The sequence below is a fragment of the Kitasatospora purpeofusca genome (genome assembly GCF_036010405.1).
In the GTDB taxonomy this organism is placed as follows: Bacteria; Actinomycetota; Actinomycetes; order Streptomycetales; family Streptomycetaceae; genus Kitasatospora; species Kitasatospora purpeofusca.
In genome coordinates this window covers 6,346,604-6,404,274 of sequence record NZ_CP108561.1, presented here as the reverse complement: position 1 = coordinate 6,404,274, position 57,671 = coordinate 6,346,604, and the positions used below count along the sequence as shown (strand labels likewise).

Annotated in this window: 42 protein-coding genes, 3 rRNA genes and 1 pseudogene; 13 read left to right on the top strand and 33 right to left on the bottom strand. The window is 71.2% G+C overall.

Annotated features, from left to right (window positions below; translation table 11 throughout):
• Positions 1–220: 220 nt before the first annotated feature.
• The gene (gabT, locus tag OG715_RS28130; RefSeq protein ID WP_266274463.1) at positions 221–1,576 is read left to right on the top strand and encodes a 4-aminobutyrate--2-oxoglutarate transaminase; all 1,356 of its coding nucleotides are present in this window, start codon (positions 221–223) and stop codon (positions 1,574–1,576) included.
• 204 nt (positions 1,577–1,780) lie between these two features.
• On the top strand, positions 1,781–2,677 hold the full coding sequence (locus OG715_RS28125; protein ID WP_266274464.1) for a phosphatase PAP2 family protein: 897 nt from the start codon (positions 1,781–1,783) through the stop codon (positions 2,675–2,677).
• A 46-nt stretch (positions 2,678–2,723) separates the two neighbouring features.
• On the opposite strand, the gene OG715_RS28120 is transcribed toward OG715_RS28125, so the two are convergent.
• On the bottom strand, positions 2,724–3,062 hold the full coding sequence (locus OG715_RS28120; RefSeq protein WP_266274465.1) for a DUF2218 domain-containing protein: 339 nt from the start codon (positions 3,060–3,062) through the stop codon (positions 2,724–2,726).
• Between the two features lie 147 nt (positions 3,063–3,209).
• Here OG715_RS28120 and OG715_RS28115 point away from each other — a divergent pair.
• Positions 3,210–3,656 (top strand): annotated as a pseudogene (locus OG715_RS28115) (MarR family winged helix-turn-helix transcriptional regulator); the annotation flags it as partial.
• Between the two features lie 103 nt (positions 3,657–3,759).
• On the opposite strand, the gene OG715_RS28110 reads toward OG715_RS28115, so the two are convergent.
• Complete coding sequence (locus OG715_RS28110) at positions 3,760–4,713, bottom strand: EamA family transporter (protein ID WP_266274740.1); 954 nt, start codon at positions 4,711–4,713, stop codon at positions 3,760–3,762.
• 112 nt (positions 4,714–4,825) lie between these two features.
• Between OG715_RS28110 and OG715_RS28105 the strand changes: the two genes are divergently transcribed.
• On the top strand, positions 4,826–5,731 hold the full coding sequence (locus tag OG715_RS28105; RefSeq protein WP_266274466.1) for a LysR family transcriptional regulator: 906 nt from the start codon (positions 4,826–4,828) through the stop codon (positions 5,729–5,731).
• 53 nt (positions 5,732–5,784) lie between these two features.
• On the opposite strand, the gene OG715_RS28100 is transcribed toward OG715_RS28105, so the two are convergent.
• The 20 genes from OG715_RS28100 to OG715_RS28005 all read right to left on the bottom strand — a co-directional run bounded on the left by OG715_RS28100 (position 5,785) and on the right by OG715_RS28005 (position 33,726).
• The gene (locus tag OG715_RS28100; protein WP_266274742.1) at positions 5,785–6,579 is read right to left on the bottom strand and encodes a ZIP family metal transporter; all 795 of its coding nucleotides are present in this window, start codon (positions 6,577–6,579) and stop codon (positions 5,785–5,787) included.
• A gap of 350 nt (positions 6,580–6,929) precedes the next feature.
• Positions 6,930–8,588 (bottom strand): restriction endonuclease, encoded by a 1,659-nt coding sequence (locus tag OG715_RS28095; protein WP_266274467.1) that lies wholly within the window; start codon positions 8,586–8,588, stop codon positions 6,930–6,932.
• Positions 8,589–8,716: 128 nt separating this feature from the next.
• Complete coding sequence (locus OG715_RS28090) at positions 8,717–10,555, bottom strand: hypothetical protein (protein ID WP_266274468.1); 1,839 nt, start codon at positions 10,553–10,555, stop codon at positions 8,717–8,719.
• A 315-nt stretch (positions 10,556–10,870) separates the two neighbouring features.
• The gene (locus OG715_RS28085) at positions 10,871–11,527 is read right to left on the bottom strand and encodes a YigZ family protein (protein ID WP_266274469.1); all 657 of its coding nucleotides are present in this window, start codon (positions 11,525–11,527) and stop codon (positions 10,871–10,873) included.
• A 148-nt stretch (positions 11,528–11,675) separates the two neighbouring features.
• Entirely contained in the window at positions 11,676–12,968 is a 1,293-nt protein-coding gene (locus OG715_RS28080) for a DUF6986 family protein (RefSeq protein WP_266274470.1), read from the bottom strand.
• Between the two features lie 139 nt (positions 12,969–13,107).
• On the bottom strand, positions 13,108–14,814 hold the full coding sequence (locus tag OG715_RS28075; RefSeq protein WP_266274471.1) for a DUF2637 domain-containing protein: 1,707 nt from the start codon (positions 14,812–14,814) through the stop codon (positions 13,108–13,110).
• Between the two features lie 220 nt (positions 14,815–15,034).
• On the bottom strand, positions 15,035–15,700 hold the full coding sequence (locus OG715_RS28070; protein ID WP_266274472.1) for a LuxR C-terminal-related transcriptional regulator: 666 nt from the start codon (positions 15,698–15,700) through the stop codon (positions 15,035–15,037).
• Complete coding sequence (locus OG715_RS28065) at positions 15,652–17,058, bottom strand: sensor histidine kinase (protein WP_266274473.1); 1,407 nt, start codon at positions 17,056–17,058, stop codon at positions 15,652–15,654. Before OG715_RS28065 ends, OG715_RS28070 begins: the two co-directional genes overlap by 49 nt.
• A 263-nt stretch (positions 17,059–17,321) precedes the next feature.
• Positions 17,322–17,438: ribosomal RNA gene (gene rrf, locus OG715_RS28060) — 5S ribosomal RNA — on the bottom strand.
• Between the two features lie 85 nt (positions 17,439–17,523).
• Positions 17,524–20,646, bottom strand: a 23S ribosomal RNA gene (locus tag OG715_RS28055).
• Between the two features lie 280 nt (positions 20,647–20,926).
• Positions 20,927–22,450 (bottom strand): 16S ribosomal RNA (locus tag OG715_RS28050).
• The 16S, 23S and 5S rRNA genes sit together here, the layout of an rRNA operon.
• A gap of 681 nt (positions 22,451–23,131) precedes the next feature.
• On the bottom strand, positions 23,132–24,655 hold the full coding sequence (locus OG715_RS28045) for a CoA-acylating methylmalonate-semialdehyde dehydrogenase (RefSeq protein WP_266274474.1): 1,524 nt from the start codon (positions 24,653–24,655) through the stop codon (positions 23,132–23,134).
• Positions 24,656–24,827: 172 nt separating this feature from the next.
• Complete coding sequence (locus OG715_RS28040; protein ID WP_266274475.1) at positions 24,828–25,715, bottom strand: hypothetical protein; 888 nt, start codon at positions 25,713–25,715, stop codon at positions 24,828–24,830.
• Positions 25,716–25,848: 133 nt separating this feature from the next.
• Positions 25,849–26,280: a hypothetical protein gene (locus OG715_RS28035; protein ID WP_266274476.1), complete on the bottom strand. Its 432-nt coding sequence runs from the start codon at positions 26,278–26,280 to the stop codon at positions 25,849–25,851.
• Positions 26,281–26,505: 225 nt separating this feature from the next.
• Positions 26,506–27,900: an NAD(P)/FAD-dependent oxidoreductase gene (locus tag OG715_RS28030; protein WP_266274477.1), complete on the bottom strand. Its 1,395-nt coding sequence runs from the start codon at positions 27,898–27,900 to the stop codon at positions 26,506–26,508.
• Between the two features lie 80 nt (positions 27,901–27,980).
• Positions 27,981–28,784: an ABC transporter permease gene (locus OG715_RS28025; RefSeq protein ID WP_266274478.1), complete on the bottom strand. Its 804-nt coding sequence runs from the start codon at positions 28,782–28,784 to the stop codon at positions 27,981–27,983.
• On the bottom strand, positions 28,784–29,728 hold the full coding sequence (locus OG715_RS28020; protein WP_266274479.1) for an ABC transporter permease: 945 nt from the start codon (positions 29,726–29,728) through the stop codon (positions 28,784–28,786). Before OG715_RS28020 ends, OG715_RS28025 begins: the two co-directional genes overlap by 1 nt.
• Positions 29,725–30,867: an ABC transporter ATP-binding protein gene (locus OG715_RS28015; protein ID WP_266274480.1), complete on the bottom strand. Its 1,143-nt coding sequence runs from the start codon at positions 30,865–30,867 to the stop codon at positions 29,725–29,727. The genes OG715_RS28020 and OG715_RS28015 overlap by 4 nt, the downstream gene beginning before the upstream one ends.
• A gap of 38 nt (positions 30,868–30,905) precedes the next feature.
• Positions 30,906–32,162 carry a polyamine ABC transporter substrate-binding protein gene (locus OG715_RS28010; RefSeq protein WP_266274481.1) on the bottom strand — a complete coding sequence of 419 codons (1,257 nt, stop codon included), beginning with the start codon at positions 32,160–32,162 and terminating at the stop codon, positions 30,906–30,908.
• A gap of 52 nt (positions 32,163–32,214) precedes the next feature.
• Complete coding sequence (locus tag OG715_RS28005; protein ID WP_266274482.1) at positions 32,215–33,726, bottom strand: gamma-aminobutyraldehyde dehydrogenase; 1,512 nt, start codon at positions 33,724–33,726, stop codon at positions 32,215–32,217.
• A gap of 325 nt (positions 33,727–34,051) precedes the next feature.
• Here OG715_RS28005 and OG715_RS28000 point away from each other — a divergent pair, with 325 nt between their 5' ends.
• Positions 34,052–35,701, top strand: coding sequence for a PucR family transcriptional regulator (locus OG715_RS28000; RefSeq protein ID WP_266274483.1), 1,650 nt, complete (start codon positions 34,052–34,054; stop codon positions 35,699–35,701).
• 63 nt (positions 35,702–35,764) lie between these two features.
• Here OG715_RS28000 and OG715_RS27995 read toward each other — a convergent pair whose 3' ends face one another.
• The 3 genes from OG715_RS27995 to OG715_RS27985 all read right to left on the bottom strand — a co-directional run bounded on the left by OG715_RS27995 (position 35,765) and on the right by OG715_RS27985 (position 40,080).
• Positions 35,765–36,982: a polyamine ABC transporter substrate-binding protein gene (locus OG715_RS27995; RefSeq protein ID WP_266274484.1), complete on the bottom strand. Its 1,218-nt coding sequence runs from the start codon at positions 36,980–36,982 to the stop codon at positions 35,765–35,767.
• Positions 36,983–37,074: 92 nt separating this feature from the next.
• A complete protein-coding gene (locus tag OG715_RS27990; protein ID WP_266274485.1) occupies positions 37,075–38,433 on the bottom strand; it encodes an aspartate aminotransferase family protein in 1,359 nt (452 codons plus the stop codon).
• Between the two features lie 171 nt (positions 38,434–38,604).
• Entirely contained in the window at positions 38,605–40,080 is a 1,476-nt protein-coding gene (locus OG715_RS27985) for a gamma-aminobutyraldehyde dehydrogenase (RefSeq protein ID WP_266274486.1), read from the bottom strand.
• A 270-nt stretch (positions 40,081–40,350) separates the two neighbouring features.
• Between OG715_RS27985 and OG715_RS27980 the strand changes: the two genes are divergently transcribed.
• The 4 genes from OG715_RS27980 (at position 40,351) to OG715_RS27965 (ending at position 44,422) form a co-directional block, all read left to right on the top strand.
• Complete coding sequence (locus OG715_RS27980) at positions 40,351–40,824, top strand: Lrp/AsnC family transcriptional regulator (RefSeq protein WP_030396761.1); 474 nt, start codon at positions 40,351–40,353, stop codon at positions 40,822–40,824.
• Positions 40,821–42,215: an aspartate aminotransferase family protein gene (locus OG715_RS27975; protein ID WP_266274487.1), complete on the top strand. Its 1,395-nt coding sequence runs from the start codon at positions 40,821–40,823 to the stop codon at positions 42,213–42,215. The genes OG715_RS27980 and OG715_RS27975 overlap by 4 nt, the downstream gene beginning before the upstream one ends.
• A 286-nt stretch (positions 42,216–42,501) precedes the next feature.
• Positions 42,502–43,257, top strand: a complete 756-nt coding sequence (locus OG715_RS27970; RefSeq protein ID WP_266274488.1) for an ABC transporter ATP-binding protein — start codon at positions 42,502–42,504, stop codon at positions 43,255–43,257.
• A 13-nt stretch (positions 43,258–43,270) separates the two neighbouring features.
• Positions 43,271–44,422, top strand: a complete 1,152-nt coding sequence (locus tag OG715_RS27965) for a hypothetical protein (protein ID WP_266274489.1) — start codon at positions 43,271–43,273, stop codon at positions 44,420–44,422.
• A 132-nt stretch (positions 44,423–44,554) separates the two neighbouring features.
• Here OG715_RS27965 and rlmN read toward each other — a convergent pair whose 3' ends face one another.
• The 3 genes from rlmN to OG715_RS27950 form a co-directional block, all read right to left on the bottom strand.
• Complete coding sequence (gene rlmN, locus OG715_RS27960) at positions 44,555–45,655, bottom strand: 23S rRNA (adenine(2503)-C(2))-methyltransferase RlmN (RefSeq protein WP_266274490.1); 1,101 nt, start codon at positions 45,653–45,655, stop codon at positions 44,555–44,557.
• A gap of 139 nt (positions 45,656–45,794) precedes the next feature.
• Positions 45,795–47,000: a helix-turn-helix domain-containing protein gene (locus tag OG715_RS27955; protein WP_266274491.1), complete on the bottom strand. Its 1,206-nt coding sequence runs from the start codon at positions 46,998–47,000 to the stop codon at positions 45,795–45,797.
• A 245-nt stretch (positions 47,001–47,245) separates the two neighbouring features.
• Positions 47,246–47,626: a GntR family transcriptional regulator gene (locus OG715_RS27950; RefSeq protein WP_266274492.1), complete on the bottom strand. Its 381-nt coding sequence runs from the start codon at positions 47,624–47,626 to the stop codon at positions 47,246–47,248.
• A 189-nt stretch (positions 47,627–47,815) separates the two neighbouring features.
• On the opposite strand from OG715_RS27950, the gene OG715_RS27945 reads away from it, so the two are divergent.
• From OG715_RS27945 to OG715_RS27930, 4 genes are all read left to right on the top strand, one after another.
• Complete coding sequence (locus tag OG715_RS27945; RefSeq protein ID WP_266274493.1) at positions 47,816–48,241, top strand: hypothetical protein; 426 nt, start codon at positions 47,816–47,818, stop codon at positions 48,239–48,241.
• Between the two features lie 447 nt (positions 48,242–48,688).
• Positions 48,689–49,000, top strand: a complete 312-nt coding sequence (locus OG715_RS27940; protein ID WP_266274494.1) for a helix-turn-helix domain-containing protein — start codon at positions 48,689–48,691, stop codon at positions 48,998–49,000.
• 1,200 nt (positions 49,001–50,200) lie between these two features.
• A complete protein-coding gene (locus tag OG715_RS27935) occupies positions 50,201–50,431 on the top strand; it encodes a helix-turn-helix domain-containing protein (RefSeq protein WP_266274495.1) in 231 nt (76 codons plus the stop codon).
• Positions 50,432–50,641: 210 nt separating this feature from the next.
• The gene (locus OG715_RS27930) at positions 50,642–51,883 is read left to right on the top strand and encodes a tyrosine-type recombinase/integrase (RefSeq protein ID WP_266274496.1); all 1,242 of its coding nucleotides are present in this window, start codon (positions 50,642–50,644) and stop codon (positions 51,881–51,883) included.
• 183 nt (positions 51,884–52,066) lie between these two features.
• Here OG715_RS27930 and OG715_RS27925 read toward each other — a convergent pair whose 3' ends face one another.
• The 5 genes from OG715_RS27925 to rpsB all read right to left on the bottom strand — a co-directional run bounded on the left by OG715_RS27925 (position 52,067) and on the right by rpsB (position 57,187).
• Positions 52,067–53,260: a phosphatidate cytidylyltransferase gene (locus OG715_RS27925; protein ID WP_266274497.1), complete on the bottom strand. Its 1,194-nt coding sequence runs from the start codon at positions 53,258–53,260 to the stop codon at positions 52,067–52,069.
• Between the two features lie 344 nt (positions 53,261–53,604).
• Complete coding sequence (frr, locus tag OG715_RS27920) at positions 53,605–54,162, bottom strand: ribosome recycling factor (RefSeq protein WP_266274498.1); 558 nt, start codon at positions 54,160–54,162, stop codon at positions 53,605–53,607.
• A 95-nt stretch (positions 54,163–54,257) separates the two neighbouring features.
• Positions 54,258–55,022 carry a UMP kinase gene (gene pyrH / locus OG715_RS27915; protein ID WP_030396754.1) on the bottom strand — a complete coding sequence of 255 codons (765 nt, stop codon included), beginning with the start codon at positions 55,020–55,022 and terminating at the stop codon, positions 54,258–54,260.
• A 260-nt stretch (positions 55,023–55,282) separates the two neighbouring features.
• Positions 55,283–56,122, bottom strand: coding sequence for a translation elongation factor Ts (gene tsf / locus OG715_RS27910; RefSeq protein ID WP_266274499.1), 840 nt, complete (start codon positions 56,120–56,122; stop codon positions 55,283–55,285).
• Positions 56,123–56,251: 129 nt separating this feature from the next.
• On the bottom strand, positions 56,252–57,187 hold the full coding sequence (rpsB, locus tag OG715_RS27905) for a 30S ribosomal protein S2 (protein WP_266274500.1): 936 nt from the start codon (positions 57,185–57,187) through the stop codon (positions 56,252–56,254).
• Positions 57,188–57,671 lie beyond the last annotated feature (484 nt).

Genomic DNA, 57,671 nt, shown 5'->3' with positions numbered 1-57,671 from the left:
CCGCCGGCCCGACCGCCGTCGGTGCCGCCCATACCCATGCCACCGCCCCGGCGACACGCCCGCGCTCAATGTAGTGGAGCGGAGCCTCCCGGTAGCGGCTCCGCCCGGGCTGGCCGCCCCGGACAAGTCGGACGGCCCAGTGCTACCGAGTGGCGCATGCCTGCCCGGGGAACGCCCCCGTAGCCTGCGAACTACCGAGCCGAGAAGTCTGGAGAAACCCATGAGCGCCGCAACGCCGCTCCCGCAGGAGCGCCGCCTGGTCACCGCGATCCCCGGTCCGAAGTCGCAGGAGCTGCAGGCCCGCAAGCTGGGTGCGGTGGCGGCCGGCGTCGGCACCACCCTGCCGGTGTACGTGTCCCGCGCCAACGGCGGCGTGCTGGAGGACGTGGACGGCAACTCGCTGATCGACTTCGGCTCCGGCATCGCCGTGACGAACGTCGGCAACAGCGCCGAGGCCGTGGTCTCCAAGGCCTCCGAGCAGCTCGCCGCCTTCACGCACACCTGTTTCATGGTGACCCCGTACGAGGGCTACGTCGCCGTGGCCGAGCAGCTCAACGAGCTGACCCCGGGCGACCACGACAAGCGCACCGCGCTGTTCAACTCGGGCGCCGAGGCGGTCGAGAACGCGGTGAAGATCGCCCGCGCGTACACCAAGCGCACCGCCGTCGTGGTGTTCGACCACGGCTACCACGGCCGCACCAACCTCACCATGGGCATGACGGCGAAGAACATGCCGTACAAGCAGGGCTTCGGTCCGTTCGCCCCCGAGGTCCACCGGGTGCCGGTGGCCTACCCCTACCGCTGGCTGACCGGTGCCGAGAACTGCGCCGCCGAGGCCGCCGCGCAGGCGATCGACATCATCAACAAGCAGATCGGCGCCGAGAACGTCGCCGCGATCATCATCGAGCCGATCCAGGGCGAGGGCGGCTTCATCGAGCCGGCCAAGGGCTTCCTGCCGGCCATCGTCGAGTACGCGAAGGCCAACGGCATCGTCTTCGTCGCGGACGAGATCCAGACCGGCTTCTGCCGCACCGGCCAGTGGTTCGCCTGTGACGACGAGGGCATCGTCCCGGACCTCATCACCACCGCCAAGGGCATCGCCGGCGGTCTGCCGCTGGCCGCGGTGACCGGTCGCGCCGAGATCATGGACGCCGCGCACGCCGGTGGCCTGGGCGGCACCTACGGCGGCAACCCGGTGGCCTGCGCGGCCGCGCTGGGTTCCATCGAGACCATGAAGGAGCTGGACCTCAACGGCAAGGCGCAGCGGATCGGCGAGATCATGCTGGGCCGCCTGCGGGCGATCCAGGAGAAGTTCGCCGACTCCGACCGCGTCCGCGTCGGCGAGGTCCGCGGCCGCGGCGCGATGATCGCCGTCGAGCTGGTCAAGCCGGGCGGCAAGGAGCCGAACCCGGAGGCCACCGCGGCGATCGCCAAGGCGTGCCACGCCGAGGGCCTGGTCGTGCTGACCGCCGGCACCTACGGCAACGTGCTGCGCTTCCTGCCGCCGCTGGTCATGCCGGAGCACCTGCTGAACGAGGGCCTGGACATCATCGAGGGCGCCTTCGCCACCGTCTGATCCGGCCCGCGGCCCAGGGGCCGCGCCCGATACCCGCCGGAGGGATGTTCCGGACAGCGCCGAACGGCCCGTGGGGACTCCAGTCCCCGCGGGCCGTTGGGTTTCGAACCCGGTGTGACATCCCCGGCGCGGACGGTGAAGATGGTGTGCGGAATCGCTGAAGCTCCTCGGCCGCGCAAGGACCTTGACGTAGTGTCATCACAGATGGACAGCGAGCCCCAGCCATGGGCGGAGCCGTCCGCGGCGTCGCCCCAGGGGGCGGCTCCGCGCGAGGGCCGCGAGGACAACCAGGCCGTCCCGTACGGGGCGGTGCACACCGAAAGCCGATCGACCGGCCGTCCGGCCCACACCCCCCGGGACGCACGGAACGGCGATCATCAGGGCCGCCCCGGAGCTCTCCCCCCTGCTCCGGGGCGGCTGCCTCGCGTCCTCGCCCGGCCGGCGGTGCCGGCGGTCCTCGCCCTGGTGCTCCTGCTGGTGTCCTGGCAGGTCGCCGTGGACGGACCGGGACCGCTGCTGGAGCTGGACCACTGGGTCCGGCACGCCGTCCGGGAGACCCGGCACGCGCTGCACAGCGCCCTGCTCAACCACCTCGGCAAGGCGTTCTCCGACCTGGGCGGGGGTTCGGTGGCGGTGCCGGTGCTGCTGCTGGGCGGTGCGGTCGCCGCCCGGCGGGAGTTCCGGGCGGGGTTCGCCCGGTGGTGGCTGCCGGTGCCGGTGGCGGTGCTGACGGCGGGGCTGATCCCGCTGCTGGTGGTGCCGGCGAAGGCCTGGTTCGCCCGGCCGGGCCCGTTCGGGCTGCCGCTGGCGGCGGACCAGTGGGGCTGGTACCCGTCCGGCCACACCGCGACCGCCACGCTCGGGTACGGGGTGGCGGCCCTGCTGCTGGCGCGGACGGCCGCGCCGCGCGGGCGGCGCGCGCTCGCCGCGCTGGCGACGCTGCTGGCCGTGGGCGTCGGACTGGGGCTGGTGTGGAGCGACTACCACTGGCTGCTGGACGTGGTGGCCAGCTGGTGCCTGGGCGGCCTGGTCCTGTGGACGCTGGCCCGGTGGCCGCTCACCGGCCGCCTGTCCCCGCGCCGACGGCACCCGGAGCGCTGAGGCCCCGAGCCCCGGGCCGTGAACGCCGGCCCGCGCCGCCCGGGGATCAGCCCTCGGCCGGCTCCTCCTCGTTGCGGTGGACGAGGCCGGCCTCGCCGTTGTCACGGCGCCACTCGACGACCAGTTCGTCGCGGGCGCCGAAGCGGACCAGGTGGCGGCCGACGACGTCCTCCAGTCCGGGCAGGTTCTCGGTCTCGCCCTCGACGGCGAGCAGCAGCGCGTCGGGGGTGGCCTCCAGCGTGGCGGTGCCGGCGCCGAAGACGAGGGTGCCGTGACCGGTCTCCTCGGACCAGTCGGCCTTGATCTTGCGGCCCATGTGGGCGGCGAGCTGCTTGGCGTAGCGGGCGGAACGGTCGGTGGTGACGCGGGCTTCGGAGCGGGGCACGGGCCCTCCAGAATCAGGGGAGGGAACTTAGGGTGCCCTCACTCACCACCTACGCTAACCCAGATACTGAGTCTTACTCAACATTTTTCCGGGCGCCCCCGGAGCGGCCGATACCCTTGGTCGAACACCTGCCGAGGAGAGCCGCCCATGACCACCACGCCGACCGACGACGCGGCGAGCTCCTCCCCCGGCACCGGCGCCCCCGACAGTCCCGCACAAGGAAGTACCGAACAGACCGCCGGCGCACAGGCCGGCAGCGCACAGGCCGGCACCGAACCGGGCACCGCCGAACAGGACATCGCCGAACAGGACATCGCCGAACAGGACACCGCCGCCGAACTGGCCGATGCGATGACCCGGGCGATCAAGCGGATCCGCCGCCTCACCAGCGAGCGGCTGGAGCCCTACGGCATCACCCCCGGCCAGGGCCGCGCCCTGCGCACCCTCGCGCACGCCCCGGGCTGCGAGCTCCCCGACCGGGCGATGCGGCTCAGCGACCTGGCGGACCGGCTGCACATCGCCCCCCGCTCGGCCACCACGGTGGTCGACGCGCTGGAGGAGGCCGGCCTGGTGGCACGGACCCCGGACCCGGCCGACCGCCGGGCCGTGCGGATCCTGCTGACCGAGGCCGGCCGGTCGGCGGTGGAGCGGATCGGCCAGGTCCGCTACGAGGTCTCCCAGGAGTACTTCGGCGCGGTCAGCCCCGCCGACCAGGACGCGCTGCTGCGAGCGCTGCGGAGCGCCGAGACCGCGTACGCGGCGACCGTCGCTCCCACCGCCGCAGCACGCCGGACAGCGCCCCCGGGCGCAGCGCGGTGATCCCGATCCCGGCGATCACCAGCAGCGCGGCGACGGCGGCCACCGGGCCGACCGGCTCGCCGAGCAGCAGCCAGGCCGAGGACATCCCGAACACCGGCACCAGCAGCGAGTAGGGCGCCACGGCGGTGGCGTCGTAGCTGCGCAGCAGGTAGCTCCAGGCGACGAAGCCGAACAGGGTGGAGACCAGCCCGACGTAGCCGATCGCGCCGAGCCCGGCGAGGTCGATGCCGCGCAGCGCGCGCAGGTCGGCCGCCGGGCCCTCGACCAGCAGCGAGAGGCCGAGCAGCGGCAGCGGCGGCACGGCGCTGACCCAGACCATCCAGCGCAGCGCGTCCGGCGGGGCGGCCTTGCGGGTCAGCACATTGGACAGCCCCCAGGCGGCCGCGGCCAGGACGACCAGGGCGAAGGCGCCCAGCGGCCCGCCGAGGCCGTGGTCGACGGCGCTCAGCCCGATGCCCGCGAAGGCGACCCCCAGGCCGGTCAGCCGCCGGGCGCCGGGGCGCTCGCCCAGCAGCGCGCCGGCGAACAGCGCGGTGAACACCGCCTGCCCCTGGAGCACCAGCGAGGAGAGGCCGGCCGGCATCCCGGCGTGCATGCCCAGGAAGAGCAGGCCGAACTTGACCACGCCGAGCACCACCCCGACCGCGACGACCCAGCGCAGGGCGACCTTCGGCGGTCCCACGAAGAAGATCGCCGGGACGGCGACCACCGCGAACCGCAGGGCGCAGAACAGCAGCGGCGGGAAGTTCTGGAGCCCGATGTGGATGAGGACGAAGTTGAGGCCCCAGACGGCGGCCACCAGGACGGCCAGGCCGATGTGACGCGGACTCATGGTGCCGCCGCGCGGGGCGGCCTGCGGGGAAACGCTCATGGCACGAGCATGGCCGCCCGGAACCGTGCAGCACCAGCGATGAATTCTGAAGGCAACGCTTTAGCATTGCTGCATGATGGATCTGGGGCGCCTGCGGGCGCTGCACGCGGTGGCCGTCCACGGCTCGGTCGGCGGGGCGGCCGCGGCCCTCGGTTTCACCCCGTCCGCCGTCTCCCAGCAGATCGCCAAGCTGGAGCGGGAGACCAGGACGGTGCTGCTGGAGCGCCGGGGCCGGGGCGTGGTGCTGACGGACGCGGCGCGCGAGCTGGCGGGGACGGCGCAGGCGGTGCTGGGGCTGGTGGAGCGGGCCGAGGTGCGGCTTGAGGAGCAGCGCGGCCAGGCGGTCGGACGGCTGCTGGTGGCCGCCTTCGCGACCGGCGCGCGCGGGCTGATGCCCGGGGTGCTGGCCGATCTGCGCGAGCGCTGCCCGGAGTTGGACGTGCGGCTGCTGGAGTGCGACCCGTACCCGGCGGCCGAGCTGGTGGCGCGCGGCGAGGTCGACCTGGCGCTGGTCCAGGACTGGCCGACGGTGCCGCTGCCGGTGCAGGAGGGGCTCGACCGGACGGACCTCGGGTCGGACCCGGTGGACCTGCTGCTGCCGGTCGGCCATCCGCTGGCGGAGCTCCCGGTGGTGCCGGTGGGGCGGCTGCGCGGGCAGCGCTGGACGAGCGTGCCGCCGGGCAACATCTGCCACGACTGGCTGGTCCGGACCCTGCGCGAGGCCGGCGAGGAGCCGGACGTGCACTACCGGGTCGGCGAGTTCGAGACCCAGATCGCCCTGATCGGGGCCGGTCTCGGCATCGGGCTGGTGCCCCGGCTGGGCCGGGGCGCGCTGCCGCCGGGGGTGGTGGCCCGGCCGGTGGCGCCGGAGCCGGCCCGGCGGGTGTTCGCGCTCTGGCGCTCCCAGGCCTCGCGCCGTCCGGCGATCACCGAGGCGCTGGAGGCGATGCGGGCCCGCTGGGACGCCCGGAGCGGCTGAGCGGGGCGGCCGGACCGGGCGGCTCACCGGCAGACGCCCCGTCGCGGCCCCCGTCAGGAGGCGAAGCCGATCACCAGCCACATGAAGCCGACCCCGGCGAGCGTGCAGAGCAGGGTGGTGCGCGAGGGGTGCGGGCTGTGCGCCTCGGGGAGGATGTCGGAGGTCGCCAGGTAGAGCAGGAATCCGGCGAAGAACCCCAGGTACAGCCCGAGCAGGTGCTCGGAGATGGTGAACAGCAGGGTGATCGCGGCACCGGTGACCGGCGCCAGCGCGTCCGCCGCCAGCAGGGCCAGCGCCCGCCGCTTGTTGTTCCCGTAGAGCCGGGTGATCGTGTACGTGTTGAAGCCGTCCGCGAAGTCGTGCGCGACCACCGCGATCGCCACCACCGTCCCGACCGTCGTACCGGCCTGGAAGGCCGCGCCGATCGCGAAGCCGTCCATGACGCTGTGGCCGACCAGGGCCATCGCGGCCGTCAGGCCCACGCCCTGGTGCCGCTCGGCGTCCGTCCGGGAACGGCCGTGGCTGTGGTTGTGGCCGTGGCTGCGGTCCCGGTCCTGCTCGGCCGACCCGCCGTGGCTGTGGCGGTGGCCGTGGCTGTGCTCGGCGTACTCCTCCTCGTGGCCGCGGTGGATCGCGACCGCCCGCTCGACGATGTGGATGGCCAGGAAGCCGGCCGCGAACATCAGCAGCGCCTGCGGCACCCCGTGGACCTCCTCGGGCGCCTGGTGCAGCGCCTCCGGGAGGAGGTCGAAGGCGACCACCCCGAGCATCAGCCCGGCGGCGAAGCCGAGCACCAGGTGCCGGCGGTCGCCGGTGCGCTGCGCGACCCAGCCGCCGATCAGCGTCATCAGGAAGGCCCCCGCGGCCACCAGGACCGCGGTCACCGCCGCACCGCCGTGACGGTCCGTCTGTCCACTCGTCTCCCCCGTGTCCCGCCCGTCCCCGGGCCGACCGCCGGCCGGTACCGGCCGGCCGTGTCCCCCAGCGTCGGACACCCCGCGCGCCGTCGCCCGCCGGGCAAGCCGTCGGGGTGAGACCGCCGTGGCAGGCCGCCGGAACCGACCGACAGTACCCGCGCCGGGCCGACCACCGTAGTGGATTCCCGGCCACCCGGACCCCCTCGGGACGCGGGGACGGTTCCGGCCGCCCCCGCGGCCGGGCCCGCGCGACCGGGCCCCTGCGGCGGCGCCCGCGCGGCTCAGTGTCCGGCGGCGAACGACAGCCCGAGGTGGGTGTGCGTCAGCTCGCGGACTCCGTCCCCGTCGACCAGGTGGATGTGCCGGTGCCCGTCCTCGCCGGTGAGGTCGAGCGCACCGTCGGTGAAACGGCCGGTGGTCAGCCGCAGCCCGCGTTCGGCCGACTCCTCGCGGACCGCCTCCGCCAGGGTCCGGATCTCCTCCTCCCCCACCGCCCCCTCGCCCCGGGAGGCCCAGACCACCCAGCGGCCGGGCAGCGCGCTGCCGACGGGCCCCTCGCCGGTGGCCACCAGCCCGACCGGGCCGCGCAGCCGCACGCTCCACTGCCCGAGCCCGCCCCGGGTGAGCAGCTCACGGACCAGCTGGGCGAACTCGTTCGCCGAGAGGTCCGGCGCCGCCGGGACGGTGGCCGCCGCCTGCGCGGCCGGTTCGACGCCCGCCCGGCCGTACGGGTCGGGGCTGACGGCGGCGTCGAGCTGGCGCAGCCGGACCAGTGCCTCGTCCTGCTCGGCGTCCGCGTAGACGCCCTCGCCGTCGGGCTCCTCCTCGGGGTCGGTGGGCGGCAGCAGCCTGGTGCGGGCCAGCGCGTCACGGTCCGCGTCCACACTCACCAGGCAGAGCGGCAGGGCGCCGCCGGGCTCGCGCAGCCAGCCGTTGAGCACGACGCCGGCGAGGATCTCGTCGGTGTCGACGGCGTCGGCGGCCTGCAGCGCGCGCAGGGCCAGCCGGGCGACCAGCCGCAGGTAGTCGGAGGCCCGGTCGGCCGGTGGGCGCGGCACCGGGAGGACCTCGCCGTCGGGGGCGAGCCGGTAGCCGGTCAGCGAGGGCACCACGTCCAGCGGCGGCAGGTCGAGGTCGAGCACGGCGGTACGGGTCAGCGGCCGGTAGACGGCGCGGCAGGGCGCCGGCAGGTCCCGGGTGTTGGTCTCGGCGGCGGCGAGGGCCCGTTCCAGCAGGGACTCCACGGCGGCCGGCTCGGCCAGCCGGTAGGCCCGGCGGCACTCCTCCAGGGAGTCGTTGTACTCGCGCACCGCGCGCGCCCGGGCCTGCTCGGCCTCGTCGTGGGCGCGCCGGGACTCGTCGGCGGCGGGGCTGCCGGCCTCGGCCTGCCGGGTGCGCCACTCCCGCAGGGCCCGCTGGTGGGCCAGCCGGGCCTTGGCCAGTCCGCGCTGGTAGTCGGAGTCGAGCAGTCGGCGGACCGGGGGCGCGTCGGGGTCGGACGCCGCCGGTTCGGCGGGCGCGTAGTCCTCCCAGCGCGGCTCCGGGTCCGCGCCGGCCGCGGTGGGCGGCGCGCCGTCCGGGTAGGGGCGCGGCTCGTAGCGGCGCAGCTGGCTCTCGAAGTCCATGGCCGAGACCGGCAGGGCGGACCGCCGGAGCAGGTCGGCCAGCCGCTCGTGCTCGGCCTGGACGGTGAGTGTGCGGTGGTGGGTGAGCGCGGCGGCCCTGGCGTGGGCGGCGACGTCCTCGTCGCCGCCCACGCCGAGCTGGTCCGGGGCCGGCCCGGCGGTGGACGACGGTCCGTCCGGAGCGCCGGGGGGACGGCCGGACGGACCGGCCGCGGTCGGCTCCTCCACCCCGAGGTCGCGGAACACGGAGGCGAGGAAGCCCGGTTGGGGGGCCGTGACAGCACCGTCGGACTGGCCGTCTGCTGAGTACTGCATCGGTGGTCGTCCCCCATGCTCGTCCGGCGCCTGCCCGGGGCGGTCGGCAGCCCCTCGGCGGCGAACCGGGGGTCCGCCCCGCTTCCGGACATTGTCCACCGAACGGGCGCACCGGTCAGCCAAGCCTCTCAGTTGGTCCGGGTGTTGGTCAGGTGCAGTCCGATGTAGCCGACATAGATCCGGCCACTGCCCGAACAGTCGTCCAGGTAGTGCAGCCGGGGTGCGGTGCGGCCGCCGCCGATCCGCAGGTGCGCCCCCATGAAGGCGCGTCTGGACGCGTCCACGCACTCCGGCACCGGGAGCATCCGCTCGCGCTTCCACTTGGCGTGGCTGTACACCGTCCGCGACTCGCCGCGCACCGCCTTGCGGGGCGGGAAGCGGTGGCAGCCGGCCGGGGTCCGTTCGCACCACTGCTTGAAGTCGCCGCCCGCCCGGCCGCGGACCGCCGCCTCGGCGTACTCCTGGAGCGCGGTCAGACCGTCCCAGGTGAGCCGGGCCCAGCCCCCTCCGGCACAGCGCAGCTCGTCGAGGGCGAGCGCGGCCTTCTGGTCGCCGGTGAAGGTGAGCAGCGGGAACTCGCCGAGCCGCTCCATCAGCTCGGTGAAGGTGAGCGGGATCCCGCCGCGGCCGCCGGCCGGTCCGGTGCGCCGCCGCCCGGCCCGACGGGCGGGGGCGGGCAGCAGCGGCCGGGGCGGGGCCGCCGGGGCCGGGACGAACAGCGCCGGCGGGGCCGGCACCGCTCCTGCGGGTGCGGTGCAGAGCCGGCCGAGGGACCCGCGCCCCGCTCCCGGGCCGCCCGCCGTGAGGGCCTTCGGCTTGGGCCGCTCGCGACGGTGCTCCCGGCGGCCCTCGTGACGCGCGGGGTGGGCGGAGTGCAGGGGATACGGGGAGTGGCCGGAGCGGGCGCCCCGCTCGTGCTCCTCCGTCCCGGCCGGCCGGCCGGCGGGGACGGCCACCGGGGCCGCGAGCACGGGCACCGAGGCCGGCACCCGCAGCGGGGGCACGGCCGCCAGCGTCGCGGGCGGCGTGCGTTCGGCGGCGAGCCGGCGCGGTTCGCGGGACAGCAGGACGGCCGCGCGCCGCGGGTCCTCCTCGATCCGGTGGCGGGCCAGCACCGGGTGCCGGCGGCCGTCCCGGCGCGAGGCCGGGTCGACCTCGGGCAGATAGGTGCGGACCGCTCCGCCGTAGACGGCGTGGAACTCCAGGGCGACGTTGAACCTGGTGCGCGCCTCCGCGTCCAGGACGTACAGGGTGGCGAGTCCCGGCAGGTGCTCGCAGAGCGGGGCGACCACGTCGGCGAGCCACGCTCCGGCATCGAGGCCGGCCGGGACGCTGGCCACCATGGCGGGCATCCGGCGGTCCGGATCGCAGAGCTCGTCGACCAGGCCGTCGACCTCGGCCGCGGTGAGCATCCGGGGAGCGGCCAGGACGGCGGCCGGACCGTCCGCGGCGTCCAGCAGCGGCAGCAGGGTGCGGGCCGGTTCGGGCACCGGTACCCGGCCGGGTGTCCGTACGGCACTGTCGGTGGTGCGGGTGGCGGCCTCCAGCCGGAACCAGGTCGGGCCGACGGGCCCGGCCGCCAGGGTGAGGGTGAGGTGGTCGGTGCCGTGCGGGGCGGGGGTACGGACCCGGCGGCGGTCGTAGCGGCCCCCGGGGCCGACCGGACTGCCCGGACCGGCCGGGTCCCCGGGGCCGCTCGGGCCCCCGGGGCCGGGGAGCGGGCCGCCGTCGCGGTCCAGCAGGACCCGGTCGCCGAGCCGGAAGCGCTCGGCGTAAGGGGCGGCGGCTCCGGCCCGGGACGGGGCGGACAGCTCGCACGGGGTGGACGGGGCGGTGGACAGCGCGGGCGGCGGGCCGAGGAGAGCGGGCGGGGGCTCCTCGCACCCCTCCCGTTTCAGCCAGGCGGCGAGGTGCTGGTCGGCCAGGGCGAGGGCGTCGGCGTACGGGAGGGCGGTGGTGACGGTCATCCGATAGGGCGCCGCAGGGCCTCCGGAGCCGGGGAGTCCGGCTCGGGCGGGCGACGACGAGGAACGTTCCGAGGTCATGCGCATGCCTCCGTGGGGCGGTGGGGTCCCGTGTCCTCCATCGATGGGTCTTTGGTCCGGTTCGCCGGACCTGTGCCCAGGAAACGCCATGGCCCGGAGCGGAAGTTCCAACTCCGGGCCACATCACTACATTCGGGTGAATCTGCTCAAGCCCGCTGTCGCACGGGACGAGAATCTGCATCGCTTCCGGCCCCGCCCCGGCCCCTCCCCCGGACTGGCCGCGCGGACGCCGTCCGCTCAGACCGGCACCTCGACGAAGGTCCGGCCCGCCGCCACCCCGGCCGCCGTGCCGCCGGTCGCCTCGGCCAACCAGGTGTGGAACGCCGCGACCTCCGGCTCCGGCACCCCCACCTCGATCCGCACCCCGGACGCCTCGTACGCCAGGTCGCTGACCGTGAATCCGGCCGCCCGCAGGTCGTTCTCCACCCGCCCGGCCCGGGCGTGGTCGACCGTCACCGCGAGCAGCGCGACCGGCCGCCGCTCCAGCAGCCCGAGTTCGTCCAGCGCCTCCGACACCGCGCTCCCGTAGGCGCGCACCAGACCGCCGGCACCGAGCTTGATACCGCCGAAGTAGCGGGTCACCACGGCCACCGTGTCGGTCACCCCGCGCCTGCGCAGCACCTCCAGCATCGGCACCCCGGCCGTCCCGCCGGGCTCGCCGTCGTCGCTGGAGCGCTCGCGGCGCTGCTCCTCGCCGACCACGAAGGCGGTGCAGTTGTGCCGGGCGTCCCAGTACTGCTTGCGGATGCCGGCGATGAACGCCTGGGCCTCCTCCTCGTCGGCGACCCGGGCGAGGTGGCAGATGAACCGGGACTTCTTGATCTCGATCTCGTGCGTGCCCGCGCTCCGGACGGTCAGGTACGGCCGGGGGGTCGGCTCCGGTGTGGCGGGCATGGCGCGGCGGTTCTCCCGGAGGGCGACGAGGGGCGGACGGCGCGGTCCGGGCGCCACGACAGCTCGCCCACGGACCGCCCCGCCAGCCTACGGCGTGCCCTTCCGACCGGGTGCGGACCCCGTCGGGGCGGGCGGGGCCGGGCAGCGGTCAGCCGCGGCCCGCGAGCGCGTCCAGCCGGGCCCGGTCCAGACCGGTCGCCTCCCGCACCTCGGTGAGGTCGACCGCACCGCAGTCGAGCCCGCGCAGCAGGTAGCCGCTGAGCGCCCGGGCGGTCGCCGGTTCGTCCATGACGTCCCCGCCCGCCTTGGCCACGTACGCGGCCAGTCGGGCCGCGGCGGCGGCCAGGCCCTCCCGGTAGAAGGAGTAGACGGCCACGTACCGGGTCGGCAGGTGCGCCGGGTGCATGTCCCAGCCCTGGTAGTAGGCACGGGCGAGCGAGCGGCGGACCAGGTCGTGGTGGAGCTTCCACGCCGCGTGCACCTGGGCGGTGGTTCCGGCCGGCACCACATTGGTGGAGCCGTCGGAGAGCCGCACCCCGGTCCCGGCGGCGGCCACCTGCATCACCGCCTTGGCGTGGTCGGCGGCCGGGTGGTCCATGCTCTGGTGGGCGGCGGCGACCCCGCACGCGGCGCTGTAGTCGAAGGTGCCGTAGTGCAGGCCGGTGGCCCGTCCCTCGGCCGCCGCGATCATCCGGGCGACGGTGGCCCGGCCGTCCGGGCCGAGGATCGCCTGGGTGGTCTCGATCTGGATCTCGAAACGGAGCCGGCCCTCCGGCAGCCCGGCGCCGCGCTCGAAGTCCGCCAGCAGCCGGACCAGCGCGGTGACCTGCTCGGCGTAGGTCACCTTGGGCAGGGTCAGCACCAGCCCGTCGGGCAGTCCGCCGTGCGCCAGCAGGGTGCCGAGGAACAGTTCCAGGGTGCGGATGCCGCGGTCGCGGACGGCCGCCTCCATGCACTTGATCCGGATGCCGAGGTACGGCGGAGCGCTGCCGTCGGCGACCGAGGCGGCGAGCAGCTCGGCGGCCCGGACCGCCGCCGCGTCCTCCTCCGCGTCGGGCCTCGGGCCGTAGCCGTCCTCGAAGTCGATCCGCAGGTCCTCGACCGGCTCGCGCTCCAGCTTGGCCCGGACCCGGCGGTGCACCTCGGCGAGCAGCCCGTCGTCCGCGACACCGAGCGCGCGGGCGAGCTCGGCGGGGGTACCGGCGTGGGCGTCGAAGGCCGCCAGAGCCTGCCGGCCCCAGCTCCGCACGGTGTCGGCGGCGAAGGCGTCGGCCGGCACGTAGACGGTGTGGACCGGCTGGCGGGTGCCCGGGTCGCCCGGGAAGCGGCGGGCCAGATCGGCGTCGACCGGCGCCAGCAAAGCGTCCACGGCGGACCGGGCGGCGGCGGAGAATCCCGCCCCGCCCGTCGGCCCGGTAGCACCCGTCTCGACCTGCGACATCCGTCACTCCTCACGCAAGCATGCGCGCGGGGCCCGTGCCAGGCCAGCGCTTCAACAGTTTGTTGATGCGAAGGTAGACGGGCCGGGAACGGGCGTCAATGGTCCGCCGACGGACCGGGCGACGCGGCCCCGGGCCGGGTCAGTCCCGCCCGGAGGTCGCGTAGCGGTCCCGCAGCTCCGGGTAGAGCGCCTCGACGTCCTTGGGGTGGACCGAACCGTCGGGACGGTTGCCGGCCACGCCGTACTTCTTGGTCAGCCAGGCAGCCAGCCGCTGCGGGTCCGGCTCGTGCTCGAAGGTGTCGATGTAGCTCACCAGCGCCTCGAAGGCCTGCTCGGGGTCCAGCCGGTACGAGCCCGGGCGCGGCGCGGGACCGATCGGCCGCTGCGCGCGCTCGGCGGACTCCGGCTCGTCCTCCGCAGCCTCGGCGTAGCCCTGCTCGGCGTAGCCCTGGTCCCCGTAGCCCTGCTCGACCTGGCCCTGCTCGGCGAAGCGCTCCTCCACGAACGGCGGCTCCGCGTATCCCGCCCCGGGCCTGGCCTGGGCGACGGCAGCCTGCTGCTCCGGGGCCTCCGGCTGGTCGGGGTCGCTCGGACGCGGCGCCTTGAACCACGGCGAGACCTGGCCGGGCACCCGCCCGCCCGACGCGCCGTCAGCGGGGTGCCCCGTGGTCCGCACGGCCCGCTCGGTCCAGACGTTCAGCTCCTCCTGCTGCGGCGCCGGGGGCTGCTGAGCCCCGCCGACCGGCTCCTGGGCGTCGCGAAGCCGCACGGCGGCGAGCTTGGCGAGCACCTCGGCAGGAGCGGGCTCGGCCTGGCCCAGCGGCTCCGCCTCCGGCTCCGGGCGGCCCTGCCCCGGTGCCTCGGACTGCCCCTGGGGCTGCGGCTGCGGCCGGCTCTGCGCCGGGCCCGGCACCCGCGGAACAGCCTGGGCGGAACGGTCGGCCCGGACCGGCTGCTGCTGCCTCGCGGCGACCGGGCCCTCCGCCCCGTCCCGCTCGCGGACCGCCGCGGCGCCGTTCCCGGCCCGCGCGGACTGCCCGGCCGGCACCAGGGCGGCCGCCGCACGGCTCTCCTGGAGCGCGCGGGCCTCCTGCGCCGCCAGGGCCGCCTCGGCCCGGGCCGCCGCCTCGACCTCGCGGGTCTCCTTCTCCTCCCGGGCCACCCGGGCGTCCTCGTCCATCCGGTCGAACACCGACGGGTCCAGCGGCACGCCGTACTTGGCCAGCTTCAGCGGCAGCAGCGCCTGGATCGGCGCCGCGCGGCGCCAGCCCCGGCCGTAGCGGAAGCGCAGCTGGGCCCGGTAGACCAGCCGGTTCTGCTCCAGCCGCACGACCTCGTCGTAGGAGCGCAGCTCCCAGAGCTTCATCCGCCGCCAGAGCCGGAAGGTCGGCACCGGCGAGAGCAGCCAGCGCATCATCCGGACCGACTCCATGTGCCGGTCCGCGGTGATCGCCGCGATCCGGCCGACCGCGTGCCGGGATGCCTCGACCACGACGACGAACAGCAGCGGGATGACGGCGTGCATGCCCATCCCGAGCGGGTCGCCCCAGGAGGCGGCCGCGTTGAAGGCGATGGTCGCGACGGTCAGCAGCCAGGCGGTCTGCCGCAGCGCCGGGAAGGGTATGCGCAGCCAGGTGAGCACCAGGTCCAGCGCGAGCAGGACCACGATGCCCGCGTCCACGCCGATCGGGAACGCGTAGGAGAAGGCGCCGAAGCCCTTCGCCTCGGCCAGCTCCTTGACCGCGCTGTACGAGCCGGCGAAGCCGATACCGGAGATGATGCAGGCACCGGCGGCGACCAGACCGAGCAGGATGCGGTGGGCCTTGGTGAGCGATGGGCGTGCCATTACGTCTATCAACCCCTGGATGTCGGCTGCGGCCGTACGCTGCCTCGGCTGCCGGTTCCCGCTTGTCGGGGCGCCGGACGGCTGAGCGACCTCCGGGCTCGGCCCACCGGAGTTTACTCGTACACCTGTCCCAGCGTTCCCGCAGCCCGCACCGTCACCGTCACCGGCCGCTCCCGCTCCCCCGCTCCCCACCCCGCGCGGCCGGGGAGCGGGCACCCGGTCAGGAGGGCTGCCCCGCCGTGCCGTTGAGGTAGGCCAGCACGGCCATGACCCGGCGGTTCGCGTCCTCGGCCGGGGCGAGTTCGAGCTTGGTGAAGATATTGGCGATGTGCTTGGCCACCGCACCGTCGCTCACCGACAGCCGGGCGGCGATCGCCGAGTTCGAACACCCCTCCGCCATCAGCTCCAGCACCTCCCGCTCGCGCGGCGACAGTCGCTGCAACGGCCCCGAACGACGCGAGGTGCTCTGCATCAGCTTGGCGATGACGTCCGGGTCCATCGCCGTACCGCCGGCCGCCACCCGGCGAACCGCGTCGATGAACTGGTCTGCGTTGAAGACCCGGTCCTTCAGCAGATATCCGATCCCGCCGGTGCCGTCCGCCAGCAACTCCCGCGCGTAGAGCTGCTGGACGTGCTGCGACAGCACCAGCACCGGCAGGCCCGGAATCTCCCGGCGGGCCTGGAGTGCCGCCTGAAGACCCTCGTCGGTCAGGGTCGGCGGCAGCCGGACATCGACCACCGCGACGTCCGGACGGTGCGTCAGCAGCGCCTCCTGCAGTTCCGGACCGGTCTCGACCGCGGCGGCGATCGTGAAACCGTGCGCCTCCAGCAGCCTGATCAGACCTTCTCGAAGGAGGTAAAGGTCCTCGGCGAGGACAACTCGCACGGCAACTCCAGGGTGATGGTGGTCGGACCGCCCGACGTACTGTCGATGGCGAGGACACCGTCGAAGGTACCCAATCGCCGCTCGATCCCCCGCAGCCCGGTCCCCCTGGTGGGATCCGCGACCCCGACACCGTCGTCCGTCACCGTGACCCGCAGCCGGCCGGCCCGGTACAGGATGTCCACCCACACCTGCTCCGCGCCCGAGTGCTTGGCCGCGTTGGCCAGCAGCTCGCAGATGCTGAAGTACGCCGTGGCCTCCACCGGCGCCGCCGGGCGGTCCGGCAGGCTCACGCACACCTCGGTCGGCAGCGCGCAGTCCAGCGCGAGCGCGCGGACCGCGTCACCCAGCCCCCGCTCCGCCAGCACCGGCGGGTGGATCCCCCGGACCAGGTCGCGCAGCTCCTGGAGCGCCCGCGCCGAGGACTGCCGGGCCTCGGACAGCAGCTCGCGCGCCGCCACCGGATCGGTCTCCATCAGGTGCTCGATCGTGCCCAGCGTCATCCCGATCGCGACCAGCCGCGCCTGGGCGCCGTCGTGCAGGTCGCGCTCGATCCGCCGGAGCTCCGCCGCCTGGTCGCCGACCGCGTCGGCCCGGGTCTCGGTCAGCTCCGCCACCCGGCGGGTCAGCTGGGCGTGCGAGGCCCGACCGTCCTTGTCCAGCACCCGTCGGGCCACCTCGGCGTACCCGCGCACCGCGTACGGGGCCAGCAGAGTGCCCAGAGCGAGCAGCCCGAGCCCGAGCAGCGTCGAGAGGAGCAGGGCCGCGGCACCCCTGGATCCCACCGGCCCGTTGCCGCGCACCGCGACGACCAGGGACGCCACCCCACAGCCCAGGACCACCACCACCACTGCTCCCAGCGCGGTCGCCAGCAGCGGGCTGACCAGCAGCCAGAGCATCTCGCGCCGCACGACCGCATCCCTCGCGGCCCAGTGCAGCAGCTGCGCGAGCCGGGCGACGTTGTGGGACCGGTGGTAGGAGTAGCCCGTCCACCAGTGACCGCGGGCATCCGCCTCCAGCGGCGGCCTGGGGGTGTACACCGCCTGCAACCTGGTGCCGTACCAGCGGTTGAGCTGCCCCCGCGTCCGGGTCGCGGTCGGCCGCACGAACAGGCCGGCCAGCGCCAGGGCCGCGCCCACGGCGGCGATCAGCGCGAGGAACACCGCCGGGTAGTAGCTGTCGAGCAGCCACGCGGTCGTCGCGCCGGCGAAGAAGGCCCCGAACACGGGCACCACCACGACCGGCACCGAACCGAGCACCAGGAGGGACAACCGGGCCAGCCCGCGGCCGCCCGCAGCGAGTGCCGCCTCGGTCTGGGCGCGCACGGCACCACCCCCGCTGATCCGACTCTCTGTTGCCACGCCAACTCCTGATTGCTGATGCCGATGCCGCAGACCGGCCCCGATCCTCCTCATCCAGTGTCCCCGGACCCGGGGCTGCCGGCACTGGCCGTCCCACCCGAATTCGGGGTGGTCCTAGGTCCACCCCGCGCGGGCCCCTGCCCCAGCGGGTCCCGATCCCCCACGCGCCACGCGCAGCAATACACCCCGCCGTTCACGCGGCATTTCACGCACAACGCAAAGAACCCCCGTCGGTTACCCGACGGGGGTTCTTCACAATGATTGTTCGGCGGCGTCCTACTCTCCCACAGGGTCCCCCCTGCAGTACCATCGGCGCTGTGAGGCTTAGCTTCCGGGTTCGGAATGTAACCGGGCGTTTCCCTCACGCTATGACCACCGAAACACTATGAAACTGTCAACCGCACCCACGACAGGCCATGTCATGGGGGTCGTTGTTTCAGAACAACACAGTGGACGCGAGCAACTGAGGACAAGCCCTCGGCCTATTAGTACCGGTCAACTCCACCCCTCACAGGGCTTCCATATCCGGCCTATCAACCCAGTCGTCTACTGGGAGCCTTACCCTCTCAAGGAGGTGGGAGTGCTCATCTCGAAGCAGGCTTCCCGCTTAGATGCTTTCAGCGGTTATCCCTCCCGAACGTAGCCAACCAGCCATGCCCTTGGCAGGACAACTGGCACACCAGAGGTTCGTCCGTCCCGGTCCTCTCGTACTAGGGACAGCCCTTCTCAACACTCCTACGCGCACAGCGGATAGGGACCGAACTGTCTCACGACGTTCTAAACCCAGCTCGCGTACCGCTTTAATGGGCGAACAGCCCAACCCTTGGGACCTACTCCAGCCCCAGGATGCGACGAGCCGACATCGAGGTGCCAAACCATCCCGTCGATATGGACTCTTGGGGAAGATCAGCCTGTTATCCCCGGGGTACCTTTTATCCGTTGAGCGACGGCGCTTCCACAAGCCACCGCCGGATCACTAGTCCCGACTTTCGTCCCTGCTCGACCCGTCAGTCTCACAGTCAAGCTCCCTTGTGCACTTACACTCAACACCTGATTGCCAACCAGGCTGAGGGAACCTTTGGGCGCCTCCGTTACTCTTTAGGAGGCAACCGCCCCAGTTAAACTACCCACCAGACACTGTCCCTGATCCGGATCACGGACCCAGGTTAGACATCCAGCACGACCAGAGTGGTATTTCAACGACGACTCCACCATGACTGGCGTCACGGCTTCAAAGTCTCCCACCTATCCTACACAAGCCGAACCGAACACCAATATCAAGCTATAGTAAAGGTCCCGGGGTCTTTCCGTCCTGCTGCGCGAAACGAGCATCTTTACTCGTAATGCAATTTCACCGGGCCTATGGTTGAGACAGTCGAGAAGTCGTTACGCCATTCGTGCAGGTCGGAACTTACCCGACAAGGAATTTCGCTACCTTAGGATGGTTATAGTTACCACCGCCGTTTACTGGCGCTTAAGTTCTCAGCTTCGCCCCGACGAATCAGAGCTAACCGGTCCCCTTAACGTTCCAGCACCGGGCAGGCGTCAGTCCGTATACATCGCCTTACGGCTTCGCACGGACCTGTGTTTTTAGTAAACAGTCGCTTCTCGCTGGTCTCTGCGGCCACCCCCAGCTCTGGCAGCAAGTGCCGTCACCAGGAATGGCCCCCCTTCTCCCGAAGTTACGGGGGCATTTTGCCGAGTTCCTTAACCATAGTTCACCCGAACGCCTCGGTATTCTCTACCTGACCACCTGAGTCGGTTTGGGGTACGGGCCGCCATGAAACTCGCTAGAGGCTTTTCTCGACAGCATAGGATCATCCACTTCACCACAATCGGCTCGGCATCAGGTCTCAGCCTTGATGAGTGACGGATTTGCCTATCACTCGGCCTACACCCTTACCCCGGGACAACCACCGCCCGGGCTGGACTACCTTCCTGCGTCACCCCATCGCTCACCTAGTACAGACTTGGTCCAGCGGCTCCACCACGTCCCTTCGTCCGAAGACTCCGGGCCGGCTTCACGGCTTTAGCATCACCTGGTTCAGCGTTGGCGCTTCAAAGCGGGTACGGGAATATCAACCCGTTGTCCATCGACTACGCCTGTCGGCCTCGCCTTAGGTCCCGACTTACCCTGGGCAGATCAGCTTGACCCAGGAACCCTTGGTCAATCGGCGCAAGAGTTTCCCACTCTTGTATCGCTACTCATGCCTGCATTCTCACTCGTGTACCGTCCACGACTGGTTTCCACCGCCGCTTCACCCGGCACACGACGCTCCCCTACCCATCACAGCAGGCGTTGGCCCTATATGCTGCAATGACACGACTTCGGTGATGTGCTTGAGCCCCGCTACATTGTCGGCGCGGAATCACTTGACCAGTGAGCTATTACGCACTCTTTCAAGGGTGGCTGCTTCTAAGCCAACCTCCTGGTTGTCTCTGCGACTCCACATCCTTTCCCACTTAGCACACGCTTAGGGACCTTAGTCGGTGTTCTGGGCTGTTTCCCTCTCGACCATGGAGCTTATCCCCCACAGTCTCACTGCCACGCTCTCACTTACCGGCATTCGGAGTTTGGCTAAGGTCAGTAACCCGGTGAGGCCCATCGCCTATCCAGTGCTCTACCTCCGGCAAGAAACACGTGACGCTGCACCTAAATGCATTTCGGGGAGAACCAGCTATCACGGAGTTTGATTGGCCTTTCACCCCTAACCACAGGTCATCCCCCAGGTTTTCAACCCTGGTGGGTTCGGTCCTCCACGAAGTCTTACCTCCGCTTCAACCTGCCCATGGCTAGATCACTCCGCTTCGGGTCTTGGGCATGCAACTGTATCGCCCTATTCGGACTCGCTTTCGCTACGGCTACCCCACACGGGTTAACCTCGCTACACACCGCAAACTCGCAGGCTCATTCTTCAAAAGGCACGCAGTCACGAGACACACAGCAAGCTGCGCGTCCGACGCTCCCACGGCTTGTAGGCACACGGTTTCAGGTACTATTTCACTCCGCTCCCGCGGTACTTTTCACCATTCCCTCACGGTACTATCCGCTATCGGTCACCAGGGAATATTTAGGCTTAGCGGGTGGTCCCGCCAGATTCACACGGGATTTCTCGGGCCCCGTGCTACTTGGGAGTTCTTCAAACGAGCCGTACAGATTTCGTCTACGGGGGTCTTACCCTCTACGCCGGACCTTTCGCATGTCCTTCGACTACCCATACGGTTTCTGACTCGCCGACCGGCCGGCAGACCGGTCAAGAAAAATCCCACGACCCCATCAGCGCAACCCCTGCCGGGTCTCACACGCTCATGGTTTAGCCTCATCCGGTTTCGCTCGCCACTACTCCCGGAATCACGGTTGTTTTCTCTTCCTGCGGGTACTGAGATGTTTCACTTCCCCGCGTTCCCTCCACATACCCTATGTGTTCAGGTATGGGTGACAGCCCATGACGACTGCCGGGTTTCCCCATTCGGAAACCCCCGGATCAAAGCCTGGTTGACGGCTCCCCGGGGACTATCGTGGCCTCCCACGTCCTTCATCGGTTCCTGGTGCCAAGGCATCCACCGTGCGCCCTTAAAAACTTGGCCACAGATGCTCGCGTCCACTGTGCAGTTCTCAAACAACGACCAGACACCCACACTCAACAAGTCCGAAAACTCGCCTCGCATGAGACCGGCATCACTGAAGCAACAGCCTTACGGCCATTCCCTCAGGACCCAACAACGTGCCCGACACCCAGAATCCATCAACCGCGTTCCACGCCGAAGCAGTACTAGCGGCAGTTGATCCCGTGTGCCGAATAGTCAACGTTCCACCCATGAGCAACCGTGCAGGACATTCGCCTGCAAGCGGCATATTGCTCCTTAGAAAGGAGGTGATCCAGCCGCACCTTCCGGTACGGCTACCTTGTTACGACTTCGTCCCAATCGCTGGTCCCACCTTCGACGGCTCCTCCCCTTACGGGTTAGGCCACCGGCTTCGGGTGTTACCGACTTTCGTGACGTGACGGGCGGTGTGTACAAGGCCCGGGAACGTATTCACCGCAGCATGCTGATCTGCGATTACTAGCAACTCCAACTTCATGGGGTCGAGTTGCAGACCCCAATCCGAACTGAGGCCGGCTTTTTGGGATTCGCTCCGCCTCGCGGCATCGCAGCCCTTTGTACCGACCATTGTAGCACGTGTGCAGCCCAAGACATAAGGGGCATGATGATTTGACGTCGTCCCCACCTTCCTCCGAGTTGACCCCGGCAGTCTCCTGTGAGTCCCCATCACCCCGAAAGGCATGCTGGCAACACAGAACAAGGGTTGCGCTCGTTGCGGGACTTAACCCAACATCTCACGACACGAGCTGACGACAACCATGCACCACCTGTATACCGACCACAAGGGGGCGACCATCTCTGGCCGTTTCCGGTATATGTCAAGCCTTGGTAAGGTTCTTCGCGTTGCGTCGAATTAAGCCACATGCTCCGCTGCTTGTGCGGGCCCCCGTCAATTCCTTTGAGTTTTAGCCTTGCGGCCGTACTCCCCAGGCGGGGAACTTAATGCGTTAGCTGCGGCACCGACGACGTGGAATGTCGCCAACACCTAGTTCCCAACGTTTACGGCGTGGACTACCAGGGTATCTAATCCTGTTCGCTCCCCACGCTTTCGCTCCTCAGCGTCAGTAATGGCCCAGAGATCCGCCTTCGCCACCGGTGTTCCTCCTGATATCTGCGCATTTCACCGCTACACCAGGAATTCCGATCTCCCCTACCACACTCTAGCCTGCCCGTATCGAATGCAGACCCGGGGTTGAGCCCCGGGCTTTCACATCCGACGCGACAGGCCGCCTACGAGCTCTTTACGCCCAATAATTCCGGACAACGCTCGCACCCTACGTATTACCGCGGCTGCTGGCACGTAGTTAGCCGGTGCTTCTTCTGCAGGTACCGTCACTTGCGCTTCTTCCCTGCTGAAAGAGGTTTACAACCCGAAGGCCGTCATCCCTCACGCGGCGTCGCTGCATCAGGCTTTCGCCCATTGTGCAATATTCCCCACTGCTGCCTCCCGTAGGAGTCTGGGCCGTGTCTCAGTCCCAGTGTGGCCGGTCGCCCTCTCAGGCCGGCTACCCGTCGTCGCCTTGGTAGGCCATTACCCCACCAACAAGCTGATAGGCCGCGGGCTCATCCTGCACCGCCGGAGCTTTACACCCGGGACCATGCGGTCCCAGGTCATATCCGGTATTAGACCCCGTTTCCAGGGCTTGTCCCAGAGTGCAGGGCAGATTGCCCACGTGTTACTCACCCGTTCGCCACTGATCCACCCCGAAGGGCTTCACCGTTCGACTTGCATGTGTTAAGCACGCCGCCAGCGTTCGTCCTGAGCCAGGATCAAACTCTCCGTGAATGATTACCCGTAATCGGGTCAGCACTCGCGTCGAGCGGCACGGCAACCACCGGAATTAGGTGATCCCGCGCACTGCGTCCTCGCTAGTGTTTTACTTCAAAAGGAATCTCCAACCCCGGAACAGGTCCGAGGCCGGGGATGTCAACATATCTGGCGTTGACTTTTGGCACGCTGTTGAGTTCTCAAGGAACGGACACTTCCTTCAGGCGGCTTTCACACCGGCCCTCCGGGCGCTTCGTTCTTTCGTGTTCCCAGCTTATCAGATGTTCTCCGTGCCGTTCCCGGCGCTTCCTTCATCCAACTCGCTGGTGTCTTCTGCGGCTTGACGCCCCGTCCGACGTTTCAAACTCTAGCCGATCCCCGCTCCGAAAAGCGAATCCGGCCGCAATCATCAAAAATGAGCACAACAAAACAAACCCTCGCCGCGAAAGCCAAAAGGCATGGCGCAGCCGATTCGGTTCTGGAAGTGGTGTTTCGAGGATTGGCCGCCCCGGGACCGTCCGCGCTGATGCGTGTCCGGTTCTCCCTGTCGAGCGACTAGGGAACACTACGCCGGTTCGCGGCCGAAGGCAAACGCCCGGCAAACTCCCGGGACAAGCCGCAGGCCGGCCCGCGCGGGTGCGGGCCGGCCTGTCGAGCGGGACGGACTCGGGGCGGAGGCGGGCGGAGTGCCCGTCCCGATCAGTTGTTGGTCGGGAAGCCCAGGTTGATGCCACCGTGCGAGGGGTCCAGCCAGCGCTGGGTGACCGCCTTGCCGCGGGTGAAGAACTGGACGCCGTCCTGGCCGTAGGCGTGGGCGTCGCCGAACAGCGAGGCCTTCCAACCGCCGAAGGAGTAGTAGGCGACCGGGACCGGGATCGGCACGTTGATGCCGACCATGCCGACCTCGACCTCGTACTGGAAGCGCCGGGCCGCGCCGCCGTCGTTGGTGAAGATGGCGGTGCCGTTGCCGTACGGGTTCGCGTTGATGAGGGCCAGGCCCTCCTCGTAGGAGTCGACCCGCACCACGGACAGGACCGGGCCGAAGATCTCGTCGTTGTAGACGGACATGCCGGGCTTGACGTGGTCGAACAGGGTGGGGCCGAGCCAGAAGCCGTCCGCGGTCGGCGAGCCGTTGCGGTCCTCGGCGGTGATCTCGTGCTTGCGGCCGTCGACGGCCAGCTCGGCGCCGTCGGCGAGGCCGGACTCCACGTAGGAGGTGACCTTGTCCCGGTGCTGGCCGGTGACCAGCGGGCCCATCTCGGACTCGCCGTTGCAGCCGGGGCCGACGGTGAGGGTGGCGACCCGCTGCTTGATCTTCTCGACCAGCTCGTCGCCGATCGGGTCGACCGCGACCAGGACGGAGACCGCCATGCAGCGCTCGCCGGCCGCGCCGAAGCCGGCGTTGACGGCGGCGTCGGCGCTCAGGTCGAGGTCGGCGTCCGGCAGGACCAGCATGTGGTTCTTGGCGCCGCCGAGGGCCTGGACGCGCTTGCCGTAGCGGGTGCCGGTCTCGTAGACGTAGCGGGCGATCGGGGTGGAGCCCACGAAGCTGACCGACTTGATGTCGGGGTGCTCCAGCAGCCGGTCGACCGCGACCTTGTCACCGTGCACGACGTTGAAGACGCCGTCCGGCAGACCGGCCTCCTTCCACAGCTCGGCCAGGAAGTTGGCGGCGGACGGGTCCTTCTCGGAAGGCTTGAGCACCACGGTGTTGCCGGCGGCGACGGCGATCGGGAAGAACCACATCGGCACCATGGCCGGGAAGTTGAACGGCGAGATGATCGCGACCGGGCCGAGCGGCTGACGGATCGAGTAGACATCGATGCCGGTGGACGCCTGCTCGGTGAAGCCGCCCTTGAGCAGCTGCGGAATGCCGCAGGCGTACTCGACGACCTCGAGGCCGCGGGCGATCTCGCCGAGCGCGTCCGAGTGCACCTTGCCGTGCTCGGCGACGATGATCGACGCCAGCTCGTCCTTGCGGGCGTTGAGCAGCTCGCGGAAGGCGAAGAGCACCGTGGTGCGCTTGGCGATCGAGGCGGTGCGCCACTCGGTGAAGGCCGAGGCGGCGGCGGCCACCGCCTGGTCGACGTCCGCGACGGCCGCGAAGTCGACGTGGCCCGTGACCTGGCCGGTGGCCGGGTCGAAGATGTCACCGCGGCGGGGCGCGGCACCGGCGGTGGCGACCGGGCGGCCGCCGATCCAGTGGGTGATGTGCTTGCTCAAGGTCCGTCTGCCTCCGAAGTCCGGGCGGCCTTGCGCCACCGGTCCCTTGTGTGACGCCGCCCGCACGGGACGGGGGCGGCGAGGTCACGGGGCTACCGCGCTCACTGCTCCAGTCTGCTGCGCGGTCGGGGCAGCCTCAACGAACAGGCTGACGGGGATTGCGGATTCAGCCTTACAGGTCGTACTGCCGACCCGCTCCGGGTGCCTGGTCCTCCAGGTCCTCCCGGGCCTCCACGTCCTCCAGGTACGGGTCGTGCAGGCCGTCCGCGGCCTCCTGGGTCTCCAGGAGGTCCAGCCTGAGGTCCTGGGCCCAGGCCAGCGCCCACCGCTTCAGCGCGTCGACCTCCCCGCCGGGCAGGCCCCGGGCCCGGAACCGCCCGTCGGCGGCCTCGGCCAGGGTCTCCAGCCGGTCGGCGAGCGCGGTGGGCTGGAACTCGGCGTCCAGTCCGGTGGCCAGCGCGAGCAGCGCGCCCTCCCGGTAGCAGGCGGTGAGGGCGTGCACGTCGATGAGGTCCCGGGGCAGGGCCCGGTCGACGAGCAGCGCGGTGGTGAGGGCGGCGGCGTCCTCCAGCGCGACCGTGTCCACCACGAGCGGGCTGCCGGTCGCACGGTCGGGCTCAGGACCACCCGGGTCAGGACCACCCGGATCAGGACCACCCGGATCGGGGTCGCCGGGCTCAGGGCCGCCGAGGGCGAGGCGGACCGGACGGTGGCCCAGTGGTTCCTTGCGCAGTTCGACGGTGTGCGCCCGCCCGCCCAGGGCGAGCCGGACGGAGAGCTGCTCCAACCGGGGCGTCCCCGGACGCTCCGCGACCACGCCGCCCACCGTCCGGTAGGCCCGCGCCAGCTCCGCGGCGGCCCGGGGCAGGTCGGCGGTCCCGGTGGCCACCAGGGTGATCCCGTCCTGGTCGCAGGCCGGGACACCGTGGGCGCGCAGGGCGTGCCCACCGGCGAGGGCGAGGCCGTGCCGCTCGCACACGGGCCGGGCCAGGTCGGCCAGGCGCAGCTGGGCCGGGCCCGGGTGGAGGGCGGGGTCGACGGCGTCCGGGGTTGTGGTCACCCCTCCAGTCTGGCGCGCCGCCCCCTCCGGCGCGCCCGGCCGGAAGGACAGCGGACCGGCCCGGACGGCAGCAGCCCGGCCCGGAGAACAGCGGCCCGGCCGGAAGGGCCGAAGGCCCGCCGGGCCGCTCCGGTCACCAGTCGCCGAGCCCGACCGCCGCCTCGTGCAGGGCGAGTTCCAGGAGCACGGGGTCGTTGAGCCGTCCGGACCCGTCGGGTGGGACGAGCCAGCGCACGCCCCGGCCCCGCCGCTCGGGGTGGGGGACGACGATCCAGGTGCCCTCCCCGGCGCAGCGCACGCCGGTGCCGATCCAGCGGGCGGCGGTGCCGACGGGCACCAGGAAGCCGATGTACTCCTCGCCGAAGTTAGCCAGGACCGGTCCGCAGGAGCCGGTGCTGAGGAGTTCGACGACCGGGCGGCCGAGCCGGCCGGGTACCGAGAGGACGTCCCAGTGCCGGCCGGCCGGGAGCAGGACCAGGCCGAGGCCGGAGCGTTCCCACTGGGCCCGGAAGGCCTGCGGGTCCGGTGCGGCCTGGGCCAGCCAGTCGAGTGCCGTGGTCTCCATGTGCTGTCCCCGCTCTGCGCGTCGTGTGTTCGATGGCGCGGCGGGGCGTGCAGAGACCCGCCGTCACCATCGAGAGGCGAACGGCGGGTCTCTCTTACACGGGTCGGGTGCACGGGTCGGGTACGCGGATCAGAGCGGCGGTTCGGGCACACGGGTCCGTCGACGGCTCCGGCCCGGATCCGCGCGGGTCCTCTCCGCGCCCCGGTCGGCCCCGGTCAGCTCCGATCAGCTGTCGAAGCCGAGCCCCAGCTTGTCCAGGGTGCGCAGCCACAGGTTGCGCTCCCCGCCGGTGCGGTCGGCGCGCTCCAGCGAGCGGGTGGTGATCCCGATGCCGGCCCAGCGGACGGGCTCGGGCGGGAAGGGCAGCGGCTTGCGCCGGACCATCTCCAGTTCGGTGCGCTCGGTGCGCTCGCCCGCGAGCAGGTCGAGCATGACCTCGGCGCCGAACCGGGTGGCGCCGACGCCGAGGCCGGTGTAGCCGGCGGCGTAGGCGACCCGGCCCCGGTAGGCGGTGTCGAAGAACGCGGAGAACCTCGTGCAGGTGTCGATCGCGCCGCCCCACGCGTTGGTGAAGCGGACGCCCTCCAGCTGCGGGAAGCAGGTGAAGAAGTTCCGGGCGAGGGTGCGGAAGGTCTCCGGCCGCTGGTCGTACTCGTGCCGGACGTGCCCGCCGAACCGGTAGACCGCGTCGTACCCGCCCCAGAGGATCCGGTTGTCCGCGGAGAGCCGGAAGTAGTGGAACTTGTTGGCGCTGTCGCTGAGGCCCTGGCGGCCCTTCCAGCCGATGGCGGCCAGCTGCTCGTCGCTGAGCGGCTCGGTCATCAGCGCGTAGTCGTACACCGGGACGATGTACGGACGGACGCGCTTGACCAGGGAGGGGAAGGCGTTGGTGCCGAGCGCGACCTTGCCGGCGAAGATCCGGCCGTAGGGGGTGCGGACGGCCATGCCGGCGCCGTGCTCGCGCAGGGCCTCGGCCGGGGTGTGCTCGAAGATCCGCACGCCCAGACCGAGGCAGGCCTGCTTGAGGCCCCAGGCCAGCTTGGCGGGGTGGACCATGGCCACGCCCTCCTTGTCCCAGATCCCGCCGAGGAAGGTCGGCGAGTCGACCTGGGCGCGCAGCTCGTCGCGGTCGAGCACGGTGACGTCGAGGCCGTACTGGGCGACGGCCTCGGCGACCTCGTGCAGCTCGTCGAGCTGGTGCGGCTGGGTGGCGATGTCGATCTCACCGGTGCGCTCCCACTCGGCGTCGATGCCGTAGCGGGTGAGGGTGGCCTCGATGCCGTCGAGGTTGTCGGCGCCGAGGCGCTCCAGCCGGCCGAGCTCGGCGGGCCAGCGCTGCAGGCCGTTGCCGAAGCCGTGGGTCAGGCTGGCCGCGCAGAATCCGCCGTTGCGCCCGGACGCCGCCCAGCCCACTTCCTGGCCCTCGACCAGGACGACGTCCAGGGAGGGGTCGCGCTCCTTGGCGACGAGGGCGGTCCAGAGGCCGGAGTAGCCGCCGCCGACGACCAGGAGGTCGCAGTGGGCGTCGCCGACCAGCGCGGGCTGCGCCGTCGGCCGACCCGGGTCCTCGAGCCAGAAGGGGGTGGGCCTGGCGTCACTGAGCGCGCGGGCGGAATCCATGCATTATCAGCCACTTTCTGCACATTGATGGTGATGATCGGCCGCCTTCCGACGGTACGCCGGGAAGGCGGCCGGGGTGGTCAGGCGGTGGCCTTCCGGCGGTTCCCGAGCCACTGCCCGCCGACGGTGAGGCCGACGGCGGCGATGAACATCGCGGTGCCGATGACGTTCACCTGGACCGGGATGCCGCGCTGCGAGGCGCCCCAGACGAACATCGGGAAGGTGACCGTGGTCGGGCCCGAGTTGAACTGGGTGATGATGAAGTCGTCGAAGGAGAGCGCGAAGCTGAGCAGCGCGCCGGCCGCGATGCCGGGGGCGGCGAGGGGCAGGGTGACCCGCAGGAAGGTCTGGACCGGGGTGGCGTAGAGGTCCTGGGCGGCCTGTTCGAGCCTCGGGTCCATGCTCATCACGCGCGCCTTGACCGCCGTCACCACGAAGCTCAGGCAGAACATGATGTGCGCGATGAGGATGGTGGTGAAGCCGAACGGGATGCGCATGTTGAGGAAGAGCGTGCCGAGCGAGGCGGCCATGACCACCTCGGGCATGGCCATCGGCAGGAAGATCATCGCGGTGGTGGCGGAGCGGCCGCGGAAGCGGTAGCGGGCCAGCGCGAAGGCCACCATGGTGCCGAGCACGGTGGCGCCGACGGTGGCGAGCACCGCGACCTGGAGGCTCAGCGAGAGCGACTGGCACATGTCGGCGACGCCGCAGGGGTCGGTCCAGGCGTCGGTGGAGAACTCGTTCCACTCGTAGTTGAACTTGCCGACCGGCTTGTTGAACGAGAAGGCGAGGACCACCAGGTTGGGCAGCACCAGGTAGGCGAGGGCCAGCAGGCCCGCCAGCACCACCAGGTGAGCGCGGATCCACATGAAGAATCGGGACATCAGACCAGTTCCTCCGTCCCGGCCTTGCGCATGTAGACCGTCACCATGCCCAGGATCAGGGCCATCAGGATGAAGCTGAGCGCGGCGGCCGTGGGGTAGTCGAGCACGTTCAGGAACTGCTTCTGGATGCCGTTGCCGACCATCTGCTCGCTCGGCGAGCCCAGCAGCTGGGCGTTGATGTAGTCGCCGGAGGCGGGGATGAAGGTGAGCAGGGTGCCCGCGACCACACCGGGGAGCGAGATCGGGAAGGTGACCTTGCGGAAGGTGGTGAACGGGCGGGCGTAGAGGTCCCCGGCGGCCTCGTGCAGGCGCGGGTCGATCCGCTCCAGCGAGGTGTACAGCGGCAGGATCATGAACGGCAGGAAGTTGTAGGTGAGACCGCAGACCACGGCGAGCGGGGTGGCCAGCACGCGGTCGCCGGAGGTGAGGCCGATCGCGCTGGTGACGTCCAGGACGTGCAGGGTGTTGAGCACGCCGACCACCGGGCCGCCGTCCGAGAGGATGGTCTTCCAGGCCAGCGTGCGGATCAGGAAGCTGGTGAAGAACGGCGCGATGACCAGGATCAGCAGCACGCTGCGCCAGCGCCTGCTCGCCTTGAAGGCGATCGTGTAGGCGAGCGGGTAGCCGATGGCGAGGCAGAACAGGGTCGCGGTGGCGGCGTAGCCGAACGAGCGGACGAAGTGCCACTTGTACTCGACCAGGGCGTCCCAGTACGTGGCGAGGTGCCAGGTGACGCGGAAGCCCTCCTCCAGGGAGCCGGTCTGCAGCGAGGTGGAGCCCTGGTAGAGCATCGGCACCGCGAAGAAGACGACCAGCCAGGCGACGCCGGGCAGCAGCAGCCAGTACGGGGTGAGCCGGCGCTTCGCCTTCGGGGCGGGCGCCGGGGCGGCGCCGTCGTCGGGGGGTACGGCCTGCGGCGGTGCCGCCGGGGTGGTGGTGGTCATGCCGCCGCCTCCCCGGTGCCCGCGTCGATCGCCTGCGCGGCGTCGAGGGCGAAGGAGTGGGCCGGGTTCCAGTGCAGGACGACCGGGGCGCCGGGGACGACCCGGGCGTCGCGCTCCATGTTCTGCTCGAAGACGGTGACCTCCTGGCCGCCGTCGGTGCGGACCAGGTACTGGGTGGAGACGCCGATGAAGCTGGAGTCGACGACGGTGCCGGCCAGCCGGTTGCGGCCCTCGGCGACCTCGGCGGAGCCGTGCTCGATGGTGATCTTCTCCGGGCGGACGCCGAGGTGGACCCGCTTGGCCTCGGTGGCGCAGCGGGCCCGGGGCACGGTGAGCCGGGCGCCGGCGGCGGTGAGCAGCAGGTCCTCGCCGGCGCCGCCGGTGACGTCGGCGGGCAGCAGGTTGGACTGGCCGAGGAAGTTGGCCACGAAGGTGGTGGCGGGGTTCTCGTAGAGGTCGGCGGGCGCGCCGAGCTGCTCGACCCGGCCGCCGTTCATCACCGCGATGGTGTCGGCCATGGTCATGGCCTCCTCCTGGTCGTGGGTGACGTGCACGAAGGTGATGCCGACCTCGGTCTGGATCCGCTTGAGCTCCAGCTGCATCTGGCGGCGGAGCTTGAGGTCGAGGGCGCCGAGCGGCTCGTCGAGGAGCAGCACCTGCGGGTGGTTGATGAGCGCGCGGGCGACGGCGACGCGCTGCTGCTGGCCACCGGAGAGCTGGTGCGGCTTGCGCCGGGCGTACTGGCCGAGCTCGACGAGTTCGAGCATGTCCTCGACCTGCTTCTTGACGTCCTTGCGGCCGCGCCGGCGCAGGCCGAAGGCGACGTTCTCGAAGATGTCGAGGTGCGGGAAGAGCGCGTAGCTCTGGAAGACGGTGTTCACCGGACGCTTGTACGGGGGCAGGAGGGTGACGTCCTGGCCGCCTATGAGCACGGTGCCGCTGGTGGGCTCCTCCAGGCCGGCGATCATCCGCAGGGTGGTGGTCTTGCCGCAGCCGGAGGCGCCGAGCAGGGCGAAGAAGGAGCCCTGGGGGACGGTGAGGTCCAGCGGGTGGACGGCGGTGAAGGAGCCGTAGGTCTTGCCGATGCCGGTGAGCCGGACGTCGCCGCCGACGGCCGCGGGGCTCTGCTGCTCTGTCATGGATGGTGTCTCTCTGGGTTCGCTGCCGTCAGTGGGGGTCAGGCGCCGATGAGCTTGGAGAACTTCTCCTCGAAGTCGCTCTCCTCGGTCTCGGTGAGGGTCCGGAAGACGTGCGCCTTGGCCGCCATCTCGGGGGTGGGGACGACCAGCGGGTTGGCCGCGCTGTCCGGGGCGATGGAGGCCAGTTCCTCCTTCACCCCGGTGACGGCGGAGACGAAGCCGATGCCCGCGGTCAGCTGCGCCGCGATCTTCGGCTGGTAGTAGAAGTCGATCAACTTCTCGGCGTTCGTCTTGTGCTGCGCCCTGGCCGGGACCAGCAGGTTGTCGGTGCTGGTCACGAAGCCCTTCTCGGGGATGACGAACTCGATGTCCGGGTTGTCGGCCCGCAGCTGGATCAGGTCGCCGCCCCAGGCGACGCAGGCGGCGATGTCGCCGGAGGAGAGTTCCTGGCCGTAGTCGTTGCCGGTGAAGCGGCGGATCTGCTTGTTGTCGACCGCCTTCTGCAGCCGGGCGACCGCGGCGGCGTAGTCGTCGGCGGTGAACTTCGCCGGGTCCTTGCCCATGTCCAGCAGGGTGATGCCGATGCTGTCGCGCATCTCGGAGAGGAAGGTCACCCGGCCCTTGAGGTCGGGGTCCTCCAGCAGCTGGGCGACACTGGCGACCTCCTTGCCCTTGGTGGCCTTGCGGTTGTAGGCGATGACCACCTGGATGCCGGCCCACGGGTAGCTGTAGAGCCGGCCCGGGTCCCAGTCGGGGGCCCGGAAGCGGGACTCGACGTTGGTGATGGCGGTGGTGACGTTGGCCGGGTCGAGCTTCTGCGCCCAGCCGAGGCGGATCAGCCGGGCGGCCATCCAGTCGGTGAGCACCATCAGGTCGCGGCCGGTGTCCTGGCCGGCGGCGAGCTGCGGCTTGACCTTGCCGAAGAACTCGACGTTGTCGTTGACGTCCTCGGTGTACCTGACCTTGACGCCGGTGGCGGCGGTGAAGGCCTCCAGGGTGCCGTGCTTCTCCTTGTCGTTCTCGTCGGTGTCGACGTAGAGCGGCCAGTTGGAGAAGTTCACCTCCTTCTCGCTGTCCGAGAGGTCCTTGGCGGCGTTCGCGGTGGAGTCGCCCGTCCCGCCGGTGTTCCCGGCGGGCGGGATGCCGCAGGCGGCGAGTCCGGCCGCGCCGGCGGTGAGGGCGGCGGCGCGCAGCACGGCGCGCCGGCCGAGGGCGGCCCGGCCACTGGTCAGACTGCGTTCCCAGGCCTTGCGGACCGGTTCCGACAGTCCGTCGGTGAGCTCGTTGAACGCCATGGGGCGGGCCTCCTGGGGGGCGAAGGGGGGTGTGGGGGCACCCCGGTCCGGGTTATCTGTCTCCGAAGACGGTGCGGTGCCAGTCCTTGCGGGCGACCGCGGTGGTGTCGAACATGACGTGCTTGACCTGGGTGTACTCGTCCAGCGAGTACTGCGACATGTCCTTGCCGTAGCCGGAGGACTTGTAGCCGCCGTGCGGCATCTCGCTGATGATCGGGATGTGGTCGTTGACCCAGACGCAGCCGGCCGCCAGCTCGCGGGTGGCCCGCAGGGAGCGGTGGACGTTGCCCGTCCAGGCGGAGGCGGCCAGGCCGTAGGGGGTGTCGTTGGCCAGCCGCAGGCCCTCGTCGTCGCTGTCGAAGGGCAGGACCACCAGCACCGGGCCGAAGATCTCGCCCTGGACGACCTCGCTGTCCTGGGCGGCGCCGGTGATCAGGGTGGGGCGGTAGTAGGCGCCGCGGGTGAGGTCGGTGCCGTCGTGGCCCTTCGCGGGGGCGGCGCCGCCGGTGACCACGGTCGCGTAGCCCCGGGCGCGCTCGACGAAGCCGGCCACCCGGTCGCGGTGGGTGAAGGAGACCAGCGGGCCGAGGTCGGTGCGCGGGTCCAGCGGGTCGCCCAGCCGGATGCCCTCGTACAGCTCGGCCACGCCGGCCACGAAGGCGTCGTAGAGCGGGCGCTGGACGTAGGCGCGGGTGGCGGCGGTGCAGTCCTGGCCGCTGTTGATCAGGGAGGCGGCGACGGCGCCGTGCACCGCGGCGTCGAGGTCGGCGTCGTCGAAGACCACGAACGGGGCCTTGCCGCCGAGCTCCAGGTGGGTTCGCTTGACGGTCGCGGTGGCGAGTTCGGCGACCCGCCGGCCGACCGGGGTGGAGCCGGTGAAGGAGACCATCGCGACGTCCGGGTGCGACACCAGGTGCTCGCCCGCGACCCGGCCCGCGCCGGTGACGACGTTGACCACACCGTCCGGGATGCCGGCCAGGGTGCAGGCCCGGGCGAACATCAGCGAGGTCAGCGGGGTCAGCTCGGCCGGCTTGAGGACGATGGTGTTGCCGGCCGCGATCGCCGGGAGGACCTTCCAGGCGGCCATCTGGAGCGGGTAGTTCCACGGCGAGATCGAGCCGACCACGCCGATCGCCTCGCGCCGCACGTAGGAGGTGTGGTCGCCGGAGTACTCGCCGGCGGCCTTGCCCTCCAGGTTGCGGGCGGCCCCGGCGAAGAAGGCCGTGTTGTCGATGGTGCCGGGGACGTCGAACTCGGTGGAGAGCTTGATCGGCTTGCCGGTCTGGGCGGTCTCCACCCGGGCGAGGTCGGCGGCCGCGTCGGTGAGGACGGCGGCCAGCCGGGTGAGCGCCTCGGAGCGGGCGCCGGGGGTGGCGCCGGCCCACTCCGGCAGCGCGGCCCGGGCGGCGGCCACGGCCTCGTCAACCTGTCCGGTGGAGGCCAGGGAGATCTCCTGGACGACGCTGCCGTCGGCCGGGTTGACGACCTGGAAGGCGTCACCGCTCCCCCGGCCCTGCCGGCCCGCGATGTACTGCGCGCCCGCGCCGAAGTCGGTCAGGTCCATCTGGTTCCTCCAGGTTGCGGTGGTGCGACCGGCCGGACGACGGTCCCGGGCCGTCCCACCGGCGCCGCCGTGGGGGGCGGGCGAGGGGCGGACAGGGCGTGGCCGGCAGGCCGGTCGTCGCGCTCGTGGCGCCGGGTTCCGGCCACCGGGCCGGATCCGTCACGGTCGACCCGCTGACCATGCCTGCTGGCGCCGGGGCGTGACAAGGACCACTGCGACAACCTCGACGGAAAGCGCCTTACAAGGTGCAAGGCTTCGGGCAGGGCAACAGGTCGTCGCCGCGATAGATGATTTCCTTGACACTCTGAACCCTGGAGGCCCCGCGATGCTCCCCACCGTCGCCCATGTGCTCGATCTGGAGGTGATGCGCCGCGGCCTCCCCCAGGTGGTGGCCGGAGCCGATCACCTGGAACGCCCGGTCCGCTGGGTCCACGTCAGCGAGCTGCCCGACGTCGCCGGCATGCTGCAGGGCGGCGAGCTGGTGCTGAGCACCGGCATCGCCCTGCCCGAGGACCGCGAGGGCCTGGCGAGGTACGTGCGCGAGCTCGCCGACATCGGCGTGGCCGGACTGGTCATCGAGTACGGCCGGCGCTACTTCGACAGCCTGCCGCGCGCCCTGGTGCACGCCGCCGAGCAGCGCGGGCTGCCGCTGATCGCGCTCCGCCGCGAACTGCGCTTCGTCTCCGTCACCGAGGCCGTGCACGCCCTGGTGGTCAACGCCCAGCTGGAGCAGCTGCGCACCTCCGAGGCGATCCACCAGGTGTTCAACGAACTGGTCGTGGAGGGCGCCGAACCGGCCGAGGTGGTCCGCCAGGTGTCCCGGATAGCGGGAGCCCCGGTCGTCCTGGAGAACCTCGCCCACCAGGTGCTCACCCACGAGTCCGCCGGCCGGTCCGAGGCCGAGCTGCTGGAGGACTGGGAGCGCCGCTCGCGCGGGGTCCGCCCGCCCGGGCGCACCGGGTACGACCCGCGCAGCGGCTGGCTGGTCACCGCGGTGGGCGCCCGCGGCCAGGACTGGGGGCGGCTGGTGCTGATGCAGGAGCCCGGTCCGCAGCCGGAGGGCGGCCCGCACCCGAACACCATGCTGCTGGAGCGCGGCGCCTCCGCCCTGGCCCTCAACCGGCTGGTGGTCCGCGACCGGGAGAGCCTGGAGCGGCAGACCCACCGCACCCTGCTCTCCGGGATCCTCACCCATGCGCTGACCGTCTCCGAGGTGGCCCTGCGGGCCCAGGCGCTCGGTGTCCCGCTGGAGGGCCGGCGGCTGGTCGGCGCGGTGCTGCGGCAGCGGCGCGGACCGATCCCGGCCGCGCTGGAGGCGCAGGCCCGGCTGCGCGACTTCACCGAACTCGCGGCGAGCGCCGTCCGCGCCTGCCGGCTGTCCGCCCTGGTCGGGGCCCTGGACGACGAGGGCGTCGGCGTGCTGATCACGCTCGGCCCGCAGCAGGACGAGCACGCGGCGCTGGACGCCTTCGCCGCGGCGCTGCGCCGACTGGCGGCCGAGGCGGCCCGGGACGCCGCCGCGCCGGAGCCGGTGGTCGCGGTCGGCTCCTCGGTCGGCTCGGTCCGGGACGCCCGGCGCACCCTGCTGGAGGCCACCCAGGTCGCCGACGCGGCGCTGCACGACGCGCCCGGCGGCCGGAACGCGTCCTACTACCGGCTGCCCGACGTGCGGCTGCGCGGACTGCTGCACCTGCTGCGGGACGACGCCCGGCTGCAGACCTACGTCGAACGGGAGCTGGGGCCGCTGCTCGCCTTCGACGCCGAGCACAACGGCCAGCTGGTGCAGATGCTGCGGATCTACCTGGAGCAGGGCCGCAACAAGTCCGCGGCGGCGGACGCGGCGCACCTGTCCCGGCCGTCCTTCTACGACCGGCTGCACAAGGTCGAGCGGATCCTCGGGGTCGACCTCGACCAGGTCGAGTCCTGCCTCTCGCTGCACGTCGCCCTGCTCGCGCTGGACGCCGTCCGCCGCTGACCCGGTCTCCGCCCCGGCACCCCGACGCGGGGGCGGCGGGGGCGGAGACGCCGGGGGACAGTGCTAGACGCCGGTGATCCGGGTCCAGACCTTGTGCAGGCCGGGCCGCTCGGCCGAGCCGACGTCGCGCATGGTGTGCAGCCGGGCCCGCATCTCCTCGGTCGGGAAGAGCAGCGGGTGCTCCGCCAGCTCCGCCTTCTCCCGGTCCCCGCTCGCCGCCAGCACCTCGCGGGCGTCCGGAACCGGGCAGATGTACTGCACCGCCGCCGCCAGCTCGGCGGCCACCTCGGGCTGGTAGTAGTGGTCGATCAGCAGCTCGGCGTTGCGCTTGTGCCCGGCCCGGTTGGGGATCAGCAGGCTCTCCGCCCACAGCTCGCCGCCCTCCTCCGGCACCACGAACTCGATGTCCGGGTTCTCGGCGGTGAGCTGGACGGCGTCGCCGGAGTACGCCTGGCAGGCCAGCGCCGCGCCGGAGGCCAGGTCGCTGGTGTAGTCGTTGCCGGTGAACCGGCGCACGTGCCGGCTGTCGACCATCCGCTGCACCAGGTCCATCGCCTGCCGGGCCTGGTCCTCGGTGAAGGCCGAGATGTCGGCGCCCTGGGCGAGCATCAGCAGGCCGAGCGCCTCGTCCAGCCCGGCGAACAGGGTGACCCGGCCCTTCAGGTCGGGCGCCCAGAGGTCGGCCACGGACCTGATCTCCCGGCCGAGCTCCTTGCGGTTGTAGGCGATGCCGGTGATCCCGGACTGCCAGGGCACGCTGCGCCGGCGGCCGGGGTCGAAGGCCGGGTCGGCGAGCTGCGGGTCCAGCTGGGCCGTGACATTGGGCAGGTTGGCCCGGTCCATGGCCTGCACCCAGCCGAGCGAGACGTACCGGCCGGCCATCCAGTCGCTGACCACCATCAGGTCGCGGCCCGGGTCGGTGCCCTGGGTCAGCACCGGGCCCATCTTGCCGAAGAACTCGTCGTTGTCGTTGATGTCCTCGGTGTAGGTGACCCTGATGCCGGTCCGCTCGGTGAAGGCGTCCAGGGTCGGGCGCCCGCCGTCGTCGTCGACGTCGATGTACTGGGTCCAGTTGGAGAAGCCCAGCCGCTTCTCGCTCTCCGAGCGGTCGGGGGCGGAGCGGCGGTCCTCGTCCACGTAGGCGGACTGGATGCCGCAGCCGGTCAGGGCGGCGGCGCCGAACAGTCCGGCGCCGGCGCCGAGCACCCGGCGGCGGGACGGACGGCGGCGGGTCGGACGGAGGAGGCCGCTCGGGCGGCGGGCCGGGGTGGTGCTGGGCATGGTGGAGCCTCCGGAGCGGGAGACGGCCCCGGACGCGTGGGCGCCCGGGGCCGTCCTGTCGGCCTGTCGGTCTGTCGGTCTGTCGGTGGGAGTCAGACGGTGTGCGCGTCGGCCAGCGACAGCACCTCGTCGAGGACGGCGAGACCGGCCTTCGCCTCCTCCTCCGTCACCGTGCACGGCGGAACGACGTGGAAGCGGTTCATGTTGACGAACGGCCAGAGCCCGCGCTGCTTGCACGCGGCGGCCAGCTCGGCGATCGGCGCGTTGGCGGCGCCGGCCGCGTTGTACGGCACCAGCGGCTCGCGGGTGGCGCGGTCCTTCACCAGGTCGAGCGCCCAGAAGACGCCGAGCCCGCGCACCTCGCCGATGGACGGGTGCCGCTGCGCCAGTTCGCGCAGGCCGGGGCCGAGCACGGTCTCGCCGATGTGCTTGGCGTTCTCGACGATGCCCTCCTCCGCCATGGTGTTGATGGTGGCGACGGCCGAGGCGCAGGCCAGCGGGTGGCCGGAGTAGGTGAGCCCGCCGGGGAACGGCCGCTCCGCGAAGGTGGCGGCGATCTCCGCGCTGATCGCCACGCCGCCGAGCGGGACGTAGCCCGAGTTGACGCCCTTGGCGAAGGTCAGCAGGTCCGGGGTGACGCCCCAGTGGTCGGCGGCGAACCACTCGCCGGTGCGGCCGAAGCCGGCCATCACCTCGTCGAGGATGAAGACGATGCCGTAGCGGTCGCAGATCTCCCGGACGCCGGCCAGGTAGCCGGGCGGCGGGATCAGGATGCCGGCGGTGCCGACCACGGTCTCCAGGATCACGGCCGCGACGGTGCCGGGGCCCTCGAAGGCGATGACCTGCTCCAGGTGGGCCAGCGCGCGCTCGCACTCCTGCGCCTCGTTCTCGGCGTGGAAGTTGGTGCGGTAGGCGTACGGGCCCCAGAAGTGCACGATGCCGGAGACACCGGTCTCGCTGGCCCAGCGGCGCGGGTCGCCGGTGAGGGCGATCGCGTTGGCGGTGGCGCCGTGGTACGAGCGGTAGGTGGAGAGCACCTTCTGCCGGCCGGTGTGCAGCCGGGCCATCCGGATGGCGTTCTCGTTGGCCTCGGCGCCGCCGTTGGTGAAGAAGATCTTGTCCAGGTCGCCGGGGGTGCGCTCGGCGATCAGCCGGGCGGCCTCGCTGCGCGACTCCACCGCGAAGCCGGGGGCGATGGTGCAGAGCTTCGCCGCCTGCTCCTGGATGGCCGCGACCACCTTCGGGTGCTGGTGCCCGATGTTGGTGTTGACCAGCTGGGAGGAGAAGTCCAGGTAGCGGTTTCCGTCGTAGTCCCAGAAGTACGAGCCCTCGGCGCCGGCCACCGCGAGGGGGTCGATCAGCGCCTGGGCGGACCACGAGTGGAAGACGTGCGCGCGGTCTGCGGCCTTGACGGACTGGCCGGCGGCCGAGTCTGCGGTGGGGATGCTCATGCGGCAAGGCTAGGGACTCGCCGCGGCGAAGTGGAGAGCCATCCTGTCAGCCGGTCGCCGCAACGGCCGACAGGGTGCAAAGGGACAGGGCCCGGGTCACGGGGACCCGGGCCCATGGTCGGATCACACGATCGTCGTCCGGTCGGACCGTGTTCCGGTGGCGGCGCTCGCTCAGATGGCGGTCATCACGTGCTTGACGCGGGTGTAGTCCTCGAAGCCGTAGGAGGAGAGGTCCTTGCCGTAGCCGGACTTCTTGAAGCCACCGTGCGGCATCTCGGCGACCAGCGGGATGTGGGTGTTGATCCAGACGCAGCCGAAGTCCAGGCGGCGGGACATCCGCATGGCGCGGGCGTGGTCCTTGGTCCACACCGAGGAGGCGAGCGCGAACTCGACGCCGTTGGCGTAGTCGACGGCCTGCTCCTCGTCGGAGAACTTCTGCACGGTGATGACCGGGCCGAAGACCTCGTTCTGGATGATCTCGTCGTCCTGGTTCAGGCCGGAGACGACGGTCGGGGCGTAGAAGTAGCCCTTGTCGCCGACCCGGTGGCCGCCGGCCTCGACCTTGGCGTGCGCGGGCAGGCGCTCGACGAAGCCGGAGACCTGCTTCAGCTGGTTGGCGTTGTTCAGCGGGCCGTAGAGCACGTCCTCGTCGTCCACGCCACCGGTCTTGGTCTCGGCGGCGGCCTTGGCCAGCGCCTCGACGAAGGCGTCGTGGATCGACTCGTGCACCAGCACGCGGGTGGCGGCGGTACAGTCCTGGCCCGCGTTGAAGAAGCCCGCCACCGAGATGCCCTCGACGGCCTCGGCGATGTCGGCGTCCTCGAAGACCACGACCGGGGCCTTGCCGCCCAGCTCCAGGTGGACGCGCTTGACGTCCTTGGAGGCCGACTCGGCGACCTGGATGCCGGCGCGCACCGAGCCGGTGATGGAGGCCATCGCCGGGGTCCGGTGCTCGACCATCAGACGGCCGGTCTCACGGTCGCCGCAGATCACGTTGAAGACGCCGGCCGGGAGCTCCAGGTCCTTGAGGATGCCGCCGATGATGTCGGCCAGCAGCACGGTGGAGGCCGGGGTGGTGTCGGAGGGCTTCAGCACCACGGTGTTGCCGGCGGCGATGGCCGGGGCGAACTTCCAGACGGCCATCATCATCGGGTAGTTCCACGGCGCCACCTGGGCGCAGACGCCTACCGGCTCGCGGCGGACGATCGAGGTCATGCCGTCCATGTACTCACCGGCGGACTTGCCCTCCAGCAGGCGGGCGGCACCGGCGAAGAAGCGGATCTGGTCCACCATCGGACCGATCTCCTCCGAGAGGGTGAGCCCCCGCGGCTTGCCGGTGTTGCGGACCTCGGCGTCGACGATCTCGTCGGCGCGGGCCTCGACCGCGTCCGCGATCTTCAGCAGCAGCTTCTGCCGGGTGCTCGGGGTGGAGTCCCGCCAGGCCGGGAACGCCGCGGCCGCGGCGTCCATGGCGGCGTCGACGTCGGAGGCGCCGGACAGCGGGGACGTCGCGTAGACCTCGCCGGTCGTCGGGTCGACGATGTCCAGCGTGCGGCCGTCGGCCGCATCGACGAACTCACCGTTGATGTAGTTGCGCAGCGTGCGAAGGTCGCTCACGGATGTCTCCTCGGTCTCGGCCTGCGGCATTGCAGAATCCGGCGCCATGGTACGTCGGCCGCCGGGGCCGGCGGCGGGCGCCGAGTGGCCGCGCCGGTCGTGCCGCGGTCCACTGGTTGGCGGAATGCGCGCGGCCCAGCGGAGCCGCGCGCGTACCGTAGCCAGGGTAGCGGTACGACTGCCGTTATCGACAGGCCGACCGCGCATCGACGATGAAATCCGCATGCGTTTTCCAAGATCTCAACGAAATCAGCAGCAGTCGCGCTTGCGAACAGGAGACCGATCGGGCACAGTTGCGGCGTGGCCAACCGCGACCGGAACGCCAGCGTTCCCCTCGACGCCGCCTCCAAGGCGATCATCGAGCAGCTCCAGGAGGACGGGCGCCGCCCGTACGCCGCCATCGGCAAGGCCGTGGGCCTGTCCGAGGCGGCCGTGCGCCAGCGCGTCCAGAAGCTGCTCGACCAGGGCGTGATGCAGATCGTCGCCGTCACGGACCCGCTCACCGTCGGCTTCACCCGCCAGGCGATGGTCGGAATCCGGGTCGAAGGCGACATCGATCCCGTCGCCGACGCACTGGCCGCCCTCGACGAGGTCGACTACGTCGTCTGCACCGCCGGCTCGTTCGACCTCCTGGCCGAACTGGTCTGCGAGGACGACGAGCACCTGCTCGAAATGATCAACAAGCGCATCCGCGCGCTTCCCGGCGTGCGGAGCACCGAGAGCTTCGTTTACCTGAAGCTCCGGAAACAGACCTACACCTGGGGCACCCGATGACAGCCGACCCGGCGCAGAAGGACCTTTCCAAGACCGCCTACGACCACCTGTGGATGCACTTCACCCGCATGTCGTCGTACGAGAACTCCCCCGTGCCGACGATCGTCAAGGGCGAGGGCACCTACGTCTGGGACGACAAGGGACGCAAGTACCTCGACGGCCTCGCCGGCCTGTTCGTCGTCCAGGCCGGCCACGGCCGTGAGGAGCTCGCCGAGGCCGCCGCCAAGCAGGCCAAGGAGCTCGCCTTCTTCCCGGTGTGGAGCTACGCCCACCCGAAGGCCGTCGAGCTGGCCGAGCGCCTGGCCAACTACGCCCCGGGCGACCTGAACAAGGTCTTCTTCTCCACCGGTGGCGGCGAGGCCGTCGAGACCGCCTGGAAGCTCGCCAAGCAGTACTTCAAGCTGACCGGCAAGCCGACCAAGTACAAGGTCATCTCGCGGGCCGTCGCCTACCACGGCACCCCGCAGGGCGCCCTGTCCATCACCGGCCTGCCGGGCCTGAAGGCCCCGTTCGAGCCGCTGGTGCCGGGCACCCACAAGGCCCCGAACACCAACATCTACCGCGCCCCGGCCTTCCTGGCCGGCCCCGACGGCACGGTCGACCCCGAGGCGTACGGCCGCTGGTGCGCCGACGAGATCGAGGTCGCGATCCTCAACGAGGGCGCCGAGACCGTCGCCGCCGTCTTCGTCGAGCCGGTGCAGAACGCCGGCGGCTGCTTCCCGCCGCCGCCCGGGTACTTCCAGCGCCTGCGCGAGATCTGCGACCGCCACGACGTGCTGCTGGTCTCGGACGAGGTCATCTGCGCCTTCGGCCGCCTCGGCACCATGTTCGGCGCCGACAAGTTCGGCTACCAGCCCGACATGATCACCTGCGCCAAGGGCATGACCTCGGGCTACTCCCCGATCGGCGCCACGATCATCTCGGACCGCCTCGCCGAGCCGTTCTACAAGGGTGACAACACCTTCCTGCACGGCTACACCTTCGGCGGCCACCCGGTCTCCTCCGCGGTGGCGCTGGCCAACCTCGACATCTTCGAGCGCGAGGGCCTGAACCAGCACGTCCTCGACAACGAGTCGAAGTTCCTGGGCACCCTGGACAAGCTGCGCGACCTGCCGATCGTCGGCGACGTCCGCGGCAACGGGTACTTCTACGGCATCGAGCTCGTGAAGGACAAGGTCACCAAGGAGTCGTTCAACGACGACGAGGTCGAGCGCGTGCTCTACGGCTTCCTGTCGAAGGCGCTCTTCGAGAACGGCCTGTACTGCCGCGCCGACGACCGTGGCGACCCGGTCATCCAGCTGGCGCCGCCGCTGATCTCCGACCAGTCGACCTTCGACGAGATCGAGCAGATCCTGCGGACCAGCCTCACCGACGCGTGGGCGAAGATCTGACCTCTCGGACTTTCCTTCCCACCCTCCGTCACAGGGCGGTCCCGCTTCGGCGGGGCCGCCCTGCGGCGTTCCCGGCGTTCCCGATGCCCCCGACATCGCCCCGGCACCGCCCCGAATGCCGCCCCCGACGGCGGTTCCCGGCCGTTCCGCCATCGGCCCGTCGATCAAACACGCCTGATTACGGGTGATTTGCCCCGGATGGGCCAGTGTGCCGCAACCGCGCCCAGGCCCGATCGTTCTAATCTGACGACTGTCATATCCCTGCGGCCACCCAGGATGGAACCTCATGTCAGCGGCCCCTCCTGACAACGACGTGCTGTGGGCCCGGGGGATCGTCAAGTCCCACCAGGGCACACCCGCGCTGCGCGGCATCTCGCTCGGGGTCCGGGAGGGCGAGGTCCTCGCCGTCACCGGCCCGCGCGGCTCCGGCAAGAGCACCCTGCTCGGCTGCCTCTCCGCCCTGCTCCCGGTCGACGAGGGCGAGGTCTGGTTCAACAGCTCCCCGGTGCACACCCTCGGCCGGGCCGGCCGCGAACGGCTGCGCCGCGACCGCTTCGGCTTCGTCGGCTCCGAACCACACCTGGTGCCCGAACTGACCGCCCGGGAGAACGTCGCCCTGCCCCTGCTACTGGCCGGCGCCGGCGGCAAGGCCGCCTACACGGCCGCCGACGAGTGGCTGGAACGCCTGGACATCGGCGACCTCGCCAAGCTCCGACCGGAACGCCTGGTCCAGGGCCAGCGCCAGCGGATCGCCGTCGCCCGCGCCCTCGCACCGCTCCCGCCGATCGTCTTCGCCGACGACCCCACCGCCCCGCTGCACCGCGAGACCGCCGAACAGGTCCTGCGGATACTGACCAGCGCGGCCCGCTCCCACCAGCTCACCCTCGTGCTGGCCACCCACGACCCCGAGCTCGTCCGGTACGCGGACCGCGCCGTCGCCCTCCTCGACGGCCGCCTGGCCGGCCCCGCCACGCCCGTGCCGCGCGGCATCGCCGCCCCCGGCACCGCCGGGGCCACCGCCGTCCCGGCCGCCGGCCGCTGAAAGAGTCGACGCCGTGTTCTATCTCCGCCTGGCCCGGGGCTACCGGGTCCTCGACCTCGGCCGGTGGCTGCTGACCGCCCTGGCCGGCGCGGTCGTCGCCGCCTTCCTGCTGCGCGCCCTCGGCCGGGCGATGAGCGGCCCCGCCGACGGCCACGACGCGCTCGTCCGGCTGCTCTGGTGCCTGCCCCCGCTGGCCTCGGTCGCCTGGTTCTCGGCCGTCGCCGCCCGTGCCGTACCCGCCCGGCGGGCCGACCGGATCACCGGGCTCACCACGGCCGGCGCCGGGGCCGGCCGGATCCGCGCGCTGATCGCCGGCGAGGTCGCGCTCGCCTGCGGGGCCGGCGCCGGACTCACCCTGCTGCTCTTCCTGGTCCTGCGCAACGACATCGCCGGACCGACCCTCGCCGACGAACTGGGCATGGGCGTCGCCCTGCCCGCCGCCGCACCGGTCACCCTGCTCGCCCTCGTGCCGCTCACCGCCGGACTCGCCGCCGCCGGAGCCGTCCGGCCCGCCGAGACCCTGCCCGGCCGCTCCGCCGCCGAACCGACCGGCTCCGGCCCGTGGCGGCTCGCCCTGCCGATCGGCCTCGCCGTCATCGGCCTCGCCCTGGAACTGATCGCGCTGCGCCCCGGCGCCGCCGCCGACGGCCGCCCGATCCACCTGCCGGCCGGACTCGGCAGCACCAGCACCGCCGCACTGGGCGGCTGGATCGCCTCCGCGATCGGCCTCGCCCTGCTCACCGGCCCGCTGCTCGGCTGGGCCGGCCGGCTGCTGGCGCTCGGGCGGCCCACCCCGCTGCGACTGCTCGCCGGCCGGGGCCTCACCGCCCAGTCCGGCCGGCTCGGGGCACCGCTGGCCGTCCTCACCCTGGCGCTCGCGGTGGTGCTCACCACCATCCGCTACTGGCTGGGCGAGCCCGGCAGCGCCGATGTGCTGCCCGCCATCGAGGCCGGGCTGGTGCTCGGCTGCGCGGCCGGGGCGGTGGTGGCCCGGCTGGCCGAGCTGCGCACCGCCCGCCGGGGTGTCGCCGACGCGCTGCTGCGGCTCGGGGCGGCGCCCCGGCTGCTGTTCGGCGCCGTCGTGCTGCGGACCCTGATGACCGGCACGGTCCTGCTGGTCACCGGTGGGGCGACCGCGGCCCTGGCCGCCGCCGGACTGCGCTGAGCCCGACCCCGCTGCGCAAGGGGATCGGGCTCAGTACGGGTGGGCCGGGTCGGCGTCCGGTCCGGCGCTGAGGTGCTCAGGCGCTGAGGCGCTGAGGTGCTCAGACGCTGAGGTGCTCAGGCGCTGAGGTGCTCAGCCCGCCGCCGCGAGCTGGCCGCAGGCGCCGTCGATCTCCTGGCCCCGGGTGTCGCGGACGGTCGTCGGCACACCGTGCGACTGCAGCCGCCGGACGAACTCCCGCTCGTCCTCGGGGCGCGAGGCCGTCCACTTGGAGCCCGGGGTGGGGTTCAGCGGGATCAGGTTGACGTGCACCCGGTGGTTCTTGATCAGCCGGCCGAGCAGGTCCGCCCGCCACGCCTGGTCGTTGATGTCCTTGATCAGCGCGTACTCGATGGAGATCCGGCGGCCGGACTTCTCGGCGTAGTTCCACGCCGCGTCCAGTACCTCGGCGACCTTCCAGCGGGTGTTGACCGGCACCAGCTCGTCCCGCAGCTCGTCGTCCGGAGCGTGCAGCGACAGTGCCAGACGGCAGCTGAGCCCCTCGTCGGCGAACCGGTACATCGCCGGGACCAGGCCGACGGTCGAGACCGTGATGCCGCGCTGGGACAGGCCGAAGCCGTCCGGCGCCGGATCGGTCAGCCGGCGGATCGAGGCCAGCACCCGCTTGTAGTTGGCCAGCGGCTCGCCCATGCCCATGAACACCACATTGGACAGCCGGGCCTCGCCACCGGGGATCTCCCCGCTCCGGAGCGAGCGCATCCCGGCGGCGATCTGCTCGACGATCTCGGCCGTCGACAGGTTGCGGGTCAGCCCGGCCTGGCCGGTGGCGCAGAACGGGCAGTTCATGCCGCAGCCCGCCTGGGAGCTGATGCACATGGTGACCCGGTCCGGGTAGCGCATCAGCACCGACTCGACGAGCGTGCCGTCGAACAGCTTCCAGAGCGTCTTGCGGGTGGTGTCGTCGTCGCAGGACACGTGCCGCAGCACGGACATCAGCTCCGGCATCAGGCTGTCGGTCAGCTTCTCCCGGCTGGCGGCGGGGATGTCCGTCCAGCTCGCCGGGTCGTTCGACATCCGGCCGAAGTAGTGGTTGGAGAGCTGCTTCGCGCGGAACGGCTGCTCGCCCAGCTCGGCGACGGCCTCCTTGCGCTCGGCGGGGCTCAGGTCGGCGAGGTGTCGCGGGGGCTTGGCGCCACGCGGCGCGACAAAGGTGAGTTCTCCGGGCTTAGGCATGGTCCAACCAGTGTCGCAGACCGCGCAGGGTGACCCAGGCCGCACAAGGGCGGAGGGATTCAGCGGTGGCCGTCATTTGTCACTGTCGGCCGTCCCCGGACGGCCCACAGACGGCCCGAGCTGTCGCCCGACTCCCGACCTACATCAGCGAATGGATCTCGTCCGCAGCCTCTTGGGCCAGGACTGAACCGCGATAGGGCGACTGAATCAGCATCGCGTGGAACCGGTCGAGGCGCTTACCGATCCATGAGATCTTGCGTCCCTCCGGAAGGTCCAGGATGGGCCTGATCGCAGCCATTCCGCCGTCGAGTTCGCCGAGCTGGAGGCGAGCGGTCCCCAGGTAGACGTGCGCGAGCGCCTCGTCGTCGAGGGAGCGCGCCTCGGGGGGCTCCCCCTCCCACATCCTGATCGCCATGCTCGCCTCGCGCTGGGCCCGCTCGGCGTTCTCGCGCCCGGTCAACCAGATGAGGCTGCTGCCCGCGTAGTAGTGCTGCTTGGCCTGTGTGAACTCGAACAACCCGGGAACGGAGTCCAGCGTTCGCGCCTGCTCCCGTGCCTCTTGGGCCGCGTTCAGGGCCTTGTTGGCTTCCGCAGCGTCCCCAAGGTTCGCCATGCACTGCGCCAGGCCGCAAAGAATCCGGGGCCTGGAGGTTCCCTGCGTCGCGTACTGCTCCGCGTCCCGAATGAACGCGAGGGCCTGGTCGTAGTCGCCCTGGAAGCGCGAGATGAGGCTCTGCGTGCCACGGGTCCAGGCCCTCAGCTCGTTGTCGCCCACCCGATCGGCGCACTGCCAGGCAGCCCGCGCATGAGCAAGCGCAGCCGCCGGGCTCCCCAGGTCGAGCGCTGCGTATGCAAGCACTCCCGACAACTGCCCCACGGCCAGGAGAAGGTCCTTCTCATCCTCCGCCCGCATGCCGCCGTTCTTGAGCCTGTCGACCAAACTCGTCCGGACCTGGGTCGTACGGGCCAGCATCGGCGCCGGCGGAGTCCCGAGGTAGTCGATGGCAAGCTCTCTCACCGACTGGCTGACAAACCCGGAGTCGGGTCGGCTGCCGCAGAGTGCGTCGAGCGCGTTCGACTCCCTTACGGACGTCGCCAGCAACCGGCGCGTACGTTCAGCCTCACGCTCTTCCTCCTCGGCGAGTACCCAGGCAGCAAGTAGGGCGCCGCGCGCTTGGAGTGCTGTGTCTGCGAGTTCTGCGAACGGCCGGGTGGGGAACTTGCTGCCGTTCTCGATGTTGCCGATGTACCCACGGCTGAAGTGAATGAGCTGGGCAAGGTCAGCCAGAGACTTACCGCGGCTTGCACGCAGCTCCACCAGGAGCCGACTGAAGGTGGTCCTCATGGGACCGATCGTTCCTGCTTGAAGGCCCACCGTCTCCACTCCCCCTGTCGCCTGGTTCGTCGGTGCCCACGTGGGAGACAGCTAACCCGGTGTACCGGTCGAACATGCGTCACATCCTTAACTCAAGACGGAAGTTAGGAATGTGGGGGACATGGGACTTTCCACGGCGGAACTCGATGTGGTGTCGGCGCGCCTGGCCGCGCTGCACGAAGGGCTAGGCAGTCTGGCCAGGCGCGCGGAAAGCCTCAGCGCCCGCGTTGAAGGGCTTCAACGGTCTCTTCAAGCGTGCGCATCCGGTTGTCGAGCCGACCAAGCTCAGCAATCACCGTGTCGATGCCGCGCATGATCTCGGCGTACCCCGGGGACTGCTCCGCGCCCTCACTCACCTCTCCGGGAGTCGCACTCACGAAGATCCCTCGGCCGTGCTGGGTGATCACCAGACCTTCCTCCCGGAGGAGACGGACGGCGCTCTGCACGGTCATGACTGCCGCCTTGTACTGAGCGGCCAAGTCCTTCGCCGTCGGAAGGCGAGCCCCCGGGGCGTATGTGCCATCAAGGATCTGGCGGCGCAGATCGGCTGCAATCACGACGTAGGGGGGCTGTGACTCGCTTCGCTTCATCTCCATGGCACAAGCCTAGCTGTACTAGCTGACCCAGATCACGAGAGCTTGCGTCAGCTCTTGCATCTCCGGCTTAGACCTATGTAACCTAGGTTCAAGCCCAAGGGGGGAACCCCGGGCTTTCAAACGATGGGGAGCGGCCCCAACCGCCAAGTCAGTTCCGCTCCCCAACCCCTCTCTCAAGGGAGTTCCATCATGCACGCTTCGCTCATCGCCCCGCAGCCCCTGACCACCGACCGCATGGAGGAGAACGTCTCGCTGTTCGGCGAGGCGGACCGGGGTGAGCCGGAGCCGCGCCTGTCGGTGCGGGTGTCGGTGTCGCTGCGGTTCTTCGACCTGGTGGGCCTGCTGGCCTTCCACCCGTCGATGATGCTCACCGCCTCGGAGCTCCAGTGCTCCGACGAGCTGGCCGAGGCCCTGCGGTTCGCGATCGTGGACTCCGGCATGTCCCAGATCGAGGAGTACGCGGAGCTGGCCCGCACCGCGCTGTCGCACCCGCGCCGCTCGTTCCACGCGTACACCAAGCTCGTCGCCGAGGCCGTCACCCGCACATTCGGCATGACCGCCCCGCAGCCGCCCGCCGCCCCGGCGGTGAACCCCCTCCTGCTCGCCGCCGTCTGAGCCTCCCCAGGCGAGCGCTCACCGACGCTCACAGGCGCTCACCGACCGCTCACCCGACCGACCGGCGGCATGCGGTGCAGCCCCGGTCGGCCGACTCCCAGGTACCCGACCGGCACGGTGAGCACCCGACCGCCCACCGCCGCTCACAGGACCGTTCCCGGCGTTCCCGCCGATCGTTCCCGCGTTCCCGGAAGCACTTCCCGCCCTTTACGGAACTGCATCGGTCGCCCACTGACCAGCGGCAACGAGCCGACCGACAGCCGACCCGCTCACCGGTGAACACCCCGACTTCCCGCCCGCCTCCCGACCCATGAGCGGCGCGGACTCCTGCTTCCCGAACCCGACGCCCACGTGGGCGGCGAACGCGTCGTCGTGAGCGCCCGTGAGCGTCGGTGAGCATCCAGCCAGACCCCATTCCCGCCCCACCATCCGACCGAGGAGACCCGCATGAACACCCCGTCGCCGACCACCGACCCGACCCCCCTCGTGAACCCCGACCCGGACCCGACGGACTACCTGACGGTGCCCCAGGTCGCGTTCGCCCTGCGGCTGTCCCAGGAGACCGTGTGGCGCATGGCCCGCAGTGGGCGACTGGCCACCTACCGGGTCGGCAACGGCCGGGGCCAGGTCCGCGTCCCCAGCGACGCCTTCCGCACCTACCTGGCCGCCACCGGACTGCCCGCCGGCCTGTACGACGTCGCCGCCGCAGCTCCGTCCAGCAGCCGGAAGCGGTCCCCCTGGACCACTCCCCGCAGCTGACCACCCCCACCGCCACCCCGGAAGTGGCCGCCGGGTGTCCAGAAAGCTGGACGCCCGGCGCGGCCGGACAAGCAAGAAGAGCACCGGCCTCCCCGGCGCCGGGTGCTCGTCTTGCTGTTCGGCGAAGCCGCCGAAGGTCGTGCCGCGCAGCGGCTCCTCATCACGCTCTGAGGCGCGCGCCCAGTACCAGAACTGCCCCTCTTTTTTTCCTAAGAAGGGAAGCTCTGCGTCACCGCGTCACCCAGGACCGAAAGACGGCCTCTGACCTGCGACAACAAGGGTGACGCAGACGGCCGATCCTGCGTCACCTCTGCGTCACCGCGTCACCCGCCAACGCGGTCTGCGTCACCACCCGGAACCGCGCCGCACGACCCGCCCCCACCTACAACAGCCCCTCCTCTTTTCCTAAGTAGGAGAACGCTGCGACATGTACGTCATGCGAGCCGGAAAACAGCCCCTGACCTGCACCAACGACCATGACGCAGACGGCAACCGCTGCGTCATCCTGCGACATGTGCGACATGCCATGACGCAGCCCATGACGCACCGATGACGCAGACCCCGGCCACTGCGTCATCCAAAACCGCAGGTCACAGGCCCGCATGACGCTGATGTCGCAATGACGCAGAAATCCGCACCTCGGACAACCCACGCCACGGGGAGCCGTCGCGCGTCATGGGCGTGGACGCAGCCCGCGTCACCCGGTGACGCAGGGCCCGATTCCCAAAGTCGCTGCGTCACCCCAAAACAGCAGGTCAGAGGCCCTGCGTGACGCTGGTGTCGCGGTGACGCAGAAATCCGCACCTAGGACAGCACAGCCACCACGCGAAGCCACGACCCCTCCCCGCCGCGCACCGGCCGGGCCCCGGAACCGCCACCGGGCCTAGCGTCCGCCCCCGCTAGACCTAGCACCCCCGCTAGCAGGCGAACCACATCCTGACCAGCCACCCAGCGATCAAGAGCACCCCGCCGGAGCACCCCGAAACCCGCCCGCAGAGCACCCCCGACACCCCCGCCGGTCGCTAGCACCAGGCACCGCACTCGGCCCCGCCCCGGCCGCTCTGACACCCCCTGACACCTGACACCCGCTGACACCCGACCCCCTAGGCAGGCGCGCTGTCAGGCCACCGCTGACGGCACCTGACACCACCCCCTGACACCCGGCCCGACACCCGCCGCAACCGCCCCGAGGAGAGGCCCGTGGCCAACCGCAGCACCCCCGCCGCCACCCGACCCGCCGTGACCGCCCTCCCCGCCCGCTTCCTCACCCCCGAAGACGTCGCCTCCCTCTTCGCCGTCCCGCTCGAAACCCTCTACCAGTGGCGCCGCAAGCGCACCGGCCCGCCCGCCTTCCGCGTCGGCCGCCACCTCCGCTACCACCCCGACGCCGTCGCCCAATGGGTCACCGAACAGACCCGCGACGCCGCCTGAACCACCAGGGACCCACCAGGGAGGCAGGGAGAACTCCCTCCCCGCCTCCCTGACCACCAAATAGCCCCTGATCAGCAGCGACACCGCCACAGGGAGGCAGGGAGGCGCCCCGCTGGCACCGCCGAACACCCCGGAATCCGCTCTCTTCCGGCACCGGACGCCTCCCTCCCTGCCCCGCCACACCCACCCTTCGAACCCGAGGAGCGGCCCATGGCCGGCCACATCCAAGACCGCTGGTACAAGACCGAGACCGGCCCCGACGGCAAGCCCCAGCGCACCCGCACTGACCGCTACGGCACCGGCAAGCGCTACCGCGCCCGCTACGTCGCGCCGGACGGTACCGAGAAGTCCAAGAGCTTCCCCGACCGCCAGAAGCGCTTGGCGGAGGACTGGCTGACCCAGATCGAGGCCGACATGGCGCGCGGCCAGTACATCGACCCGAAGGCGTCCAGGACCACCTTCCAGCAGTTCGCGGAACGGTGGCTCAAGGCCCAGACCACCGACCCGGCCAGTCAGGTTCTGGTGGAAACCAGGCTGCGGCTGCACGCGTTCCCCCGGATCGGCCGCCGACCGCTCGACTCGTTCCGGCCGTCGCACATCCAGGAGCTGGTGAAGGAACTGGAGCTGAGCCCGATCTCGGGCGGGTACGCCCGGAACATCTACTCGGACGTCCGGTCCGTTCTGTCAGCCGCCGTGGACGACGGGCTCCTTAGTCGGAACCCGTGCGGCGCGGCGTCGGTCCGCCCGCCGGCCGTCGAGACTCGCCGCGTCGTGCCCTGGCTCCCGGAGCAGGTGTTCGCGGTGCGCGGCGCGCTGCCGGAGCGATACCGGGCGATGGCCGACCTGGGTGCCGGGTGCGGACTGCGGCAGGGCGAGATCGTCGGCCTGGCGGAGGACGACGCACTCGACTTCGAGACGGGCACCGTCCACGTGCTTCGCCAGGTGAAGCAGATCCGGGGGAAGGCCGTGTTCGCTCCGCCGAAGTGCAACAAGGAACGCGATGTGCCGCTCCCCAGCTCCGTGGCTGCCGCCGTCCGGGCCCACATGGACGGCTGCAAGCCCGTACCGGTCACGCTCCCGTGGAAGACCCCGGACGGTCCGCCGGTCACCTTCCGGCTGCTGTTCAGCAACACGGCCGACGGGTTGGTCTGGCGGAGCAACTTCAACCTGCAGGACTGGAAGCCCGCGCTCGCGGCGGCCGGCCTCATCCCGACGCCGCGCCCCGGCGAGGCCTACGCCTCCGCGAGGGAGCACGGCATGCACGCCCTGAGGCACTTCTACGCCTCCGTGCTGCTCGACGCCGGGGAGAGCATCCGGGCCGTGAGCGACTACCTGGGCCACGCCGACCCGGCCCTGACACTCAGGGTCTACGCCCATCTCATGCCGAACAGCCAGGACCGCGCCCGGAAGGCCGTCGACCGGCTGTTCCTGCCGGGCGATTCGACCACCTGACGGCCCAGGGACGGCCCGGCAGACGCGCGAGGGCCCCCTACACGCGGGAAAGTCGCAGGTAGAGGGCCCTTCGTCGCCGCCCCGGTGAGTGTTCTCCGGGCTTAGGCATGGTTCATCCAGTGTCGCAGACGCGCGAGGGCCCCGGACGCCGTGCGTCCGGGGCCCGGGCCGGGGCGGGTGGCCTCAGCTGCCCACGAAGGCCGCCAGCAGCAGCCAGACCACCGGGGCGGTCGGCAGCAGCGAGTCCAGCCGGTCCATGATGCCGCCGTGACCGGGCAGCAGGGTGCCCATGTCCTTGATGCCGAGGTCGCGCTTGATCATCGACTCGCCCAGGTCGCCCAGGGTCGCGGTGACCGCCGCGCAGCCGCCCAGGATCAGGCCCTGCCACCAGCTGCCGCCGTCGATGATCAGTTCCATCAGCAGCGCGCCCGCCAGCATCGACAGGCCGATGCCGCCGGCCAGGCCCTCCCGGGTCTTGCCCGGGCTGATCGTCGGCGCCAGCTTGGTCCGGCCGAACTTGTAGCCCACCGCGTAGGCGCCGGTGTCGCTGCACACCGTGACGATCAGGAACAGCACGATCCGCTGCGGACCGTCGTCGGCCGCCAGCATCAACGCCACGAAGGTGGCGAGGAAGGGGACGTAGAAGGCGGTGAAGATGCCCGCCGTTATGTCCCGCAGATAGTTCTCCGGCGGCTCGGCCATCCGCCAGACCATCACCGCGAGGCCGGTGAGCGCGAGCGAGGCCGCCGCCCACTGGATCCCCGACCAGTAGCCGGTGGCGATCATCGCGATGCCGCCCGCGACCAGCGGGACCAGCGGCGCCTTGATCTCCTTGCGCTCGGCCAGCCGGCTGGTCAGCTCCCAGACGCCGACCGACACCGCCGCGATCACCACGACCAGGAACAGGGCCTTGACGACGAAGAGCGAGGCGACGATGACCGCGCCGAGGCCGACGCCCACACCTATCGCGGCCTGGAGGTTGCGGCCACCGCGCTGCTTGCGCTGCGCCGGCTGGGGCTGCGGATCGGGCTGGGCCACGGGTGTCTCCTGCCCTGGGTAGGACGACGGCACGAGGAACGGCTGCCCCGCCACCGGTCCGCCCGGCGCGCCGGGGTGACCCGCCGCGACCGGCGGCGCCGGCTGCCCCGGGTACGCCGCAGCGCCCGGGTACGGCCCGGCGGGCGGAGCGGACCGGGCGTCGTCGGTGATCGCGCGCAGCACGACCGTCTCCGACGCGCCGGGCTCCACCGCCCCGGGCTGCTCGTCGCGGAACAGCGGTCCGCTCAGCCGGCCCGTCTCCCGGGACGGCCCCTCGGCGGGGTCGGGCCCGGACGGGGCTGCGGGCTGCGGGCCCGGGTCGGCCGGTACGGGAGGCATGACCTGAGTCTCCTCCGCGTCGGGGTCCCAGTACACCGGAGGCTGCTGGGAGTGACCCGTTCGGTGGCCGGGGTCACCCGAGCCGTAGGGACCGGGCCGGCCGTACTGGTCGTACTGCCCAGGTCGGTCGTACTGCCCGTGCGGCGGCTGCGCCGGGTACCCGCCGGCGGCGGGTGCGCCGGGTGTGCCGGGGACGGCGGAGGTGCCGGGGGCAGTGGGTGTGCCCGGTCCGCCGCTGGCCTGCGCAGGCGCGCTGGGGGCCTGCGCAGGCTCGTACGGACGGTACGGCTGGTACTGCTGGTCGGACGTGCCCCAATAGCCAGGGGCGTCAGGGGCGTCGTTCATCAGACCTCGAGCAGCTCGGCTTCCTTGTGCTTCAGCAGCTCGTCGACGGTGGCCACGTACTTGGCCGTGGTGTCGTCGAGCTCCTTCTCGGCGCGACGGCCGTCGTCCTCGCCGATCTCGCCGTCCTTGACCAGCTTGTCGATCGCGTCCTTGGCCTTGCGGCGGACGGCGCGGATCGAGACCTTGGCGTCCTCGCCCTTGCCGCGGGCGATCTTGATGAACTCCCGGCGGCGCTCCTCGGTCAGCTCGGGGAGCACGACCCGGATGATGGAGCCGTCGTTCGACGGGTTGACGCCCAGGTCGGAGTCGCGGATCGCCTGCTCGATCGCCTTCAGCGCGGTCTTGTCGAACGGCGAGACGACCGCCATCCGGGGCTCCGGCACGGAGAAGGAGGCCAGCTGGTTGATCGGCGTCACGGCGCCGTAGTACTCCGCGACGATCTTGGCGAACATCGCCGGGTGCGCGCGGCCGGTGCGGATGGCGGCGAGGTCGTCCTTGGCGTGGCCGACGGCCTTCTCCATCTTCTCCTCGGCATCGAGGAGGGTCTCTTCGATCACTGTGATCTCCCTGTCCGGTTCATCTGCTGGTGTTCCCGACCGGGGTCGGGCGCCCGAGCCTCGCGGCGGCGCCGTCCGGTACGGCTGGTTACTGCTCAGGCCCGGACAGAATCCTGGCTGATGAGTGTGCCGATCTTCTCACTCTTCACCGCACGCGCGATATTGCCCTCCGCAAGCAGCTCGAAGACCAGCATCGGGAGGTTGTTGTCCTTGCACAGCGTGATCGCGGTGAGGTCGGCCACCTTGAGGTCGCGCGCGATGACCTCGGAGTACTCCAGCGCGTCGAACTTGACCGCGTCCGGGTTGGTGCGGGGGTCGGAGTCGTAGACGCCGTCCACGCCGTTCTTGCCCATCAGCAGCACGTCGGCGTGGATCTCCAGCGCCCGCTGGACGGCCGTGGTGTCGGTGGAGAAGTAGGGCATGCCCATACCGGCGCCGAAGATCACCACGCGGCCCTTCTCCAGGTGCCGGACGGCGCGCAGCGGCAGGTACGGCTCGGCGACCTGGCCCATCGTGATGGCGGTCTGGACCCGCGTCTCGATGCCCTCCTTGACCAGGAAGTCCTGGAGCGCCAGGCAGTTCATCACCGTGCCGAGCATGCCCATGTAGTCCGAGCGGGCCCGGTCCATACCTCGGACCTGGAGCTCGGCACCGCGGAAGAAGTTGCCTCCGCCGATCACCACGGCGACCTCGGTGCCCGCGCGGACGACCGTGGCGATCTCACGGGCGATCGCGTGCACGACGTCCGGATCGACGCCGAGCCCGCCGCCGCCGGCGAAGGCCTCACCGGACAGCTTCAGCATTACCCGGCGGCGCGTGCCGTCCTGGATCTCCCGCGCGGTCTCCTGCGTCTCCTGCATGGACTTCTCCTTCTGCACCTACTGGTTCACAGACGCGGGTGTGCGGGTGCCCGGCCTGCGCGTACACGAGAGGAGGCCACTGCCGCGGGAACCGGTTCGGTGTCCTGCACGGCAATGGCCTCCTCGTCGTTCATGTCGCCGACGCGGCTCGCCCATGAACGGATGGCGCTGGGTGAGCCCGTACGGCGCGTTCCCCGTCACCCTGGTCAGCGGGCGGGGGCGGTTCCCAGCCTACGGCCGGGGGACCGGTGGAACGTGGCTCAGGCGCCGACGCGGAAGCGGGCGAAGCGCTTGAGGGCGACGCCGTTCTCCGCGAGGACCTTGGCGACGGTCTTCTTGTTGTCCTTCGCGAAGGCCTGCTCCAGGACGGAGTTCTCCTTCACGAAGCCGGTGACGCGACCCTCGACGATCTTCGGCAGGGCGGCCTCCGGCTTGCCCTCCTCGCGAGCGGTGGCCTCGGCGACGCGGCGCTCGTTCTCGATGTCCTCGGCCGGGATGTCCTCGCGGGACAGGTACTTCGGCGCGAAGGCGGCGATGTGCTGCGCGACGTCCTTGGCGACCTCGGCGTTCTCCTTGTCCAGCTCGACCAGGACGCCGACGGCCGGCGGCAGGTCGGGGCTGGTCTTGTGCAGGTAGACGGCGACGAAGCCCTCACCGTCGAACTGCGCGAAGCGGCGGAAGACGATCTTCTCGCCCAGGGTCGCGTTGGCCTCGTCCACGAACTGCTGGACGGTCTTCCCGGCCTCGATCTCGGAAGCCAGGGCGGCGTCCAGGTCGGCCGGGGCGCTCTTCGCGACGTGGGCGGCGATCGCGTCGGCGACCTTGACGAAGTTGTCACCCTTGGCGACGAAGTCGGTCTCGCAGTTCAGCTCGACCAGGACGCCGGACTTCTTGTCCTCGGCGATCAGCGCGGCGACGGCACCGTTGGAGGCGTCGCGGCCCTCACGCTTGGCAACGCCCTTCTGGCCCTTGATGCGCAGAAGCTCGACGGCCTTCTCGACGTTGCCCTCGGCCTCGTCCAGGGCCTTCTTGCAGTCCATCATGCCGGCGCCGGTGAGCTCACGGAGCTTCTTGACGTCCGCGGCGGTGAAGTTCGCCATGGTGTGAATCTCTTCTCGCGTCTCGCGTGTCTGCGTGGAGTGGCGCCGGGGCCGATGGTTCGGCCCCGGCACGGGAGAGAGGGGCACCGACCGGTGTCGTACCGGCGGGTGCCCCTCACCCTTGGTACGTCAGGCCTGCTCGGCCGGAGCCTCGGCGGCGGGGGCCTCGGCCGCCGGGGCCTCGACCTCGGCCTCGACGGCGGCAGCCTCGGTGACCGGGGCCTCGACAGCGGCGGCCTCGGCGGCCGGAGCAGCCTCGGCGTCGGCGGCGGGGGCCTCCTCGGCCTTCTTCTCGCCCTCGAGGATGTCCTTCTCCCAGTCGGCGAGCGGCTGGTCGGCACCCGGCTCGGCCTTGACGTCGCCCTTGGCGACACCCGCGCGGGACTTGAGGCCCTCGGCGACGGCGTCGGCGATCACACGGGTCAGCAGGGTGACGGAGCGGATCGCGTCGTCGTTGCCCGGGATCTTGTAGTCGACCTCGTCGGGGTCACAGTTGGTGTCGAGGATGGCGACGACCGGGATGTTGAGCTTCCGGGCCTCGCCGACCGCGATGTGCTCCTTCTTGGTGTCCACGATCCAGACAGCGCTGGGAACGCGCTGCATGTCACGGATACCGCCGAGGGTCTTCTCCAGCTTGTCGTGCTCGCGCTGGAGGACCAGGAGCTCCTTCTTGGTGAGGCCGGAACCGGCCACGTCCGCGAAGTCCAGCTCGCCCAGCTCCTTGAGACGCTGCAGGCGCTTGTAGACGGTCGAGAAGTTGGTCAGCATGCCGCCGAGCCAGCGCTGGTTCACGTAGGGCATGCCCACGCGGGTGGCCTGCTCGGCGATGGCCTCCTGGGCCTGCTTCTTCGTGCCGACGAAGAGGACGCTGCCGCCGTGGGCAACGGTCTCCTTGATGAACTCGAAGGCGCGGTCGATGTAGTTCAGCGACTGCAGGAGGTCGATGATGTAGATGCCGTTGCGCTCGGTGATGATGAAGCGCTTCATCTTCGGGTTCCAGCGGCGGGTCTGGTGACCGAAGTGGACGCCGCTCTCCAGCAGCTCCCGCATCGTGACGACGGCCATAGCCGTGCTCCTCAGGTGTTACGCCCGGCTCCGTCGCAACGGCGTCACGGGAGGCGCGATGGCGCTTCCCGCTCGACTGGTGCGAACGGCCGGGTCAGGCTCGGTTTTGTCCGTGGCGGCCAGGTGACAGCCACGCCTGACGCCCCGAACGTGCCGAGCCGCTTCCCCCGGCGGTCCTGGGACCGGTCGGGCTCGGCGGACCGAGCGGCACTCGCACCTGGCGGGGGCGGCGGCTGAGCCGCTGTCCGACCGCCGGTGGCGGGGCGTGCGAAGTCGACCCGGCGGACCGGGTCGCGTGTGAAGTGTACGGGAAGCGCCGAGCGCCGAGCGACTCCGCGAAGGCGGGCGGGCGGGGACCGGCCAGGTCCGGGGCACCCGGGCGACCGTGTTGGGGTCCCGTGCACCTGCCGGGGTCCACCCGTTGGAGGGACGGCCATTGTCCCCAGGGGCCGGTTGTCCACAGGAAACAGGGCCTGGGTGGCCG

Bases quoted from the DNA above. Each gene is read 5' to 3' on its own strand.
- gabT (WP_266274463.1), top strand. From the start codon at position 221: ATGAGCGCCGCAACGCCGCTCCCGCAGGAGCGCCGCCTGGTCACCGCG.
- OG715_RS28125 (WP_266274464.1), top strand. From the start codon at position 1,781: ATGGACAGCGAGCCCCAGCCATGGGCGGAGCCGTCCGCGGCGTCGCCC.
- OG715_RS28110 (WP_266274740.1), bottom strand. From the start codon at position 4,713: ATGAGTCCGCGTCACATCGGCCTGGCCGTCCTGGTGGCCGCCGTCTGG.
- OG715_RS28105 (WP_266274466.1), top strand. From the start codon at position 4,826: ATGATGGATCTGGGGCGCCTGCGGGCGCTGCACGCGGTGGCCGTCCAC.
- OG715_RS28100 (WP_266274742.1), bottom strand. From the start codon at position 6,579: ATGACGCTGATCGGCGGCTGGGTCGCGCAGCGCACCGGCGACCGCCGG.
- OG715_RS28095 (WP_266274467.1), bottom strand. From the start codon at position 8,588: ATGCAGTACTCAGCAGACGGCCAGTCCGACGGTGCTGTCACGGCCCCC.
- OG715_RS28090 (WP_266274468.1), bottom strand. From the start codon at position 10,555: ATGACCGTCACCACCGCCCTCCCGTACGCCGACGCCCTCGCCCTGGCC.
- OG715_RS28085 (WP_266274469.1), bottom strand. From the start codon at position 11,527: ATGCCCGCCACACCGGAGCCGACCCCCCGGCCGTACCTGACCGTCCGG.
- OG715_RS28080 (WP_266274470.1), bottom strand. From the start codon at position 12,968: ATGTCGCAGGTCGAGACGGGTGCTACCGGGCCGACGGGCGGGGCGGGA.
- OG715_RS28075 (WP_266274471.1), bottom strand. From the start codon at position 14,814: ATGGCACGCCCATCGCTCACCAAGGCCCACCGCATCCTGCTCGGTCTG.
- OG715_RS28035 (WP_266274476.1), bottom strand. From the start codon at position 26,280: ATGGAGACCACGGCACTCGACTGGCTGGCCCAGGCCGCACCGGACCCG.
- OG715_RS28030 (WP_266274477.1), bottom strand. From the start codon at position 27,900: ATGGATTCCGCCCGCGCGCTCAGTGACGCCAGGCCCACCCCCTTCTGG.
- OG715_RS28025 (WP_266274478.1), bottom strand. From the start codon at position 28,784: ATGTCCCGATTCTTCATGTGGATCCGCGCTCACCTGGTGGTGCTGGCG.
- OG715_RS28020 (WP_266274479.1), bottom strand. From the start codon at position 29,728: ATGACCACCACCACCCCGGCGGCACCGCCGCAGGCCGTACCCCCCGAC.
- OG715_RS28015 (WP_266274480.1), bottom strand. From the start codon at position 30,867: ATGACAGAGCAGCAGAGCCCCGCGGCCGTCGGCGGCGACGTCCGGCTC.
- OG715_RS28010 (WP_266274481.1), bottom strand. From the start codon at position 32,162: ATGGCGTTCAACGAGCTCACCGACGGACTGTCGGAACCGGTCCGCAAG.
- OG715_RS28005 (WP_266274482.1), bottom strand. From the start codon at position 33,726: ATGGACCTGACCGACTTCGGCGCGGGCGCGCAGTACATCGCGGGCCGG.
- OG715_RS28000 (WP_266274483.1), top strand. From the start codon at position 34,052: ATGCTCCCCACCGTCGCCCATGTGCTCGATCTGGAGGTGATGCGCCGC.
- OG715_RS27995 (WP_266274484.1), bottom strand. From the start codon at position 36,982: ATGCCCAGCACCACCCCGGCCCGCCGCCCGAGCGGCCTCCTCCGTCCG.
- OG715_RS27990 (WP_266274485.1), bottom strand. From the start codon at position 38,433: ATGAGCATCCCCACCGCAGACTCGGCCGCCGGCCAGTCCGTCAAGGCC.
- OG715_RS27985 (WP_266274486.1), bottom strand. From the start codon at position 40,080: ATGCCGCAGGCCGAGACCGAGGAGACATCCGTGAGCGACCTTCGCACG.
- OG715_RS27975 (WP_266274487.1), top strand. From the start codon at position 40,821: ATGACAGCCGACCCGGCGCAGAAGGACCTTTCCAAGACCGCCTACGAC.
- OG715_RS27970 (WP_266274488.1), top strand. From the start codon at position 42,502: ATGTCAGCGGCCCCTCCTGACAACGACGTGCTGTGGGCCCGGGGGATC.
- rlmN (WP_266274490.1), bottom strand. From the start codon at position 45,655: ATGCCTAAGCCCGGAGAACTCACCTTTGTCGCGCCGCGTGGCGCCAAG.
- OG715_RS27955 (WP_266274491.1), bottom strand. From the start codon at position 47,000: ATGAGGACCACCTTCAGTCGGCTCCTGGTGGAGCTGCGTGCAAGCCGC.
- OG715_RS27950 (WP_266274492.1), bottom strand. From the start codon at position 47,626: ATGGAGATGAAGCGAAGCGAGTCACAGCCCCCCTACGTCGTGATTGCA.
- OG715_RS27945 (WP_266274493.1), top strand. From the start codon at position 47,816: ATGCACGCTTCGCTCATCGCCCCGCAGCCCCTGACCACCGACCGCATG.
- OG715_RS27940 (WP_266274494.1), top strand. From the start codon at position 48,689: ATGAACACCCCGTCGCCGACCACCGACCCGACCCCCCTCGTGAACCCC.
- OG715_RS27930 (WP_266274496.1), top strand. From the start codon at position 50,642: ATGGCCGGCCACATCCAAGACCGCTGGTACAAGACCGAGACCGGCCCC.
- OG715_RS27925 (WP_266274497.1), bottom strand. From the start codon at position 53,260: ATGCCTCCCGTACCGGCCGACCCGGGCCCGCAGCCCGCAGCCCCGTCC.
- pyrH (WP_030396754.1), bottom strand. From the start codon at position 55,022: ATGCAGGAGACGCAGGAGACCGCGCGGGAGATCCAGGACGGCACGCGC.
- tsf (WP_266274499.1), bottom strand. From the start codon at position 56,122: ATGGCGAACTTCACCGCCGCGGACGTCAAGAAGCTCCGTGAGCTCACC.
- rpsB (WP_266274500.1), bottom strand. From the start codon at position 57,187: ATGGCCGTCGTCACGATGCGGGAGCTGCTGGAGAGCGGCGTCCACTTC.